The following is a 55,579-nucleotide window of genomic DNA, read 5'->3' on the forward strand; positions in this document are numbered from 1 at the left end:
CCTTGCGAGGCCAGGCATACGCCCCCATCGAGCTGCTTCGCGCACGTCAGCCCCTTGCCACAATGCCCATCCGGACAGGGCGCCCCAGGGCTGGGCTGCCGCGCCCTGTCCGCGGCGAGCAGGGAGGCCACCGTCCCCAGTAGGATGAACGTCGCCACCGCCATGACAGCCCAGTTCAAGGGGAACGCCCTCGCGGCGGGCGGCGAGGAGGCCACCTCGACGGTGACGGAGGGACCCTGCGCGAACCGCGCGTCGGGGCTGTCGCAGTCCTCCACTCGCAGGTGGAAGGTGAAGTGACCCGGTGGCGTCCCCGCTGGCACGCGGAGCCGGATGAGGATTCGCTGCGCGCCCGTCGGAGGAAAGTCGCGCTGGGTATCGCCGTCGATGAAGAGCCACTCGCGCCGGGCGCCTGCGTCAGGCACCACCGAGAGGCGCGCGCGCACGGGTGCACGCGAGGCGTTGATGACGTGGAAGACGGCCTCCCCCGTCCCGCTGGGGGACAGACGAAGGGTGTCCGTGACTGCGGAGATATCGAAGACGCGAGACATCGACCTGCTCTCTTGGAGGACCGTGCGGCATTGAGCGAGTCAGGCCAGCGCTCCCGCCTCAAGCCCGGCGGTTCCCCCATCGCCCGGCCTGTCGCGGAAGGCTGTCCGTTCCATCATTCGCCTCGACGTCGCGTCCCCGCGGTGGCCACGGGTGGAGGCTCGCTCCGGTCCCAGTCCTCCGTCGTGGCTGCCCGAAGGCCCCGAGCCGCCAGGCTCAGCGCATGAACCGCGAGCAGCTCTGGCCCCACGCCCCACGCATCAGGCGCTGTCATCTCCGGCCCCGGGCTCCGCGCAGCAAGCGCAGCAGGGACAATCGACACCCGCCCTGCGTCCCACGCGTCGAGCGCGGCGGAGACGGTCTCCTCCACCCCTGCGCCCCACGCATCGGAGACACCGGGAATGGAAGCCACAGGGCCCACGCTCCACGCATCGGGCGCACCGGCGACGGACGCCTTCAGCCGCGCGCTCCACGCATCGGGGAAGGACGCCTCGGGCGCCATGCCCCATTCATCAATCCAGGACGTCTCCAGCGTCCCGTGAGCAGGGTTCGGCGCGGTGGCACTCGGTGACGCGGGAGCGCGCTCGGCGCCGCGTGGCGTCTCCTCGGAGGTGACAGACGACGGGTGGCTTTGCGGCATGTCACTCCTCCTTCAACGGCAGGCGGATGAGCAGCGGCTGGGGCTCGGCGGCAAGCACCTCCGGGTCCAGCTCGAGCAGCTCCCCCTTGGCGCGCACTTCCAGCCGTCCCAGCGTGGCCACGGGGGGCACGCTGGGAAAACGGAAACAGCCCTTGGCATCCGTGCGCGTGGTGAGCTTCAGCGTGGGCAGCTCGACGAGCGCGCCCGGAATCGGCACGTCCCCCGGGCCGACGACACAGCCCAGCAGCGCCTCCGCGGGCGTCGGCGTGGCCTGGGGCGTGGCGGGAAAGAGCACCCGGTGGATGACGGGCATCGCGCGCTCCCGCCGCACCGGGACGCGCAGGCGGAAGCAGGGACGCGGCGCGGTCCTCAACCCGGCCCACACCGTGGTGGGCACCGGCGTGAGCTCCACCTCGAAGTCCGCCTCCTCCATGGCCGCGAAGACGAGCTCACCCAGCAGCCGGTGCGCCCGCTCCGGGGACTCCGCCCCCGCGGTGATGAGGTAGCAGACCGAAATCTGCAGCGGCACGCGCCCCCCGCCCCCGCTCCGGACCGAAGGCGCGGGCCCCAGCTCCAGCAGGTACAGACAGACGCCTCGCTCGAGCGATTCGCGGTCCGGCACGCCCAGGAACACCGGGACATCACCGGCAATGCGGCCCACCCACGCCTTCAAACGTTGATCGACTTCGTCGATCATCCGGACCCCCCGTCCTGGGCCGGTCGACCTGGGCCACTCGCAGCCCGGTGCTTTCCGGACTTGCAACGTGTCACCGGCTTCCAGGTGCAGGTATTGACCGGCGGGGCGGAGCGACGTCCGGCCTTCAACAACCCCCGGCAATCGCAGGGAAAAAGAAGGTACACAACTCCCGGACGTCTGGGACGGATAATTCCAGGACGCGCCACCCCCACGCGCACCGGGATTCCTCCACCATGGCCACGAAAGTCAGCGACAGCCCGCGTCCTCTCCCCTCACTTTCGCCGCGCGCCGCCGTGGCGAAGGACGCCCGGGCCCCCGAGTCCCCGGCGAAGCCCGCCAGCGCGCCTCCCAGTTGGAACGCGGACCGCTTCGAGTCGTCAGCCCGCGCGCCCCGGCCGCTCGTGTGCACCGTGCCCACGCCGCCGCCCACCGCGCCGGTGGAGCCAGCACCCGCGCCGGAGCCGGAGGTGGACAGCGTCGCGGTGGACTCGGACCCGATGACGCACATCGCGTACCTGTCCTCGGACGAGCTCCAGGGCCGCGACAGCCCGTCGGCCGGTCTGGATGCCGCGTCGCTGTACGTGCAGCAGCACGTGCAGAAGTACGGCCTCGTCGGCCCCAACACGAACAACCCGGACAACGCCTTCGAGCAGCGCTTCGACGTGTATTCGTTCGCGGGCCGGCCCGGGGTGCGCGGCGAGTCGGGCGAGCGTGTCCACACGCCGAACACCTACGGACACGCGCTCTTCGAGGGCGGCTTCTACCTCGACGACAACATGCCCAGGAGACGCTCGCGCTGCTCAACCAGAAGTACGAGAAGTCGATGAACGCGCGCGGCCTGCCCCTGGCGCCGCCGCGCGAGGGGGCGCAGCGAAGTGTGGAGGAGCTGCGCCAGGTGGCCTCCGCGTCCGGACAGGCGGTGAACACCATGGCGCTGCTGCCGGGCTCGGGGCCGAACAAGGACGAGGTCATCGTGGTGATGGCCCACCTGGACCACGACGGCGTGGACCGGCGCGGCAACGTCCTCAACGGCGCGGACGACAACGCCTCCGGCAGCGCGGTGCTGATGGCGGCGGTGCCGGAGCTGGCGGAAGCAGCAAAACGCGGCGAGCTGGACCGCTCCGTGCTCTTCCTGTGGACGGGCGCCGAGGAGAAGGGCCTGGTGGGCTCGCAGTACTTCGTGGACCACCCGATTCCGGGGCTCGGCATGGAGGAGATTGCCGGCGTCATCAACGTGGACATGGTGGGCCGCTGGGATGACCAGCGCCTGTCGGTGGTGGACACCAACTCGCGCGGACAGCCCAACTACTTCCGGGAAGTGCTGGACCAGGCGAACGCGAAGCTTGAGGACCCGTTCGACCGCATCAACCGGGACATCAACGTGTTCCGCGACCGGCAGGACGGTGCGTCCTTCGGGCGCAAGGGCGAGGACGTCCTCTTCATGTTCGAGGGCCTGTCCAACCCCAACGGCGGCGGCGACCTCATCCCCGAGTACCACCGGGCCGACGACGACATCGACCTCATCGTCCGCGACAACGGCGGCGAGAAGCCGCGCCGCATCAAGGATTTGATGGTCAACGTCATCGGGCTCGCCGCCAATCGGACGACAGAGCCCTGAATTACCGGCGGCCCATGGCCGCCAATGTCGGATACCAGCGTGGAAGCGGCCTCTTCCCGTCGTCATTTTCCCTGACGCCGCTTCTTTTTCCGCCCGGTCGCGCGAATGATGGCCACCGGGCCGGAACACGCTGGAACACGACATGACGATGGCGACATCCTCGACGAGACGACGAAGGACATTCCTGCTGGGGCGGCACGGCGCGGCGCTCACGTGCGCCCTGGGCCTGGGGGCCGCGACGCCGGCCCTGGCCGACGGGTCGGATACCCCTCACCGCTTTGGCCTCATGCTGGACGCGGGCGCGCCGCACGGCGTGGGCCTGTCCGCGGTGCTGCGGCCGCTGCCGTGGCTTCGCTTGCAAGCGGGCCCCACCACCAACACGCTCAGCTTCGGCTTGCGCGGCGGATTGAGCATCCTGCCGATGCAGACCTTCCTGGCGCCGTCCTTCAACGTGGAGGCGGGGCACTACTTCGGCTCGAACTACAACGAGGTGGTGGACTGGCTGGGAGCGACACCGAGCCGGGCCAGCGCGGCCGTTCGCGACGTGACGTACAACTACGTCACCGGCAGCGTGGGCCTGGAGGTGGGCGCGGCCAGCCGCTTCAACTTCTTCCTGCACCTGGGCCTCAGCTACGTGGACCTGGGCGTGGACGACGCGAGCGCCCTGCTCCAGGACGCCACGGATGACCCGGACATCACCGCGAGGAACCTGTCCGTGCGCGCCACCATGCCCTCCGTGAAGCTGGGCTTCATCCTCTACTTCTTCTGAGCCAGGAGCCTCAAAACCATGCGAACGACTTCCTTCCGCATCCTGCTCCTCTCCAGCATCGCGATGCTCACCACCGGCTGTGAATCCCTCTTCTTCATCGAGGCCGAGGCCGAGGAGATCTGCAAGACGGAGCGCGACCTGTCCTTCCCCGCGGCGCTGCCGCTCACCGTCAACGTGGAGCGGAGCATCACCTTCCCGCTGGGCGACTTCGCCGACCCGCTGCCCGAGGACACGGACATCGAAACCGAGCTCCGGCTGCGCCTCTTCGAGGTGACGGCCGACACGGACCTGAGCGGCGTGGAGCGCGCCAACGTCTCCGTGCGCCAGCCGGGCTCCAACAACACCCACGTCATCGGCGAGTACACGCGCACCAGCACCGCGCCCACGCGCACCATCCAGCTCACCAGCACCGGCCCGGTGGACCTGCTGGACCTGGCCCGGCAGCCCGAGCTCGAGTTCATCTTCGACGCCCGGGGCACGCTGCCTTCCGAGGACTGGACCGCCTCGCTGCGCGCCTGCGCGGGCGTGAAGGCGCACGCCAACTACTTCGACCTGGTGTTCTAGGCCGTCCCGCGGTCAGCGGAGCCCGGAAGCCGCCGCCGCGCGCTTCCGGGCCTCCACGGGCACCGGCACGGGCTGTTCGACGGGCGCGGGCTGCTTGGACGCGGGAGGCTGCACGTTGAGGAACTCGCGCCGCGTGCCCAGGACCAGGTCGAAGAACGGGTGCGTCACGCACCAGTTCGCGTTCTGGTCCTTGCCCATGTGGTGGTCGTAGTGCCACGGCAGGTGCTCACGCGCCCACTTCGGGTCCAGGTGCGCGCGCCGGTGGACGAAGTAGTAGTTCGCCGCGCAGGCCCACACCGTCCCCACGAAGAAGGGCGCCACCGGCAACAGCGGCGCGTGGGCCAGCGCCAGCACCGCCAGCCCCATCAGCTCCTTGGTCTGCGCCGACCAGCTCCACAGCGAGCGCATGTACTGGTCATCCACCATGTCGTGGCGCCGCGACTTCTGGTGGTGCTCGTGCCAGTGGAAGCTCCAGAAGCTCTTCCGGTTCTTCCCCAGGCCGTGCAGGACGGACCTGTGAAGGACCCATTCACCGAAATTGGAGTAAACCCAGCCCAGGGGGATGCCGATCATGGTCGCCTCCGGCGAAGCGCCCGGCCGGCGCTTCGCTGCCCATAAATGACTATTTGGTCACTCTTTTTCTACCGCGCAATGGACTGGAGCGCACGGCAATGGCGAGCCGGGATGGCACGCGGGCGGATGACGCCCAGGAGACGGGCAAGCCGCCCGCACGGCCCGGAGGCCGCCGCGAGGCCCACCGCCGAGAGCGCGAGCAGGCCCTGGAGGACGCCGCGCTGAAGCTGTTCCTGGCGCGGGGCCTGGATGGCGTCACCATCGACGACATCACCCAGGCGGCCGGAGTGGCCAAGGGGACGTTCTACCGGTACTTCGACGACAAGGCGGCGCTGGTGGACGGCCTGCTGGAGCCGGTGCGCCGCGAGCTGCTGGCCGGGCTGGAGACGTGCGGCCACTCCCTGGCGGAGGCGCGCAACGTGGAGGCCATGTTCGACGCGTACCGCGCGGTGGCGGCGGTGATTGCCAGTGCCCTCCTCCAGTACCCGGGCGTGGTGCGGCTGTACCTCCAGGAGTCCCGGGGGCCCGCCGTGGGGGCGCGGACGAAGGTGGCGGAGCTGGCGCGGCTGGTGGCGCGTCACGCGGTGGACATCACGCAGAAGGCGCACACCAGCGGGCTGCTGCGCCCCATCCGTCCGGCGGTGAGCGGACTGGCGGTGGTGGGCGCCGTGGAGCGGCTGCTGCTGGCGGTGCTGAGCGAGGAGGACATCGGCAACCCGCTGGAGCTGCCGGACGCGCTCACGACGCTGGTGCTGGACGGGCTGCGCCTGCCCCCAGAGGTCCGTCCCCGTCGCCGGAAGTTGGACGGAGGCCCCAAGCGCCCCTAAGGGTGGAGGGGTGGGACGCAAGCGGGCGGCACGGCGTGAGGGGATGACGGTGCCCGGCTGGGCGTGGTGGTTGCCGTGCGTGCTCGCGCCGGTGGTGCTGCTCAACGTCGCGGTGGCCTGGTTCGGTAACAGCTTCGTGTCGCCGCTGTCCTTCTCGTTCCTGGAGGCCAAGGCGGGTGCGCTGCGCGCGTATCTGGCGCACCGGCCGTCGTGCCTGGTGGAGGGACACGCGCCCCTGGAGCCCGTCATCGACGCGGCCGAGCGCCGGCACCGCCTTCCCGCGGGGCTGCTGCGCGCGCTGGTGCAGGTGGAGTCGGAGACGCGCGTGCACCGCATCTCCCCGGCGGGGGCCATGGGGCCCGGACAGCTGATGCCCGGCACCGCGGCCATGCTGGGGGTGAAGGACCCGTTCGACCCGGAGCCGGCGATTGACGGCAGCGCGCGCTATCTGGCCCAGCAACTGCGGCGCTTCGGTGACGTGCGGCTCGCGGTGGCCGCGTACAACGCGGGCCCAGGCTCCGTGAATGGCCGCGTGCCACGCAATGGCGAGACGGAGTTCTACGTGCCGAAGGTGCTCGCGGCGTGGGAGCTGACGCGCCCGCCTCCGCCCCGGAAGGCGCCGCCCGCGGTGAAGCCCGTGGCGAAGCCGAAGCCGGTGGCTCCGGCACGCTCGAGGGCACCGGCGTCCGCGGCGAAGGAGCCGAAGAAGCCCGCCGCGCCCGAGGCGAATGGCCGGAGCTGAGGCGGGTGCAGCGCCTTACAGCGCGCGGGCCGCCGCCGGGTCCAGCCACACCTCGACATCCGGGTGGAGCTGGAGGAAGGAGGCGGGACACCGGGGGGACACCGGGCCCTCCACCATGCCACGCACCGCCTCCGCCTTGGCTTCGCCGAAAGCCAGCAGCAGCGCCTGCCGTGCCTGGAGGATGCTGGCCATTCCCAACGTGAGGGCCTCCATCGGCACGCGCGACGGGTCATCCCCGAAGAGCATGAGGTTGGCCTCGCGCGTCTGGCGGCTCAGCCGCGTCCGGTGACACCGCGCGCGCAGTCCGTCCGCCGGCTCGTTGAAGGCCAGGTGCCCATTCGAACCGAGCCCCAGTAGCACCAGGTCCAGTCCGCCCGCTTCGGCCAGCCGGGCCTCGTAGCGCGCGCACTCCGCCTCCGCGTCTTCCACCGCGCCATTCAGGAACTGGATGTGCGCGGGCGACAGGTTGACGTGCTGGAAGAGGTGCCGCTCCATGTGGGCGCGGAAGCTGCCCGCGTCGTCCGCCGACACACCCAGAAACTCATCCAGGTTGAAGGTGCGGACCTGGGCCCAATCCAAACCGCCGCGTGTGAACAGTTCCACCAGCTCCCGGTACACGTTGAGCGGCGTGCGCCCCGTGGGGAGCCCCAGCACCAGGGAGGGGCGTGCCGTCACCGCTCGGGCGATTCGCTGGGCGCACGCGGCGGCGGCCTCCCGCTCGGAATCGAAGACGCGGATGCGCATGGGCCCGGAACATAGGCATGCACCGGGTGCGATTCCAGGTCGCGTGAACCAGGAGGGCCACCCGCTCACCCACGGCGCGCGCTTCGGGAAGGACGACGTTCCAGACCAGGACAGCGAGCTGGTGAAGCGCCACCGGCGCAGCGGCCTGGTGGTGCTGGGCAAGTCAAACACGCCAGAGATGGGGCTGCTCCCCACCACGGAGAGCGAGCTGCACGGGCCCTGCCGCAACCCCCTGGGACACCTCGCGCTCTCCGGGCGGGGCCATGGCCCCGCAGCTCCGTGCGGCCGCCTTCGCATCCTACTGCCCGATGGCCAACACCGCGGGGCTGCCCACCATGAGCATGCCGCTCCACTGGAGCCCGGACGGCCTGCCCGTGGGCGTTCAAGTTCATGGGGCGCTTTGGAGATGAAGCCACCCTGTCCCAGCTCGCCGCCCGGTTGGAGGCTGCCCGCCCCCGGGCCCAGCGTCGTCCGGCGGTGTTCGGGTAGATGGCTGGAAGGTCCCCGGGTGAGCGCTCGGGCAAACTTGAACATCGCGTCTGGCGCCGGGCGCGATAGAACGTTTCTCCATGAAAGTCGCCGTGCTCACCGGCGGGGGCGACTGCCCCGGCCTGAACGCCGTCATCCGCGCCGTCGTCCGCCGCGCCAACGCCCACGGCTTCGAGATGATGGGCCTCCGAGATGGTTGGAAGGGGTTGTTGGAGGACAACCACTTCCGCCTCACGCGTGAAACCACGTCCGGCATCCTCCACCGGGGCGGCACCATCCTCGGCACCTCGCGCGTCAACCCGTTCAAGGTCGAAAACGGGCTGGAGCGCGTCAAGCGCGCCATCGAACGCAACGGCATCCACGCCATCATCGCCATTGGTGGTGAAGGCACGCTGTCGGCCGCCACGCGCATGTCGCAGGAAGGGCTGCGCATCGTCGGTGTGCCCAAGACCATCGACAACGACATCAACGCCACGGACTTCACCTTCGGCTTCGACACGGCCGTCGCCATCGCCACCGAGGCCATTGACCGGCTGCACTCCACCGCGGAGTCGCACAAGCGCGTCATCGTCTGCGAGGTGATGGGCCGCCACGTGGGCTGGATTGCCACCTACGCCGGCATCGCTGGCGGCGCGGACGTCATCCTGGTGCCGGAGATTCCCGCCGACCTGGCGAAGGTGGCCGAGCACATCCAGCGCCGCCACGCGGGCGGGCGCACCTTCTCCATCGTCGTGGTGGCGGAGGGTACGCGCATCAAGCTGTCCGCGGACCAGCAGGAGCAGCTCGTCACCAGTGGCGCGCTGGACGAGGCAGGCAGGCCGCGGCTCGGTGGCGTGGGCACCATCCTGGCGCACGAAATCGAGCGGCGCACCGGCTTCGAGACGCGCGTATCCGTGCTGGGCCACATCCAGCGCGGCGGCGCCCCCACCGCGCATGACCGCGTGCTCGCCACCCGCTACGGCGTCCACGCCTGCGACATGGTGGCCCGCAGCGAGTTCGGGAAGATGGCCGCGCTGCGAGGCAACGACATCATCAGCGTGGACCTGGCGGACGCCACCCGCGAGCTCAAGCGCGTCCCGCAGGAGTTCTTCGAAGTCGCCCAGGTCTTCTTCGGCTGACGCGACGCAGCATCATGGAGCGCGGATGAAGCACGGGGCCGCGCTCCGTTAGCATCGGCACCTCCTCACGCCGTCACAAGGAAGGGTGCCGATGCTGCCAGGCCGCATGATGGATTTCCCGCTCACGCTGAGCCACTTGATGGAGCGTGCACGGACGTTCTACCCGTGCTCGGAAATCGTCAGCCGCAACCCGGACAAGTCGCTGCACCGCTACACGTACGCGGACTTCTACGCGCGCACGTGCCGGCTGGCCAACGCGCTGACGCGGCTGGGCGTGAAGGCGGGGGACCGGGTGGCCACGCTGAGCTGGAATCACTACCGGCACCTGGAGGTGTATTACGGCGTGCCGTGCATGGGCGCGGTGGTGCACACGCTCAACCTGCGCCTGCACCCCAATGACCTGGGCTACATCGCGCGGCACGCGGAAGACTCCGTGGTGGTGGTGGACCGCTCGCTGCTGCCGCTGTTCGAGAAGTTCAAGGACGCAGTGCCCAGCATCCGCCACGTCATCGTGGTGCCGGACGCGGGCCCCGCGCCGGAGGGGACGCTCGACTACGAAGCGCTACTGGCGGCCGAGTCCCCGGACTTCGACTTTCCCCAGCTCGATGAGAACTCCGCGTCGATGCTCTGCTACACGTCGGGCACCACGGGCAATCCGAAGGGCGTGCTCTACAGCCACCGCTCCACCGTGCTGCACGCCCTGGCGTGTTGCATGACGGACGTGACGGGCATGCGCGAGGCGGACGCGGTGATGCCGGTGGTGCCCATGTTCCACGCCGCCGCGTGGGGTCTGGCCTTCGACGCCGTCCTCACCGGCGCGAAGCTGGTGCTTCCCGGGCCGCACCTGGACCCGCCCTCCCTGCTGGACTTGATGGCGGCGGAGAAGGTCACGATGGCGGGCGGCGTGCCCACCATCTGGATTGGCATCCTGGCGCTGCTGGACCAGTCACCGGCCAGGTGGGACCTGAGCAGCATGCGGTCCATGCTGATTGGTGGCTCGGCGGCGCCTCCGTCGCTGATTGAGGGCTTCCAGCAACGGCATGGACTGGAAGTGGTCCACGCGTGGGGCATGACGGAGATGAGCCCCGTCGGAACGATGGCGAAGGTCAAGGGGCCGCTGCGGCAGGCGGCGCATGAGGCGAAGTCCTCGGCGCGGGCGTCACAGGGGTTCGCGCTGCCGTTCGTGGAGACGCGCGTCGCCAGCGATGACGGCACGCTGCTGCCCTGGGATGGGGAGACGATGGGCGAACTGGAGGTCCGGGGGCCCTGGGTCGCGTCGTCCTACTTCAGCGACGAGGGCGAGGACCGCTTCACGGAGGACGGCTGGTTCAAGACGGGCGACGTGGTGACCATCGACTCGCACGGTTACGTGCGCATCTGCGACCGCAGCAAGGACGTCATCAAGTCAGGGGGTGAGTGGATCTCCTCCGTGGCGCTGGAGAACGCGCTGATGGCGCACCCGGCGGTGCTGGAAGCGGCCGTCTTCGCTGGGAAACACCCGAAGTGGGATGAGCGCCCGCTGGCCGCGGTGGCACTGAAGGAGGGGAAGCAGGTCACGAAGGAGGAGCTGACCGCGCACCTGGCGGGCCAGTTCGCGAAGATGTGGCTGCCGGATGACTATGTCTTCGTCCCGCAGGTGCCGCGTACGTCCACCGGCAAGTTCCTCAAGACGAAGCTGCGTGAGGACTACGGCGACCACCTGCTGAAGAATCCGAAGGCGGACGCAGCGACGTAGACCGCGACGAAGGCATGATGCGCGAGGCGACACGCTCGCCGAAGCAGCCTCACGCATTCGCTGTGTGAGTCGCGACCTGGTGCGCGGCGCGCTGCCGTACAGGTCGTAGGCAGGTCGGAGCGGCGGCCTCCGATGCCGCTTCATGCATCCACCGCGTGCGCGACAACGCCCTGTTGCGCAGCGCGCTTCCGCGCAGGCCGGGGTCAAGGCGCAGCGGCATCCTCCGCCGCCGCCTCGTCTATCCTCCCGGTGTACACGGCACAGGGGACAGCGCACCTCCGCACAAGTCGTTCGCGGGGCGGAGCCGCATCTGCCCCTTGAGCATGGCATCAGGAGCCGGCGTTACCTCCACGCGTCCGCCGCTGACGCGCGGAGGTAACTTCTGGCCCTGCGCTAGTTGCCACCCAGGCAGATGCCGTCGCAGGTGACCTCCACCTGCCCGCCCGGACGCAGGAAGCGGTCCACCTGCTCCCGTCCGTCGTCGTCCCGGCGCACGCCTTCGTGAACGGCATTGTCGGCGGCCGGCAGGTCCGCCACGGTGCCGGGCAGCGGCGGCGGTAGCCCGAAGTCGAACTGCACCAGCGCCGAGCCCTCCACCGTTCCCTCTTCCGCGGGCAGCATGGGCACGCGCCAGGTGGAGGGCAGTTGCTGCGTCAATCCCATGGCGCGGGCATGCAGCTCGGTGGCCACGTTGGGAACCTGTGCATCCCCCAGGCCGTACTGCACCAGCACCCGGCGCGACGCGGGCGCTCCGGGATACAGGTCGCCGAGCACGTGCGGCGCATAGGTGAGCGGGTCGATGCGGTCGAAGGACGTCTGCGTCAGCGCCGCGAACTTCTGCTGGTCGAGCGCGTCCGGCACCGTCTGGGCAATCGCATCCAGGAACATGCCGAAGGGCCGGGCACGGAACATCATCAGCGAGAAGTCCGCCCCGCCCACACTGAACACGGCCCGTGAGACGTGCGGCGACAGCGCGACGTACGTGCCGCCCAGGATGTGGCCCTGGCTGATGCCGTAGAAGTACGTCTGCTCCGGATCAAAGACGCGCACGCCGTCGTCCTGCAGCTCGGTCAGCGCCCCCAAGGTCGTCCGAGCCGCGTAGGTCACGGCGAGCTGGTTCACCATGCCTTGGTGGACGCGGTCGGTGAAGCGCATCGTCTGGCCGGGGTTGCCCGCCATCGCCTGGAGCACGCCCGGCGCGTCCGTCTGCGACATGCCCCACCAGTCCACCGTCAGCACCACCATCCGCGTGGCCTGGATGAAGGGCCGGACGAAGGAACCATCCGCCTCCGCCTGCCGACCGAAGAAGCCGTGGCCGTACTGGACGAAGCGCACCGGCGCCACGGACTGCCCCCAGACGCTGTGAGGAATCTGGAGCGTGAAAGGCACCTCCGCGTCGCCATTGCGCCGCACACGGCCTTCCTCGTCACGGGCGAGCAGCGCACCGGGCTGGTCGCTCTCCAGGAAGAGCGGGACCCGCAAGGTGCCGGTAATGCGCCGGGCGACGTTGGCGTCCACGTCATCTCGCACGTCCGTCACCGTGACGGCGGGGGGCGTGGCCTCCAGCGCCTCCATCGCCAGGCGGCGCACCTGGAGCATGTCCCGCGTGACGCCCTCTTGTGACTCGGTGGTGAAGTCCCACGCGAGCTGGAGCTCCGCGCGCGGCACACCCGCGGCCTCCAGCGCCGGGAAGATGTCCGCTTCGTACCTGGCGGCCAGGGGCGCCAGCAGCGGGTCTCCCGCCGTCTGGCCATCCCGGATGCGCCGGAAGCCCTCGGGCACCGGCACGGGCGTGCCGTCCTCCGCCGTCAGCCCGCGCAGCGCGATGATGTAGCGGGCCGTGTTGCGCAGCCGCACCACGGGCCGCAGCAGCAATGCGCGGCGCGCGTCGTCCGGAGCCCTGGGGTCCAGCTCCGCGAAGTGGAGCACGCCCTCGCCGCGCTCCGCGTCGAGGAACACCGTGTTCCCGTTCGTCGCGGCGGTAGGGCTCGTCACCGACGGCAGGCGCGCGTCATCCACGCCGTCCGGGAAGAGCGCGAGCACCTGCGTGCCATGGGAGTAACCGTCCGCCGGGTGGAGGTCCGTGAAGTCGAACGCGGCGCCGTCCGGTGCCTTCAGCTTCGCCGCATCGGAGAGCCGCACCCGGTGACCGGACGGCAGCGCCGCATCCTCCTCGAGGAAGTAGTCGGAGGGGTATGGCAGGAGGCAGTCATGCTCGGAGGCCAGCGGGTTGCAGCCCGCGGGTACCATCAGCGGAGGCAGCTCCTCACCCGCATCGGGCGTGCCGCTGTCTCCCGCATCCGGAATCCCACTGTCGCCTGCGTCGGGCCGCCCCGCGTCGGGCAATCCCGCGTCCGGTGGCGCGCCTTCATCCGAGTCGCCGCAGGCGGGAGCCACCGCCAGCAGCCCTGCCGTCAACAGTCCAGCGCCATACCGCTTCATCCGCATCATCATGTCGTCGCTCCTGGAGGGCTTCGCGGAAGGGGTTCAGCTGCCCCAACGCGATGAAAGCGGACGCATTCCCCCCCGGAAAGGTCGCGCGCGTCATGGAGCGGAAGGACGGCGCGGCTCCCGACAGACGGTGGACACTCCGCGAGGGAGGGCGGCAGTCCTGCGCCAACTTCCCGCAACGCGGTTTAAGGTGCGGGCACCATGCCGTCCGTCAAGCAACTGCGCCCGTTCGCCCTGGCAACCCTGGAGGCCTTCCTCGAAGCATCCGGCCGCGTCGTGCTGGTCCAACAACCTCCCGAGCCCGTCTTCCAACAGGTGGCCATGCGGCTCGGTGAGGCACGCACCGTGGGCATGGCCCACCGGACACGGCTCGTGGACCGGCTGTTCGTCATGCTGCGCGGGTTCGATGCCCTGGAGGTCCACTTCCTCCGGCCAGAAACGGAGGGGGAGGAGCTCTCCGTGGGACGCATCGAAGGATGCTCCCTGGTGGTACCCGACCCGTCCGTGTCCAAGAACCACGCGACCCTGCGGTGGCACGCACAGGCCGGTGACTGCTCGGTGCGCGACCTGGGTTCCATGAATGGCACCTGGGTCAACGCCTCGGCGCTGGGACCGGACCAGGAGCGGATGCTCAACGACGGCGATGCCCTGGCCTTTGGCGATGCCCAGTTCCTCTACCTGCGCACGGAGACGCTCCACGCCCACCTGCGGATGGCCAGTCCAAGCCGGGACTGAGGGGCCCGGGGACGGAACGTTCCTTCCACGCACCAGGCTCGTCCCCGGGCAGGGGCCGCGTGGACGGAACGTTCCTTCCACCAGGTCAGCGGGCCGCATCCTCAGGTGGGAGACCCTGTGAGATGAAACGTCTCTTCCAACTTGGAGGAGGCCTGCCTCGACAGGCGGACGTGCTGAGGAATGGGACACCCACTCCAAGCGTAGATGGGCCATCCAGGGGAGCGGCCCGGCAGCGGGCCTCTCCACCGCATGCTTCCCCACACGCCCGCCAGATGACTGCCCTGCCCCTGTCCTCCAGCCACTTCATGCGGCGCATGTCGCCCGCCCCAGCTATGACTGCTCCCCTTCACGCCAAGGGAGCACCGTAAATGGGCAGGCTGCTGTTCCTCCTCGTCTTCAACGTCGGCGCCTGGGCCGTGCTCCGGTCGCTGTGGCCCGGCCTGCTCCGGAAGTGGCGCCTGGGCGTCTTCGCGCTGGGGACGTTCCTGTCCCTGGTCGCGTGGCTCTACTCCGCGGTGGCCGGACGGCACGCGCAGCTTCCCGTGGGGGATGCGGCCCTGCGCGTCTTCTCCGTGGGCTGGTCCGTCGCCATCATCATGATTGTCCTCACTGGCGCGCCCTTCCTCCTGCTGCGCAGGTGGCTGGACCGGCCCGCCCGTAAGGAACCGCCCCTCACCGCGCCCGAGGCCAACCCCGCCCCGCCGGTGAACATGGCGCGCCGCAACCTGCTGACGAACGCCGGCCGCGCGGTGCCGCTGCTGGCGGCCGGGACGAGTTCGGTGGGGATCGCCAACGGCTACACGCAGTTCTCCGTCCGCGAGGTCGACATCCACCTCCCCGGCCTGCCTCCGGCGATGGACGGGTTTCGCATCGGCCAGATTACGGACGTCCACGTCGGCACGTTCATCGACACCCAGTACCTGCAAGACGCCGTGCGGGCGATGAACGACGCCAAGGTGGACCTCCAGGTGATGACGGGAGACCTCATCGACGACCTGGACCAGCTCGACGGCACCATGGCGGCGCTGTCGGAGTGCAAGGCCCGCCACGGCATGCTCGCCATCCTGGGCAACCACGAGCATTGGCGCGGCCTGGGGGCCATCCGCCAGGCCTACGCCGACGTGGAGGCGCGAGGCGGCCCCGTGCGCCTGCTGGTGGACACGTCCCATGCCTTCGAGCACGCCGGCCAGCGCGTGCGCGTGGTGGGCGTGGACTACCCCATGTCCGGCCGCAGTCACCGTGTGAAGGCGGAGCGCATGCAGCAGTCCGCGGAAGCCGGCTTCCGCGACGTGGCGCCCGAAGAGGTGGTGCTCTGCCTGACGCACCATCCTGACTTCTTCCCGCTCGCGGCTGAGCGCGGCGCCCGGCTGACGCTGGCCGGTCACACCCACGGCGGACAGGTGGCCTTCCTGGGCGTCCCGGCCTTCTGGTTCGCCTTCAAGTACATGCTGGGCCGCTACCGCCAGGGCGACCACCAGCTCTACGTGTCCGGCGGAACGGGGCACTGGCTGCCCTTCCGCATCGGCGTGCCGACAGAGGTGACGGTCCTCACCCTTCGCGCGACGGGGGCGTCGGCTGCTGGCCGTACGTCTTGAACTTCTCCAGGACGCGCGCCATCTCCGCGCCGTCCAGCAGCACCGGTTCACCCACCTGGAGCGCCCGCCAGTACATGGCGGCCAACGTCTCCACTTCGACGGCCAGCTTGAAGGCCGCCGGCAAGTCCCTGCCCACCGCCACCATGCCGTGGTTCGCCATCAGGCAGGCCTTGCGGCCCTCCAGCGCGGCCAGCACATGGGCCGCGAGCTCCGCCGTGCCGAACGTGGCGTAGGGCGCGCAGCGCACGTCCGTGCCGCCCGCCGCGGACACCATGTAGTGGAAGGCGGGAATGTCCCGGTGCAGGCACGCCAGCGTGGTGCAGAACATGGAGTGCGCATGCAGCACCGCGCCCACCTCCGGCCTGGCGGCCAGGATGTCCCGGTGGAGCTGCCACTCCGACGACGGACTCCGGCGGCCCTCGTGGCTGCCGTCGAAGCGCATGAGGACCAGGTCCTCCGGCACCAGCGAGTCGTAGTCCATGCCGGTGGGCGTCAGCAGGAAGCCGGCCTCCACCCGCACGCTCAGGTTGCCGGAAGTGCCCTGGTTGAGCGCGGACGCATTCATCCGCCGCGCGGTGGCAATCATCGACTCGCGCAGGGCGAGGTGCTCGCACGCACCGCTCATTCCGCCCTCCCGCGCCGCTCCGGGAAGAGCGACAGCAGCCCGTCGTGCGAAGCCGGGCACACACCGCGCTCGGTGATGAGCGCCGTCACCAGCCTCGCGGGCGTCACGTCGAAGGCGTAGTTCGCCGCGGGGCTCCCCTCCGGCGTAATCCGCACCGTGGCCACCTCGCCCGATGCCAACCGTCCGGTGACGTCGCTCAGCTCCGCGCCGTCGCGCTGTTCAATCGGAATCTCACGCACCCCATCCCGCAGCGTCCAGTCGATGGTGGGCGAGGGCAGCGCCACGTAGAAGGGCACGCCGTTGTCCTTCGCCGCCAGTGCCTTGAGGTAGGTGCCAATCTTGTTCGCCACGTCACCCTGGGCCGTGGTGCGGTCCGTGCCGACGATGCACAGGTCCACCTGCCCGTGCTGCATCAGGTGGCCCCCCACGTTGTCCGCGATGACGGTGTGCGGGACGCCGTGCTGCCCCAGCTCCCAGGCCGTGAGCTGCGCGCCCTGGTTGCGCGGGCGTGTCTCGTCCACCCAGACGTGCACGGGGATGCCCGCGTCGTGCGCCTGGTAGATGGGCGAGAGCGCAGTGCCGAAGTCCACCGTGGCCAACCAGCCGGCGTTGCAGTGCGTGAGCACCTCCAGGCGGCCCTGGCGCCCCTTGCGCGCCCAGGCGTCCTCCAGGAGCTTCAGGCCGTGCGCACCGATGGCGCGGTTGATGGCCACGTCCTCATCGCTGATGGCCTCCGCGCGGCGCAGCGCGGCAGCCACCCGTTCAGCGGGAGGCAGCGGCGCCAGGAGCTGACGCATGTCATCCAGGGCCCAGTGCAGATTCACGGCGGTGGGGCGCGTGCCCCGCAGCACCGCGAGCGCGTGCTCCAACGCGCCGTCCGAGGCATCCGCGCGCAAAGCCAGCCAGACGCCATAGGCCGCGGTGGCACCGATGAGGGGCGCGCCGCGCACCTGCATGCTCCGGATGGCATGAGCGGCTTCATCCAGCGTCGTCAGCCGCACGGTGACGAGCGCATGCGGCAGCCGCGTCTGGTCAATGGCCTCCGCGGCCTGCGCGTCCGGCGCCAGCCAGATGGAGCGCATCGGCTTGCCATGGACCTTCATCGGCGCAGCACCCGGCCCGCCACCGCGGACAGCTTCTCCACCATCGCGGCGTCCCAGGCCGTGGGCGCGGTGATGATGGCGTGGTCCAGCGCCTTGTGGCAGCCCTGGGCACAGGGGCCGGTATGCGCCCCGAGCAGCGGCACCACGTTCTTCACCAGCCCCTTCGCCTTGCCCGCGTTGCCCAGCAGCACGGAGACAACCTGGTCCACCGTGACGGCGTCATGGTCCGGATGCCAGCAGTCGAAGTCGGTGACCATGGCCACCGTCGCGTAACAGAGCTCCGCCTCCCTCGCGAGCTTGGCCTCCGGCATGTTCGTCATGCCGATGACGTCACAGCCCCAGCTCCGGTACAGGTGGCTCTCCGCGATGGCGGAGAACTGCGGCCCCTCCATGGCCAGGTACGTGCCGCCCCGGCGCGCGACGACGCCCAGGCCCTCGCACGCGGAAATCACCGCGTCCCCCAGCCGCGAGCACACCGGCTTCGCCATGGAGACGTGCGCCACCAGCCCCGTGCCGAAGAAGCTCTTGTCCCGGGCGAAGGTCCGGTCGATGAACTGGTCCACGACGACGAAGGTGCCCGGTGGGTATTCCTCGCGCAGGCCACCCACGGCGGACAACGACAGCAGGTCCGTCACCCCGCTGCGTTTGAGCGCGTCGATGTTCGCGCGGAAGTTGATGTCTGTCGGCGCCAGCCGGTGGCCTCGCCCGTGACGCGGCAGGAAGACGACGCGGTGCCCTCCGAGCGTGCCGAAGCACAGCTCGTCCGAAGGCTCACCGAAAGGGGACGTCACCTTCTTCCATTCGACGTCCGTCAGGCCATCCATCTGGTACAGGCCACTGCCACCAATGATGCCGATGACGGGCGAGGTAGGGTTGGACATGTGGCGGGCTCCCGGTGGACGCCGGCACAAGGACTGCGCCGGCGGCAGGGAGCGTAGGAGTCGCGGCGGACTCGAGCAAGCCAGAGCGCGGTCCTGTCCAAGCGCTCATGGGGCCGTGCGCCCGGTCCCCTTCGACACCGCCCCGGTGCGGCGCCATGTCGCCATGTGTCGACATTGAAGCCAGACAGCCGCGAGCCGCTGCCTGACCGGAGACAATGACAGACATCGTCAAATCCACGCGACTCCGCCGCTCAGGGCTCTCCCAGCGCGAATGACGCCATCCGGTGTCTGTAGACCTTTCCGGGGTCCTCGAGGACGTCGTTGTGCCCCGCCCCGGCCACCGTCTCCACCTCGGCCTGGGGGAAGAGCGTGCCCAGCCGGCGCCCCATGTCCACGGGGATGAGGGTGTCCTCCTCGCCGTGGATGATGAGCACGGGGAGCTTCACGGCGGCGGCCTTGGACGCGGTGTCATACCGGTCCCGGGCCAACAGGCGGACGGGCAGGAAGGGAAAGGCCGTGGCCCCGATGTCCGGGATGGACGTGTACGGACTCACGAGCATGACCCGGGAACCGTGCCCACGCCGCGCCATCTCCACCGCGACGCCCGTCCCCAGACTGCGGCCACTGAGCACCGTCTGCTCGGCGCTCACACCCTTCGCGCGCAGCCAGACGAGCGCCGCCTCCGCCGCGGCGTAGATGCCTTCCTCCGTGGGACGCCCCGGTGACGCGCCATAGCCCGGGTACTCGACGGTGAGGAAGCCCAGCCCCCGCGCTTGCATCAAGTTGCCCAGGCCAATCTGCGTCAGCACCTCCTCTCCGTTGCCGTGGAAGTGCACCACCGTGGGCGCGCCCGGAGGCGCCGGCAGGTGGAACAGGTCCACGTACAGGCCTCCCTCCAACGGGAGGCGGCTGAAGCCGTCACCTTCCGCCAGCGGCGGCGTGCCCTTGGGGGCCGGGTAGAGCAAGGAGCGCTGCAGCGCGAACACCGCCACACACAACACGAGGTAGATGGATCCGAAGGTGGTCAGGATGAGGATGAGCATGCGGCGCAGCCGAAGCATTGGCCCAGTGTGCCGCAGTTCGCAACGCGGTGCGACGGCGAGTGGCGTCACGCCCGTGATGGACAGAACCCGTCATCCCCACCCCGCCCAGCCAGGACCACTGGCATCCGAACCGACGGCAATGCCACGATAGCGTTCGGAAGCCCTATCACAGACACGCCGCAGGACGACTCGGACACCCCAGGCCGCTGCCTGGATTGGAGAAGGCGTGACGTCTCGTTGGGTGCTGGGTCATGCCCTGGAAGAACGGCTGCCATCGCTCCGGATGCGCGGCACTCCGGAGGCGGTGGACGAGGCACGCGCGCGGCGCAGGCTGGAGCGCTGGCGCAAACAAGAGCCCCTCACGCGGGACTCGCTCTGGGCCCAGCGCCTGCGAGCCTCGGGGCTGACGGAAGCGGAGCTGCACACCCTCCTGGGGGAACCCGCGGAGGCGCTGCATGCACGCATGGGAGCGCCTCCGCCGTGGCAACGCGTCATCGAACAGGCCTACACGTCAGAGGTATCGCCGCCCTTCTCCTGGCCGGAGCCCACGCCACCGGGCGCGGCCCTGCTCGGACTGGTCGAGCCACTTGTCCACGAGGCACACGCACGGCTCGTCTCCGCCCTGGACACCTGCCTGCGTGACATGCCCGCAGCTCCGTTCGAGCCAGAGCACGCGGCTCGCGTGTTGCTCGCGCCGCTCCCGCGGATGTTGCTGCCCTTGCTGGGACGGACACTCGCGGTGGAGCTGCGCATCGCTCAGCTCGAAGGACGGCTCCAGGGAGACACGCCCGAAGCGCGCTTCCAGGACTTCGCCCAGCACCTCCGGCGACGCGACGTGGCGCTCGACATCCTTGCCCGCTACCCGGTGCTCGCGCGGCAAGCCGTGGAGTACATCACCGCGTGGGAAGCCACGGGCGTGGAGCTGATGCAGCGGCTGGCTCGGGACGCCGCCGCGCTGTGGCACCGCTTCCACGGCGGCGTTCCTCCCGGCCCGCTGGTGGAGGCCCAAGGCGGTCTGTCAGACCCGCACCAAGGTGGACGCACCGTCTTCCTGCTCCGCTTCGCCTCGGGCCTGCGGCTCGTGTACAAGCCGCGCCCGCTCACGGCGGAAGCCGCCTTCCAGCAACTCCTCTCCTGGTTGAACGCGCGCGGCCTCACGCCGCCGCTGCGCACGGTGGAGGTCCTCTCCTCGGACGGCTACGGATGGATGGAGTACGTGGAGGCCGCGCCCTGCCAGTCGGCCGAGGAAGTGCGGCGCTTCCATCTGCGGCAAGGCGCCCTCGTCGCACTGCTCTACGCGCTGGACGTCACCGACATCCATTACGAGAACCTCATCGCGGTGGGCGAGCACCCCGTCCTGGTGGACCTGGAGACGCTCTTCCATCCGCACACGCTCGCCGCCTCCATCCGGGACGTGGAGAAGCAACCCGGTGCGGTGCTGAACGGTACGGTGCTCAAGAGCGGGCTGCTGCCCCAACCCGCCTGGCGCGCGAAAGACGGCACGGAGGTGGACTTCAGCGCCCTGGGCGCCAGCGAGGGACAGCTCACGCCACTGGGCTACCTGGTAGCGACGGCGCACGGCACGGACCAGCTCCGCTTCGAGCGGCGGCGGATGGAGATTCCAGGCGCGGCGAACCGTCCTCGCATGGAAGGACAGGACGTCTCCGTGGCGGTGCAGGCGGACGCGCTCGCACAGGGGTTCTCCACTCTGTACCGGCTGCTCGCCGAGCACCGGGACGCGCTGCTCGCCCCTGAAGGGCCGCTCGCGGCTTTCGAGCACGCGCCCGTGCGAGTGCTCTTTCGCGGCACGGCCAGCTACGACGCCCTTCTGCACGAGAGCATGCACCCCCATGCGATGGGGGATGCGCTGGACCGGCAGCGCTTCTTCGACCACCTCTGGCTCGCCGTGAAGGAGCGCCCGTACCTGGCGGCCCTCATCCCTTTCGAGCAGGAGGAATTGCAGCGCGGCGACATCCCCCGCTTCACCGCCCTGCCCGGCTCGAAGGACCTGTGGTCAGGCGCGGGCCGCCACCTCCCTGGCTTCTTCGACGACTCCGGCTTGGAACGAGCGCGACGGCGCCTGGCGGAGCTGTCGCCGGATGACCACGAGCGGCAGCTCGGCTTGCTGCGAAACGCGCTCGACCGGGTCCGGTTGGCGGCAAGCCCCGGCGCCCGCCCCCGCTATCCGTTCCACGAGCCACCCGAGCCCGCGCATCCAGACACGCTGCTGGCGGCCGCACGGCGCGCGGGAGAGCGATTGGTGGCCCTGTCGTTCTCCGGCGCGGGACATTCCCACTGGCTGTCGCTCGAAAGGTCCGACACGGAGGAGTGGCGGCTCGTCCAGGTGGGGACAGACTTCTACCAGGGGCTCTCAGGCATCGCGCTGGTGCTGGCGCAGCTCGGTGCCCTGACGGGCGAAGCACGCTTCACGCAGGCGGCCCGAGGCGCATTGCGCCACCTGACCTGGCGCCTGGAGGCCGCGCCAACGCAGGTCCGTGGCGTGGGCATCCTCAATGGCTGGGGCGGCATTCTCTACGCCCTGACCCACCTGGGGGCACTGTGGGGGGAACGCGCGCTGTTCGCGACCGCCGAGTCCTTCGTGGACGCCATGGCTTCCCGTGTGGAGCAGGACGAGCACCTGGACCTGGGCAGTGGCTGCGCGGGCGCCCTGCTCGGCCTGCTGACGCTCGTGGGGCAGCATCCTTCCGAGCGAGCGTCACGACTGGCGCACGTCTGTGGGGAGAAGCTGCTCCAGACGGCCACGCCCCAGTCCCAGGGTCTGGGCTGGCTTTCACCCGCGACCGGCGGACAGGCACTGTGCGGACTGGCACATGGAGGAGCGGGCATCGCGCTGGCGCTGCTGAGGCTGGCCTCCGTCACGGGAGAGTCCCGCTTCCACACTACGGCAATGGAGGTGCTGGCGTACGAGCGTGGCCAGTTCTGGCCCGAGGCCGGCGACTGGCCCGACCTCCGCGCCGACGCAGGGATGCACGGCGGTGATGGGCCGGCCTTCATGTGTGGCTGGTGCAATGGCGCACCCGGCATCGGGTTGGCGCGCATCTCCGGACTGCCGCTGCTCGATGACCACCGGGTGCGCGAGGAAATCGCGGCGGCGGTCCGCGCCACGCTCGCGGGAGGCCTCGGCTACAACCACGGCCTGTGTCATGGCGACCTGGGCAACGTGCTCTTCCTGCTGGAGGCCGCGCGCGCACTGCACGATGACACGCTGCTGCGGCGCACCTATCAGCTCGCGGGCGGCATCCTCCAGGGCATCGAGTCGCACGGCTATCAGCATGGCCTGCCCGACAGCATCGAGACACCAGGGCTGATGGTGGGGCTCGCGGGCATCGCCCACGGCCTGTTGCGGCTCGCGGCGCCGGAGCGGGTGGCGGACGTGCTCTCCGTGGCCCCTCCCATCTCGTGAAGCGGCTTCGTACCCGACGAACTCCGGCACCGCGAGGGTTGGCGGTCCGTTGGCAGTACCCCCCAACAACCCAAGAGGAGCAGCACCATGAGCCACAGCGACAAGAACCACATCCTCCGCGCCTGGCGTGACGCCGACTACTACGACAGCCTCTCCGACGCGGAGCGCGCCGCGCTTCCGGCCAGCCCCGCGTCCGTCATGGAGCTGGAGGATGCGACGCTGGCGTTCATCACCGGCGGCGATGCCGAGGCCTCCTGCCCCGCCCCCCCCACGCCCAACGAGCTCACCTGTCTCTATACGAACTGCGGGCGCATTGCCTGCTGCCGCTGAGCGACGAGACGTGAGCTGACGCGGAAGGGCCGTGGCGGCTCGACGTGAGTACGGACGTGGTCTGCGCAGGGGAGCGGCGGAGGAATGCCGCTCCCCTGTTTGCCCCGGACGGAGGTGCGGCGATCTGTCATTGACTCAAGGTATTGCTTGTTTGTGCCTGCCATTCGGTGGGCCCTCGCCAGGACCACCTCATGACGCCTCGCTGGGCAGTGCCGTTACTCCTTTTGATGATTGTCACTGGCTGCACTACGGGTCGGGCCGTGCGGCTGGATACTGGGCCTGACACCTTCGTCGTCACCCCACGCGAGGAACCAGGCTCCGAAGTGGGGGCGGCCGAGCTGGACGACGATGAATATGAGGAGGCAATCGCGGAGCTTGCCCGGGACGTGCGTCCCTGGCGCAACCCCATGCAGGAGGCCCGAGCCCTCTTCGGCGTGCCATCACGTGGTGGGGTGTACCGGTACGAGCAGCACCCCCTGCGGCTCATCCCTCAGCGGTCAGAGGATGCGGACGACCCCCACCTGCTGGAGTCCTACGCGGACGACGAGCTGACGCGCGCCTATGGCCAGTGGTGCAAGAGGAAGGACCAGCCTGGGGACTGCTTGCGGCTACTAGACGAGGGGCCGCTGCTGGCCAGTGACGGCAAATACACGTTGGCCTTGGCCATCGCCATGGACTCCGTGTGGGACGAGACTGCCGAGGCGTTGGAGGGCATGACGGACCCCAGTGCCGTGATGGCCACCATCACGTCGGCCGCGACGATGTACCTCCTGCTCTGGGCGCTACCTGAGCCCATCTCCAAGGGCGTGGCCGCGACCCTGACCGCCGTGGCCATGGCCTACTTGGGTGTGGACACGGTGTGGCGGTTGTTGGACGGGTGGCTGACCCTGGTGCGGACGGTGGAGCAGGCGACGACCTTCGAGCAGCTCAGTACCGCGGGCGAGACCTACGGAGAAGTCCTCGGGGAGAATGCGGCGCGCGTCTTCGTGATGCTGGCCACGGCCGCCATTGGAAACACCGCAGGGCTAGCCGCGAAGTCAGCGGGGTTGCCGGGCTCCGCGCAAGCGGCGATGGCTGTGGAGACTCAAGCGGGCATCCAGTACGCAGCGGTGGGCAGTGTGCGGTCCGTCGCCTTGACGGCGGAGGGCTTCACCGCTGCGCTCGCCCCCAACGCCGTCGCCATGGCAAGCCGGGGAAGGGGACAGCGTCACCACCTCGCCACGGACAAGAACGAAGTTTCCGCCCTGCGCGGCGGCCCCTGGACACCGCGTTTCCGAGACATCTTCAGGAAGGCCGGCATGGAGCTGAAGGACCCCGAGAACATCGTCGAGATCCCGGGTCACAAGGGGCCACACACCGAGCAGTATCACTCATTCATCCATAGACGGCTGCTTGATGCATTGGAGGACTGCCGGAAAGTGGCTGAGTGCCGAAAGGCGCTCACGGGTGAGCTGCGCCTGCTCGCCAAAGAAGCCCAGAATCGAGGAACGGAAGTCTACAGGCTTTTGATGAAACGGCCTGTGGGGTAGCTAGGAGGCGCACCATGCCGAAACGATCTCGATACTTCTGGCTCGACGACGAAATGAAGGGCGGAAACTGGTACCTCGGAGACCCGGTGGATAAAGCGGGCCACGAGGTCGAAGACATTTGGGAGTTCATCAAGGGGCGGCCGATCCGTCCTGCCGGTTGCATGACGTTCCCAATCCGGGAGGCAGGAAAGCGCAAGGACTACAGCACAGCAGGCGTCGGCAGAGCACCCATTGTCCACTTCAGGGTGGCCACCATCTTCGCGGAAATGGCCTCCAATGATGTGCAACTGATACCCGTGGATATCGAGGGCTGCCCAGACGAGTACCAAGTCCTGGTGGCGACAAAGCTTATCAAGTGCATCGACGAGAAGGCATCAAGAGAGATTCTGATTTGGAAGCCAGAGGATGGCCGACCGGAAAAAGTCGGCAAGTATCGAAGTGTGGCTGGTATGCGGATTGACCCCACGAAGGTGGGAGACGCCAAGGTCTTTCGCACGTGGGGGTGGACCGGGGCTCTCATTGTTTCGGAGGACATCAAGGCCGCCCTGGAGCGCGCGAAGGTCACGGGTGCTAAGTTCGAGGAAGTCTAGCCGGCACGGCAAGCCCGACGCCCTCTATCTGGACAACGGCGCCACCTACCGTGGCGACACGCTGACTACCGCCTGCGCGCGCCTGGGCCAGTGGCCAGCCTCTACGAAGTCAACGTCCGGCTGTGGGCCTTCCTCGACGCACACTACCACCAGACCGTGGCTTCAGTGTCGGGGGGCTCCCTGGAAACCGAGAAAGGCGAAACTCCATATAAATTTCGATAGCTGGCAGAGTTTGCATAACGCGCTGACAGCGAATTCACACGGCATGAACAAGCCACGGGAGCTGTCATCTTGGCGCCGAGACGCCGAGCGCAGCGCCTATCCAAACAGGCCCAGTGACGGAGGCGGAGTGAAGCCAGGGAATACCCTCGCCAACTCCACACCGGGCCGACAGGCACGTAGGGCTTCCGCCAACGGCGCGCGCACGTCCGTCCATGCAGGCACATCGCGCCCGTCCTGCAAGCGCTCCGGCACCAGCGAATCGAAGCGTCCGTACACCCTGCCGCCCTTCACGCCGCCGCCCAGCACCAGCATCGCGCTGCCCACACCGTGGTCCGTTCCGCGGCTGCCGTTCTCCCGCACGGTGCGGCCGAACTCCGTCAACACCACCACCATCACCTGCTCCAGCCGAGGCCCCAGGTCCGCGGCGAAGGCCGCGAGCGCACCTCCGAGTTCCTGACAACGGTTGGCGAATGCCCCTGTCGCGGCACCCTGGGCGGCATGCGTGTCCCAGCCGCCCGACTCCGTCGCCGCCACCTCCAGCCCCACTTCTCCGTGGATGAGCCGCGCGATGTCCCGCAGCCGCTGCCCGAGCGGCCCCTTCGGATACACCACCGTCGCGCGCGAAGGCAGCTTCGCCAGCCGGTCCTCGTCCAGCAGGGCCATCGCCTCGAATGCGCCCTGCCCTGTCGTCCGCAGCGCCTCGTCCACGGCGCCCGCGTAGAGCGCACTGAAGCCTCGGGTGGCTTCCTCCCCTCGGCGTCCGCCTCGCAACCGGAACTCCTCCAGCCGCCCCATGGCCAGCGCCCCCGCGTCTCCGAACAACGCTCGGGGCAGCGTGGGTTGCAGCGCCACGGCGCGCAGCGCGGCGCCCTCCTCTTCCTCCAGCGCGCGGTTGAGCCAGCCATCCGGCGTCGACTTGCGCCCTGGCGTTCCGGACTCCACGAAGTCCTGCGCGTCGAAGTGGGAGCGGACCGGCTCCGGCAGTCCCACGCCATGCAGCACCGCCAGCCGGCCGTCGTGCCACAGCGGCATCAGCGCATCGAGCCTCGGATGCAAACCGAACGGCCCTGACAGCTTCAGCGCGGCATCCGGCCCGCTTTCCCGCAGTGCCAGCGAAGGGCGCGCCCGGTGGTACGCCGCATCCTCGATGGGCGGCACCAGCGAGAGCCCGTCCACGCCTCCGCGCAGGAAGACTGTCACCAGCGTGCGGCGAGCGACTGACGCTGGACTGGCGGCGAGCGCCCGCCCCAGGAACCCCGGAGCACAAACGAGCCCCGCGCCCGTCACTCCCAGGGCGCGCAGCAGATGGCGGCGAGTCAGCGGTGCGGTCATGACGTCTGGAGCTCCGTAGTCGCGGCCCGTCTCCAGGCAGGAACACGCATCTCCACGAGAGGTTAACTCGCTCAACACCTCCAGCGGCCTTCCCTCGCGGCGCGTCCGCGCGCCTTGACAGTCCAAGAAGGCCGACAGTACATACGGCCCCATGTTGGTGCCTGGGCCTTGGCCTGGGCTTAAAAGGGAACCCGGTGTGAATCCGGGGCTGCCCCGCAGCGGTAAGTGAGAACGAACCTCGTCACACGCACTGGCTCCCCCTGGGAGCTGGGAAGCGACGAGCAGTAGGAACCCGGCTCCGGCCGGAGTGCTCACGAGCCCGAAGACCTGCCCGCATCCGTTCGTGGGAGAAATCCACGGACGGTTTCGACCTGGAGCCGCGTGGGACGGCCGGAAGGTCCGAGCAGCGCTGGAGCCTCCAGCCAGTCTTCGCGCGCGCCTCGGCTTTTCCGACCCAACCCCGCTCGTGTGTCCAGTCGCCCGTGGGGGCGAAGGTCGGTCCGTGGGCTCCTCCGGGGCCTGGTGTGCGCCGACACGCGTGCATCGTGACAACCCTTCTTCCACGCGGGAGCCCTGTCGGGCGACCTCGGTCGTCCGCGCTGCGTGGAGGACGGACGATGCGGGACGAAGGCAGGCAGGGCGTGCGCTACCCGCAAGGGAATGTGCTGCTGCGCAACCTCGCGCGCGATTTCCCCGTGGTGACACACGGCCAGGGCGTCCACCTCTTCGACGCCACCGGCAAGCGCTACCTGGACGCCTCCGCGGGCGCGCTCGTGGCCAGCGTGGGCCATGGCAACCGCGAGGTAGTGGACCGCATCCACGAGCAACTGCTGCGCGTCGCCTACGTCAACGGCACCCACTTCACCACCGAGGTGACGGAGCAGCTCGCCTCCCGTCTGTGCGCGCTCGCGCCACCGGGCCTGGAGCGCGCCGCGTTCCTGGGCTCGGGCTCCGAAGCGGTGGAAGCCTCGGTGAAGTTCGCCCGGCAGCTCTGCGTGGAGCGCGGGCAGCCCCAGCGCACGAAGGTCATCACGCGCGTGCCTGGCTACCACGGCAACACGCTCTATGCCCTCTCGCTGTCGGGACGGCCCCACTACAAGCAGTTCTTCGGCCCCATGCTGGCGGAGGTCGTCGCCACGCCCGCGCCCTACCCGTATCGCTCCGGCCTGGAGGACTATACACGCGACGGCGCGGAGCACTACGCGCGGATGTTGGAGGAGACGCTCCTCCGCGAGGGCCCGGACACCATCGCGGCCTTCATCGCGGAGCCGGTGATTGGCTCCTCCGCCGGAGCCTCCCCGCCACCGCCGGGATACTTCGAGCGCGTGAGCGCGCTGTGCCGGAAGTACGGCATCCTCACCATCGCCGACGAGGTCATGTGCGGCTGCGGACGCACCGGCCGCTTCTTCGCCAGTGACGTGTTCGACTTCACCCCGGACCTGCTGGTGCTCGGCAAGGGCATCAGCGGTGGCTACGCGCCGCTGAGCGCACTGCTCGTGCGGCAGGCGCACCTGGAGGAGATGCGGCAGGGCTCTGGCGGCTTCATGCACGCGCAGACCTACCTCCAGGCTCCGTCGATGACGGCAGCCGGGCTGGCGGTGCTCGACTACTACGAACGGCACGACCTGGTGGCGCACGCCGCGCGCGTGGGCGCCCACTTCCAGCGGCGCCTGCGCGAGACGCTGCTGCCCCTGCCCTACGTGGGCTCGGTGCAGGGCGTGGGACTGATGGCCGGCGTCGAGTTCGTGGAGGACATCGAAAGCCGCCGCCCCTTCCCCCGTTCGCGCAAGGTGGTGGAGGGACTGATGGCCGAGCTGTTCGAGCGTGGCCTCGTCCTCTGGTCCAACACCGGCCACGCGGACGGAACGAACGGGGACCTGCTGATGCTGGGTCCCCCGCTGGTCATCACCGAGGCCGAGGTCGACGCGCTGGTCGACACGCTCGCGCAGGGCATCAACCACTACTTCCGGAGGGAGCCATGAGTTTCCGCATCACCTACTCGGTGCTGGACGCAGACATGTCCACGCTGCACGCGCGCTTCGATGAGGCGCTCACCACCGTGCGCGGGCGCCTGGGCGAAGCGCTGCCGTCGTGGATCGCCGGCGAGGCATACCGGAGCGACGACCTCCTGGAGAGCCGCAACCCTGCGAGGCCGGATGAGCTGCTCGCCACCTTCCACCGCACGCCCGTCAGCGAGTTGGACCGTGTGGTGCGCGTGGCGCGAGACGCCCAGCGCGGCTGGGGCGCCACGGCCTGGGAGGAGCGGGTGCGCATCCTCCGCCGGGCCGCGGACCTCATCTCCGAGCGCAGCCTGGAGTTGTCGGCACGGATGACGTTGGAAGTGGGCAAGAGCCGGCTGGAGTCGCTGGGTGACGTGGAGGAGTCCGCGGACCTGCTGCGCTACTACGCCGGCCAGTTGGAGCAGGCGGAGGGCTTCGTCCGTCCCATGGCGCGCCTGTCGCCCAACGAGGACACACGCAGCGTCCTACGGCCCTACGGTGTCTTCGCCGTCATCTCGCCCTTCAACTTCCCACTGGCGCTCGCGGCGGGCATGAGCGGAGGCGCGCTCCTGGGTGGCAACACCGTCATCCTCAAGCCCAGCGAGGAGGCCCCCTGGTGCGCGGAGGGCCTGTACCAGGCGCTCGCGGACGCGGGCCTGCCCCCGGGTGTCTTCCAGGTGGTGCACGGCGAAGGTGAGGCGCTGGGCGCGGCGCTGGTGCGGCACCCCGGCGTGGACGGAGTGTCATTCACCGGCAGCAAGGCCGTGGGCATGAACCTCCACCAGGTGATGTCCACCGGCCGCGTGCGTCCGTGCTTCCTGGAGCTGGGTGGGAAGAACCCGGCCATCGTCTGCCGCGACGCGGACCTGGAGGCCGCCATTGATGGCTGCTTCCGCTCCGCCTTCGGCCTGTCGGGCCAGAAGTGCAGCGCGCTGTCCCGCATCTACGTGCACGAATCGCTGCTGAACGACTTCACCGATGGGCTGGCGAAGAAGGCCCGGGACGCGGTGGTGGGAGACCCGTCGCTGGCGTCCGTGTTCACCGGCCCCGTCATCAACGCGGCGGCGGTGCAGCGCTTCGAGCGCGCGGTGGACGAGGTGCGCCGCGACGGCGCCATCATCGCGGGTGGAGAGCGGCTGCGGCTGGAGGGCGCGCTCGCCAAGGGCCACTTCGTCGCCCCCACCGTGGCGGCGCTGTCGCACGGGCACCGGCTGATGCGGGACGAGCTGTTCCTGCCCTTCGTCGGGGTGACGGGCTTCAGCACGCTGGACGAAGCCCTGGGGATGGCGAACGACTGTGAGTACGGCCTCACCGCGGGCATCTTCAGCCGCGACGCCGCGGACGTGGAGCGCTTCATGGCCAAAGCCGAGGCCGGCGTCCTCTACGCCAACCGCCGCACCGGCGCGACGACAGGCGCGTGGCCCGGTGTGCAGTCGTTCTGTGGATGGAAGGGCAGCGGCGCGTCCGGCAAGGGCGGCTGCGGCCCCTACTACGTCGCCCAGTTCATGCGCGAGCAGGCGCAGACCCGGATGGGCTGAAGCCCCCGCCAGGAAGACCTCATGACCATGCTCTATCCCGAAGTGAAGGTGGCTCCTCCGGGGCCAAACGCGCAGGCCATCATCGCGGTGGACCAGCGCTACAGCTCACCCTCGTACATCAAGGAGTACCCGCTCGTCGTCGAACGCGGCGAGGGGCCATGGGTGTACGACGTCGACGGCAACCGCTTCCTCGACTTCATGGCTGGCATCGCCGTAGCGTCCACCGGCCACTCCCACCCCGCCGTGGTGAAGGCCATCCACGAGGCCGCCGACCGCTTCCTGCACATCTGCGGCACCGACTTCTACTACGACACCTTCTCCCGGCTGTGCGAGCGGCTCGCCAGCTACCTGCCGGAGATGGGGCCCAAGCGCGTCTTCCTGACGAACTCCGGCACCGAGGCGGTGGAGGGCGCGCTCAAGCTGGCGCGGCACCACACGCGCCGTCAGTACGTGGTGGCCTTCAAGGGCGGCTTCCACGGACGCACCATCGGCGCCATCTCCCTCAACTCCTCCAAGGTCGCGCAGCGCGCCTTCTTCGGGCCGCTGCTGCCCGGTGTCATCCACATCCCCTACGCGAACCCGTACCGTTGTCCCAACGGCTGCGCGCCCAACACGTGCGGCGACACGTGCAACCCGGCGCTGATGCTGGAGCGGGAGTGGTTCGTCAACCACGTGGACCCGCGAGAGGTGGCCGCCATCTTCGTGGAGCCCATCCTGGGTGAAGGCGGCTACGTCATCCCGCCGGCTTCGTTCCTCCAGCACCTGCGCCGCATCTGCGACGCCCACGGCATCCTGCTCGTCTTCGACGAGGTGCAGTCGGGCATCGGCCGCACGGGGAAGATGTTCGCGGCGGAGCACTTCGGCGTGATGCCGGACATCCTCCTGTCCGCCAAGGGCATCGCCTCCGGCATGCCGCTGGGCGCCATCATCGCCCGTGAGTCGGTGATGACATGGCCGCGCGGCTCGCACGGCAGCACCTACGGCGGCAACCCCGTGTGCTGCGCGGCGGGGTTGGCCACGCTGGACGTGGTGGAGGGGCTGCTCGACTCCGTGCGCGACACTGGCGAGCACCTGCTGCGCGGCCTGCGCGAGCTCCAGGCCCGCTTCCCCGTCATTGGCGACGTCCGGGGCGTGGGCCTCATGGTGGGCGCGGAGTTCGTGGACCCGGCGACGCGCGAGCCCGCCAGCGCCTACGTGGCCGAGCTGGAGCAGCTCGCCTTCCGCAAGGGACTGCTGCTGCTGTCATGCGGCAAGTCCACCATCCGCTTCGCGCCGCCGCTCGTCGTGGGCCGGCACGAGGTGGACGTGATGCTGCGCATCCTCGAGGAGTGCCTGGTCGAGCTGGCCCTCCCGCGTGCGTCCCCTCTCCCGCAACCCGCCGCAGCGAGTGTGAAGCTCTGAGGCCGCGAGATGAACAAGCTCTGTTCCATGAAGGAAGCCATCGCCGAGTCCGTGAAGGACGGCAGCTCGCTGGTGATTGATGGCTTCACGCACCTCATCTGCTTCGCGGCGGGCCATGAAATCATCCGCCAGGGACGCCGGGGCCTCACGGCCATCCGCCTCACGCCGGACCTCGTCTATGACCAGCTCATCGAGGCGGGCGCGGTGCGCAAGCTCGTCTTCAGTTGGGCGGGCAACCCGGGCGTGGGCAGCCTCCACGCGCTGCGCCGGCGCAGCGAGGCGTCGTCTCCCGAGCGCCTGGAGTTGGAGGAGTATTCCCACTTCGGGCTGCTGTCCCGCCTGCTCGCGGGCAGCGCGGGTCTGCCCTTCTGGCCGCTGAACAACTACGCCGGTGGCGACATCGCCCGCGTGAATCCGTCCATCAAGGCGGTGACCTGCCCCTTCACCGGGCAGGAGCTGGCCGCCGTCCCCGCGCTCCGGCCCGACGTGGCCATCATCCACTGCCAGCGCGCCGACACGGAAGGCAACGCGCAGGTGTGGGGCCTGCTGGGCTCCCAGAAGGAAGTGGCCTTCGCCGCGAAGAAGGTGATTGTCGTCGCGGAGGAGATTGTCTCCACCGAGCTCATCCGCAAGGACCCCAACCGCACGCTGGTGCCCGGCATCATCGTCAGCCACGTGGTGCACGAGCCGTGGGGCTGCCACCCCAGCTTCGTGCAGGGGTTCCATGACCGCGACAACGACTTCTACGTGAAGTGGGAGGACATCTCCCGCCAGCCGGAGACGTACCGCGCCTGGCTGGAGGAGTTCGTCTACGGCGTGAAGGACCGGCAGGGCTATCTCGCGCGGCTCGAAACAGGGCTGCTCGACAAGCTGCGCGCGAAGGCGCGCGTCTGCGAGGGAGTGGACTATGGCTACTGAGCTTCCGGCGACGCCCACCGCCTCCGAGCGGATGGCCTATCGCGCCGCGCAGGAGTTGCGGGACGCGGACGTTGTCTTCGTGGGCATCGGCCTGCCCAACCTCGCGTGCAACCTGGCGCGGGAGACGCACGCCCCGGGCCTGTTCATGATCTACGAATCCGGCGCGGTCGGTGCCATTCCAGAGCGGCTGCCGGTGTCCATTGGCGACCCGTCACTGGTGACGGACTCGCTGGCCGTCGTCGGGCAGGCAGACATCTTCCAATGCATGCTCCAGCGGGGGCTCATCGAGGTGGGCTTCCTCGGCGGCGCGCAGGTGGACCGATGGGGGAACATCAACACCACCGTCATCGGTGACTACGCGAACCCCAAGGTGCGGCTGCCCGGCAGCGGAGGAGCGTGTGAAATCGCCGTCCACGCGCGGCGGCTGCTCATCGTCATGCGGATGAGCAAGCGCACCTTCGTGGAGACGTGCGACTTCGTCACCAGCCCGGGCCACCGGGTCCATGGGAAGAGCCGCGCGGAGTTGGGCATGCCCGGCGGTGGCCCCACCCGCATCATCACCGACCTGGGCGTACTCGACTTCGACGCCACCGGCGAGGCGGTGCTCGCCGAGGTGTACGCCGGCGTGACGGTGGACCAGGTGCGCGCCGCGTGTGGCTGGCCCCTGCGCGTCGCCGATTCCCTGCGGATGGCGACCGAGCCCGACACGGCCGTGCTGCGCCTGCTGCGCGAGAAGCTCGACCCGAAGCGTCTCTACCTCTAGCGAACGACCCACGGAGCCTTCATGAACGACGCCTTCATCGTCGACGCGGTCCGTACTCCCATTGGCCGGTTCCGAGGCGCCCTCAAGGGTGTCCGGCCGGACGACCTGGCCGCCCACGTCCTCCGCGCGCTGCTCCAGCGCAACGCCCTGGACGGCGCGCGGGTGGACGAGGTGTTCCTCGGCTGCGCCAACCAGGCGGGCGAGGACAACCGCAACGTGGCGCGGATGGCGCTGCTGCTGGCCGGGCTGCCCGACACGGTGCCCGGCGTCACCGTCAACCGGCTGTGCGCCAGTGGCCTGGAGGCCGTCATCCAGGGCTGCCGCATGATTCAGGTGGGCGAGGCCGACATCGTCCTCGCGGGCGGCGTGGAGTCCATGACGCGCGCGCCGTGGTCCATGCCCAAGCCCGAGGAGGGCTTCCCGTCCGGCAAGTGGGAGACGTGGGATACAGCACTGGGCTGGCGCTATCCCAACCCGCGCCTTGCCGCCCGCTTCCCGCTGGAGCAGATGGGCGAGACGGCGGAGAACGTGGCGGAGCAGTACGGCATCTCCCGCGAGGCGCAGGACGGCTTCGCGCTCGCCTCGCACCGCAAGGCCGTGGCGGCCCAGGCGGCGGGCTGCTTCGCGAACGAGCTCGTCCCCGTGGAGGCGCCTCAAGGCAAGGGCGCGGCCCTGCGCGTGGACACGGATGAAGGGCCCCGCGCGGACACCTCCCTGGAGCGGCTGTCCACGCTGAAGCCGGCGTTCCGACAGGGCGGCAGCGTGACGGCGGGCAACGCTTCCACCCTCAATGACGGCGCGTCCGCGGTGCTGCTGATGAGCGGGAAGGCCCTGCGCGCCACCGGAGCCACACCGCTGGCGCGCTACGTGAGCAGCGCGAGCGCGGGCGTGGACCCTCGCTACATGGGCATGGGCCCCGTACCCGCGTCGCGCAAGGCGCTGGAGCGCGCGGGATGGGCCGTGGATGCCGTGGACCTGGTGGAGCTGAACGAGGCGTTCGCCGCGCAGGCGCTTGCCTGCATCCAGGAGCTGACGTTGCCGCCGGAGCGCGTCAACGTCCACGGAGGCGGCATCGCCCTGGGGCACCCGCTGGGCTCCAGTGGCGCTCGCATCGTCACCACGCTGGTGCATGCGATGAAGCGACAGGACGTCCGGCGCGGGATGGCGACGCTCTGCGTGGGAGTCGGCCAGGGGCTCGCGCTGACGCTGGAGCGCGGCTCGTGAGCGCGCACGGCTCGAACGGAGCGCTCCGCATCTTCCTCGACACGGAGGCCGCGCCCCGCACCTGGGGCTACCGCATCACGGGCACCGGCCCAGAATCGGGCGTCATCGACTCGCTGGATGCGCTCGCCGATGTCCTGTCACGCCATGGCGACCTGCTGACGGACCTGCCCTGGACCGAGCTGCCGACCTTCGGCGGGCCGCCGCCTCCCCACACCACCGACGTGTGGAGCTGGGATGCACAGCGGCTGCTGGTCGGCACGCGCCCTGACCTGCTGCGGCTCATTCCTCGCGACAGCCCGGATGTCCCACGCCGCGAACTTCCTTCCCTCTGAACCCCAGGACCCTGCATGACACCCGAGCCCTCCCCCAAGCAGCGCATCGAAGCGGGACACATCACCGAGGTCAGCCTCATCGAGATGGTCTTCCCGGAGCAGACGAACCACTACGGCACCCTCTTCGGCGGACAGGCCCTGGCCCTCATGGACAAGGCCGCCTTCATCGGGGCCTCGCGCTACGCACGGCGCACCGTCGTCACCGCCAGCAGCGAGCGGGTCGACTTCCATGTCCCGGTGCGGCAGGGCCAGCTCGTGGAGCTGGAGACCCGCATCGTCGCCACGGGCCGCACGTCCATGACGGTGGAGGTGGACCTCTACGCGGAGGACCTGCTCACCGGGGACCGTCAGCTCGGAACGAGGGGCCGCTTCGTGCTCGTCGCGCTCGACGCCCACGGCAAGCCCACAGGCGTTCCGCCATTACAGCCTCCGGCGACGACGGAGTAGGAGCACACCGCGCCCGCCCCGTGACGCTGGCCGCCCCCGGCCGCCTCAGCGCAGCCCGTCCAGGAGCGTCGCGAGCTTCTCCGGCTGCGACGCGAAGGGCGAGTGCGAAGCCTCCAGCGATTCAACGGTGAAGGCGTTGCCTGGCGTGAAGGCGTTGGCCTCGCGAATCATCAGGTCCTGGAGCGCGGGGGCCAGAGCACGGTCCTGAGCGCAGCGGATGTAACTGCGAGGAATGCGCCCCCAGCGCGCCTTCGTCACGCCCACCTTGGACGTCCAGAGTGACAAGGGGAGGTCCGGCGTCAGGGAGAGCGCGAAGGGCAGGAAGTCCGCCATGGGCACATCCTGGTAGTACGCCGCGCGCAGGGCCTCCAGATACTCCGGCCCGCCGCGCGGGTTGATGCGCACCGCGCCCAGCTTTCCCGGGTCGCCGACGAAGAGCGTCTCCCCATAACCGGTACGCGCCTCCGGCAGTGGGTCATAGCCGCTGGCGCTCCCCAGGCGCACTGGACAATACGCGCTCAGGTAGACGAGCCGGCCGATGAGCTGCGGCGCCAGCTCGCCTGCCCGGGTGATGACGGTGCCACCCGCGCTATGGCCCACGAGTACGGGCTTTGCCCCTCCTGCCCCCGGCTGCAGCTTCTGCAGCGCGGCCACCACGGAGGCGGCGCAGTCCTCCAAGGTGACGTCCGCCTGCGGGGAACGCTCCTGGGCGAAACCCGCCGCATCGCCTGACACATAGGCCGAGGGGAAGCGCGCGTTGAGGCCATGCCCGGGCAGGTCGATGGCCACCACCTGGTGACCTCTTCCGGAGAGCGCCTCGGTGACACGCGTCCAGTGCAGGGCGTTGTGCCACGCGCCATGCACCAGGAGGAAGGTGCGCCGGGACGACTTGCCTCGCGCGGGCGATGCCGCGAGAGCGCCCTGCATCGACAGCAGGCCCGACCCTACGAGGGCCGTCTTCATCACGTCGCGCCGGTTCATGCGGACCTCACACGGTCAAGGGGATGGGCATTCGCGTCGAGCGCCCGAGCGAGCCGCTCCCGGCGCCCCGAGAGTTCCAGGAGCTGCTGATCGAACTCCGCCAGCCGCTTGCGGTGGAGCGCGAGCGCCTGCGGGCAGATGGCGCGCGTGACCTCACGGAGCATGCAGCGCGGAAAGGTGTTGATGTCCTCCAGGGAGAAGCCCAGGCGGATGAAGTGGGCCACCTGCATCACCCGAGGCACCGACTCCGCGTCGAAATCCCGGTAGCCATTCGCGCGCCGGCTCGAGAAGAGGAGCCCCGCCTTCTCGTAGTGGCGGATGGAGCGCGCACTGCAGCCCGTACGCCGGGCGAGTTCTCCGATGTTCATCCGACCTCCTGGAGACGAACGCTAGTCCCTGCCACCAGTGTCAAGGTCAAGGCCCGCTGCGCTTGGGCGGGTAGTCGAAGGACTCCTTGGCGACGACCTGCGCGGAGGCGGCCCAAGGTGCCGTCAGCATCGCCACACAGCAGAGGAGCATGCGCTTCATCGCGTTCATGTCGAAACCTCGGGGAGATGGGGCATGCCCCACCGCATCAACCCTGGCCGTCGCATGGGGTGGCGTCAAGCCACGTCAGGTGGCGAAGCTCCTCACTTCGCGCACGGTTCCGATGACAGCCGTCAGTGGCCGAGGTCGAACACCAGCTCTGCCTCGATGCGCTCCCCCTGACAGGGGCCTTCGCTTGGGACGTCGGCCCGGAGCGAGAGACGGCCCCGGAGTTTCGGAGGATCATCGAGCACCAGTTCCCCACGCATCTGCTGGGGCGTCTGTTCGATGAACTGCGACGCCTCGTCACAAACCGTCCATGTCCACGCCGAAACGATTGCCGGTGCGTTTCCCTCCTGCGCGGTGAACTCGGCGGTTCCGATGGAACCGTACGCCAGGGGGATTGCGGTGCCCGCGATGGTCAGTGTCACGGGGCCGGTGCCCAGGGCCGTGGGGTCGAGTCGCACTTCCATGCAGGACTGGGAGGTGCCGTCGGCGTCGGAACCCGTCTGCCCATGGAATCCGCACACGGTCATCTGCTTGAGCCCCGCGCTGCCCGCACCGTCTTCGGTGATGACATGCGAGCCAGGGTCTGCAGTGAACTCCTTCCAGGCTTCGCCATGGCGGGCGCGCATGGTGAGGTTCCAGATCGGGTCCTCCCCACCACAAGCGGAGAGCATGAACAGCAGCGCAAGCGAACAAGCCGGCGTGAAGAAACGGGACGACTGGGCGACTGGGGTCATGTCGGAAGGCATCGCTAGCACGACGTCTTGCGTTTGAGCCGCGAAGCAGAGACTCAGCGCGCCACCCACGCAGTCACTGCGCCAATCCTGACTTCCGAGAAACCAACCACGTCAGCCCAGGCTCCCAACCTATCCGGCGATGTCAGAGGGCTCCGCTACGTTGGCTTTTCAACACCAGGAGAAGCGGATGCAACTCGACAGCACGGAATTGAAGAACGGCCTCAAGGCCATGATCGTTGACCGCCTGCGGCTGGACATCGACCCCGCGAGCATTCCGGACGGGGCACCGCTGTTCGGGAGCGACGCTCAGGATGGTGAGGCCGGTGGCCTGGGTCTCGACAGCGTCGAGGCCTTGGAAATCGTGGTCGGCATCGAGGAGAAGTGGGGCGTCGTCATCGCGGATGACAGCGTCGCCAAGGAGTTCCACTCCATCGACACGCTCGCGGCGCTGGTCAGCCGGCTCATCGCTGAAGGTGGGAAGAAGGCCGCCTGTGCCTAGCCAGCAGGCAGCAACGCCCGCCAAGCTCGGCATCCAGGAGCTTCTCCAGCTCCTGCCGCATCGCTATCCGATGCTCATGGTCGACCGGATTGACGGCTTGGAACCCGGCGTGTTCGCCGAGGGAATCAAGTGCGTCACGGCGAACGAGCCCTTCTTCCAGGGGCACTTTCCCGAACACCCCATCATGCCCGGCGTGCTGATCGTCGAATCCATGGCCCAGGTGGCGGGCGTCATGCTGCGCACGAGGAGCCGTCCGGACCTTGTGCCCGTGGAGCCGGCGGAACAGAAGCCAGCGCGGCCGGGCGTGATGGCCAACATCCACCGGATGCGCTTCCGTCGCCCTGTCGTTCCGGGCGATCAGCTCCGTGTCCGGGCCACGCACCTCAAGAGCCTCGGCACCATCCATCACGTGAAGGTCGAAGCGCGGGTGGGCGAAGAGCTGGTCGCCGACGGCGAATTGATGCTGGGCGCCTAGCCCCAAGGAAACCCATCGCCATGTTCTTGAATGTGCTGCTCCAGGGGAGCGGCTTTCCACGGCTGCGCTCCACTGTCACCCTCGTGCAATCCCAACAGCGAAACATCCTGGTGGACAGCGGTCTGTGCGACGACGCGGAACGCCTGGTGCTGGCACTCAAGGAACGCGGCCTGACACCGGATGACGTGGACGTGGTCGTCGCCACCCACCTTCACTACGACCACTGCGGCAATCACCTGCTGTTCCGCAACGCGCGGTACGTCGTGGGTGCCAAGGACTTCGTCGAGAACGCGCACTTCATCGAGGCGTATCACCAGGACCACACCCCTGGGAAAGCCGCGACCTCGGAGCTGCTGCGCGAGCATTACCAGACGGTGAAGGAGTTCTATGTCCGGTCCATCGTACGTGAGGTGACTCGAAACATCGGGTTCTACAACCGCGTGCTCGAACGTGACTCGCGCTTCGTCCCTGTCGACGGCAGCCATTGGCTGACGGAGGAGGTCGAGGTGCTGCCCACGCCGGGCCATACCCATGGACATATCTCCGTCGTCGCGCACCGCGCCCGCACGGACGATGAGGGCACGCCGCGAAAAATTCTCATCGCGGGGGATGCGCTCTTCACACGGAAGACCTTGGTGGAGAACGCCGAGCGGGAGCTCCAGCTCGCGCAGGACACCGAGCTCTACAGCCACACCCGCCGCAAGCTCCTCCGCGAATACCGCCACATCATCCCGGGCCACGACTGTCTGGTGGACACGGCGCCGTCCGAGCCACTGGAGAAGCTCTCGTGAGCCCCCATCGCGTCGTCATCACGGGCCTTGGCGTGACGGCCGCCAATGCGCTGTCCGCCGACGAGCTCGCCCAGGCCCTGGCGAACCGCCGCAGCGGCATCCGGCGGGCCGCCCCGTTCGACATCGAAGGCCGGACGTACTCCGCGGGCGTGGTGGACCTGCCAGACAAGGCGCCCGACGACGGGGTGGACCGGGTGTCGAAGCTGGCCCTCCACGCCGCGGAGCAGGCCCTTCACGACAGTGGGCTCGAAGCCCAGGGGAACTGGCGGGAGGAGACGGGGGTCATGCTGGGCACGAGCCGTGGGCCCGCCTTGTCCCTCGAACAGGTCATTCGCTTCGGAGGTGATGAGCACGCTCGCCGAAGACACTTCGGGGAGGTTCCCTTCTCCTCCATCGCGCGGAACGTCGCGGACCGGTTCGGACTGGGCGGCATCCTGTCCACCGTCACCATGGCCTGCGTGTCCAGCAGCCTCGCCATGGGCCGGGCACTGGACGAAATCCGTCAGGGCCGGGCCTCCGTGATGCTGGCGGGAGGGGCGGATGCACTGACCCTGCTCAGCTTCAGTGGCTTCTCCGTCCTGCGTGCCATGACGCCCACGGTGTGCCGCCCCTTCGACCATCGGCGCAATGGGATGGTGCTCGGCGAGGGCGCGGGCATCCTCGTGCTCGAGGAGCTGGACCACGCGCGCCAGCGGGGCGCTCGAATCCATGCGGAGCTGTGCGGCTGGGGAACGGCGGGTGATGCCCATCACCCCACCAGCCCGCATCCCGAGGGCCGGGGGCTCCAACAGGCGATGACGCTCGCCTTGCGACAGGCGGGACTGACGACGGAGCAGATCGACTTCGTCAACCTCCACGGAACCGGGACGCCGGCCAATGACCCCGCGGAGTGCCACGCCCTGCGAGGTGTCTTCGGTGCGCGAGCCACGTCGGTGCCGGTCAACTCCCTCAAGCCCTACTTCGGCCACACGCTGGGGGCCTCCGGCGCGCTGGAGCTCATTGGCTCCGTGCTGGGCATGGCTCGTGACTTCCTCCCGCCTACCCTCAACTGCGAGGAACTGGACCCGAAGTGCGACGTCGATGTGGTGCGTGGCGAGGGCCGCGCCCAACGCATCGACACGCTGATGAGCACCAAGTCCGCGTTCGGCGGGGCGAACGTCGCCCTCATTGCCCGGCGCTTTCCAGAGACAGGGAGGGCGGCACGATGAGCCGGCGCATCGTCATCAGCGGGCTCGGCGCGGTGTGTCCCCGGGCCACGGGACCTACAGCACTCTGGGAGCTCTTCTCCCGAGGCGATGCGGGCCCACCGTCCTCCTTGGCGGAGCGCATTCCCGACGCGGCGTTCGTGAAGCAGTCTTCCCAGCTGCGACACATGGACCGGCTCGGGCGCATCGCGCTCACCGCGACCACGCTTGCCATCGAGGATGCCGGGCCCGGCAATCCCCTCCAGACAGGCATCGCGTTCGGCTCCGGCTACGGCTGCCTGCCCACGAACGAGGAGTACCTGGAAGGCATCCTGGAGCGAGGCGGCCGCTATGGAAACCCGGTGGTGTTCCAGAACACCGTCACCAACGCGGCGACTGGCTACATCTCCATGGTGCACGACCTTCGCGGTCCCACCGCGACCCTGTGCTCGGGCCACGCCGCGGGGCTGGAGGCGCTTCGCTTCGGCTGCCAGCAAATCGAGGAGGGCCAGGCGGAGCGGATGGTGGTGGTGGGCGCGGACACCCTGAGCCCCATGCTCCTGGCGGGCCTCGCCCTGCCTGAGGCCACACGGGTGAGTGAAGCGGCGTGCGCCCTGGTCCTGGAGGAGCACACGCGGGCCCTGACGCGCGGCGCACACCGCCACGCGGAAGTCCTGGGCACCGGGCACCGGGGAGGCTCGCTCACGAACCAGGTGCACACGCTGGCTCGCGCGGTGCGGGACGCGATGCACATGGCCCGAATCGAGCCCGAGCAACTGGGCGCCGTCTTCTCCTATGCTAGCGGCCGAGGAGACTTCGACGGATGGGAGCAGCGTGGGCTGCACGAAGCCCTCGGGGCGCACGCGGCGAAGGTGCCCGTGAGCTGTCCCAAGGACGTGCTTGGAGAGACGTTCAGCACGGCGGGCATGCTGGCGGTCGTGCTGGCCACGCGGGCCCTCGATAAGGGATGCGCGCTGGTCACCGCCCTGGGGGGTGAGGGCTGCGCCCTGGCCGTGGTGCTGCGCGGGGGTGCTCATGACTGAGCACCCCATGGCCCGCATCTACGGCGGGACACCGCACCGGTTCCCCATGCTGCTGGTCGACGCGGTGGAGGCGCTCTCACCGGGCTTTGGCAGGACGTTCAAGCAGGTCTCCGGCAACGAGATGATGTTCGAGCGTTTCGGAGACGCGCCCCCCGCCCTGCCCTCCTGCCTGCTGGTGGATGCCCTGGGACAGGTCGCCATCATGCTCCTGCGCGAGCCCGACGAAGTCACACCGTCGGTCTGGTACCTCGGCGGCATCGAGGCAATGACATTTCACACACCCATCCCGGCCGGCAGCGTCCTGCGGATGGAAGCCAACATTCTCAAGCGGTGGCGGACCACGGTGCGCGTCGAGGTCAAGGCCTGGGCGACGCTGTCCCGGCCGCCAGCGGCGTCATGGTGCTTTCCCAGAGAGGTTCGAAGTCACATGAGTCACCCTGAAACAAACACACCCTTCCTGAACGGCTTGCTCCACCAGCAGGTGGTGCTGGTCACCGGAGCGGGACAGCCCATCGCCAATGCCATTGCACGGCGCCACGGGAAGGCCGGGGCACGTCTGGCCCTGGTGTTCCTACCGGAGCACGAGGCAGAGGCAACGGCGCTCGCCAGGGAGCTGAGCGCGGAGCTGGCCCTGGCCTGCGAGTCTTCTGACGCACAGGCGGTGGGCACGGTGGTCCGCCGCGTCGCCACGGAATTGGGCCGCATCGACCTGCTCATCAACGCGTCATTGAGCCGCGCGGCCGGTCGACTCAGCGACTTGTCCGCCGAGCAGTGGAAGGCCGTGCTCGACCGCCAGTTGAGTGGGACAGCGTGGTTCTGCAAGGAGGTCATCCGCCCGATGATGCGCAAGCGCTCGGGGCGCATCGTCAACCTGCTGGATGCCGCTTCCGGAGGCGCGAGCCGAGTGGCCGCCGAAGGCATCACCGCGATGACGCGCGCGCTGGCGAACGAGGTGGCCCGGCAGGGCATCTCCGTGAACACGCTGGCGGTCCAACTCCTGGAAGAAGAGACAGCACACCTCTCCCCGGCGCAGCGCGAGCGGCTCGATGGCGAGCTGGGTCCTCTGGGGAGGCTCGGGAGCGCGGAGGAGATTGCGGAGGCCGTGCTCTTCCTCGGCTCGAGCGCGGCGAACCTCACGACGGGTCAGCGCCTGTCTGCCACCGGAGGTCTGTGGTGAGTGAATCCCAGGCAACACGTCAGCGGTTCCAGCAGCAGACGGTCATCATCACGGGCGGCTCGCGTGGCATTGGCAAGGCCATTGCCCTCGCCTTCGCCGCGGAGGGCGCGGACATCGTCCTCAACTACGGGAGCAACGCAGAGGCCGCGCGTCAGGCTGCCGCGGAGGTCGAGGCGAAGGGCCGCCGCTGCGTGCTGGTCCCCGGCTCGGTCGCCAGCCCCGACGTGCCGGGGCAGCTCCGGGAGGCGGCGCTCGCGAACTTCGGCCGCATCGATGTGCTCGTGAACAACGCCGGCATCAGCCGGGATGGGCACCTGATGATGCTCCAGGCCGCGGCCTGGCGGGAGACGGTGGACGTCAACCTCTACGGCGCGCTCGCATGCTGTCAGGCGGTCATCCCCACCATGGTGCAGCAAGGCCGTGGCACCATCATCAACATGTCCTCCTCCGCCGGAATCCGGGGACGCGCGGGACAGGTGCCCTACGCCGCGACCAAAGGAGCCTTGATTGGGCTGACGCAGGCGCTGGCGGGGGAGCTGGGGCCGCATGGCATCCGGGTGAACTGCGTGGCGCCTGGCTTCGTGGAGACGGAGATGGTCGCGGGACTGATGAACCGTCCCGGCGTCCGTGAGGGCTTCATCCAGGCCACCCCCATCCGCCGGCTTGGCACCGTGGAGGATGTCGCCAACGCCACGCTCTTCCTGGCGTCGCCAGAGAGCGCCTACGTGGTGGGCGACGTGCTGCGCGTGAATGGCGGGCTGGTGCTGTAGCGCGCCGTCCGCGTTCGTCTGTCTTTTCAAGGAATCGCGCAACACGGGCTGAGAGGAACAGGATGAGCAACAAAGTCGTCGTTACCGGCATTGGCGTTCTCACGCCCATTGGCAACAACCTGGCGGAGTTCTCCGAGGGGCTGCGCTCGGGGAGAGACGGCATCGCGCCCGTCACCCATTTCGATGCCAGCAAGCATCGCTGTCAGTCCGCTGGCGAGCTGAAGAACATCGATTTCTCGGCGCACTTCAGCCCCGAGGAACTGCCCTACCTCAGTCGCGGCGCCCAGATGATTCGCGTGGCGGCGGCGCAAGGGCTGGCGGCATCCGGGCTGGACCTGGAGGTCGAGGATCGCTCGCGCGTTGGCGTGGTGCTTGGAACCAACCTGGGAGGGATGCCGGCGAGGAAGGAGGGCTACGCCGCGCTGCACTACCCCTACCGGCGCGGACGGGCGGGTCCAAAGGAGTCGTGGCGCGCCCTGGTGCTCGACAGCTTCATCTGCGCCATGAGCGACCACGTCGCCAGCCAGTACCAACTGGGGGGACTCAGCCTGGTCATGTCCACCGCGTGCAGCGCGGGCCTGCATGCCCTGGGTGTGGCGATGGATGCGATTCGCTCCGGGCGGTCCGAGGTGATGCTTGCGGGCGGAGTCGATCCGCTCAGTGAGATGCCCCAGGCCGGCTTCGGCGTCCTGCGCTCCCTGGCGAGCGACAAGCTGCGGCCCTTCAGCAAGGACCGGGATGGGACGCTGCTGGGCGAGTCCGCCTCCCTGTGGGTGCTGGAGAGCGAGGCCCACGCGAAGCGCCGCGGAGCGAACATCCTGGCGGAGCTCGCGGGCTACGGAGGCTCCACGGACGCCTACCACATGACCCGGCCCGACGAGACGGGGCGCGGCCCCGCGCGGGCCATGCAGGCGGCGCTCGCGAGCGCGGGCATGAAGCCCGAGCAGATTGGCTATATCAAGGCGCACGGCACGGGCACGCCGGCCAATGACGTCATCGAGACACGCGCCATCAAGCATGTCTTTGGCGAGCAGACCCGGGTCCCCGTCAGCTCCATCAAGGCGATGGTCGGCCACAGCCTCGGTTCCAGCGGCGCCATGGAGGCGGCCGCCGCGGTGGTGGCGCTGAACGGTGGCTTCCTGCCGCCCACGCTGCACCTGGATACGCCAGACCCCGAGTGCGACCTGGACTACGTGCCCCATCACAGCCGGCCCGCGAAGCTGGAAGCGGTGCTCTCCAACGCGTTTGGCTTTGGCGGCAACAACGCCGCGATGGTCTTCCGCCGCTGGGAGGGCTGATGGAACACAAGGGGAAACGCATGGCAGGCGGTACGCAAATGACAGACGAGATGCGAGTGGTCATCACCGGCATGGGCGCGGTGTCCCCCTACGGGGCCGGCGTCCCTACCTTGCTGGACGCACTCGCCCAGGGACGCAGCGCCATCCGCCCCATCGACGACTTCGATGTGTCCGGGTGCGGCTGCAAACACGGGGCGCGCGTCCCGCAAGGGAGCCTCGCCGCGCTGACAGGCTCCAACAACCTGCGGCGGGCGCCTCGAGGGACGCAGTACACGATGCTCGCCACGGAGGAGGCGCTCCAGATGGCGGGGCATGGGCCCTCCACCTGGAACCCGGAGCGGGTGGGCGTGTTCCTGGGCACCTACCGGGCCATGGCGGAGGTCAGTCAGGACATCTGGCACCGCATCATCACCAGCGAGCCCCGCTTCGTCCAACCGCTGCTGTTCCAGGAGACTGTGACGAACGCGGTGGCCAGCGCGCTCAGCATCCGCTGGGGCTGGCGCGGCACCAACTACGCCATCAGCGCGGGTAACGCCTGCGGCTTTCAGGTGCTCGCCCTGGCGGCGCAGGCGCTGCGCAGCGGACGGGCGGACGCCCTCATCGCGGGCACGTTCGACCTGTTCACCACTGCCACCCACTTCGACATGGATGACATTGGCGTGCTAAGCGACACCAACGTGAGCCGCCCCTTCGACAGCAGGCGAGATGGCTACATCATGGGCGAGGGAGCGGCGGTGGTGGTGCTGGAGACGCTCGCCTCCGCGCGGGCGAGAGGCGCCACCCCGCTGGCGGAGATCGCGGGCCTGGGCGTGGCGCACGACGGGCACGCCTTCGGCATCCATCATCCGGAGGGCCGAGGACTGGCCTCCGCGATGAGCCAGGCGCTTCGCGACGCGGAGGCCTCGCCCGAGGCCGTGGACTACATCGCAGCCGCGAGCAACTCCACGCAGTCGTTGGATAGGGCGGAGGTGGCCGCGCTGAAGACGGTGATGGGCGCCGCGGCGCGCGCCATTCCCCTCAGCAGCGTGAAGGGGCTCATGGGCGAGGCGGAGTCCGCCAGCGACATGTTCAACCTGCTCGCCTGTATCAGCGCGGTTCGGGGTGGCGGGTTGCCAGTCCAGGGCGGCACCGAGCAGCCGGAGTTCGAGCTCAATCTGGTGCGCCAACCGCGGCCACACCGGCCCGTCCGGGCGGCCCTGGCGCACTCCTACTCGTTCGGGGGCAACGCCGGCGCGGCGTTGGTCCGGGCGCTCTAGCATCGAGGACGACAGACATGGCCAACTTGGAAGGGACAGCGGCAAGCACGGCGAACGAGGACGTGCTCCTGTCTCTGAACGACATCCGGCGCGACTACGTCCTGGGAGAAGCACGGGTCGAAGCCTTGAAAGGCGTCTCCCTGAGCATCCACCGGGGAGAGTTCGTCGCCATCTGGGGTCCGTCGGGCAGCGGCAAATCCAGCCTGATGAACATCCTGGGGTTGGTGGACGCGCCCACCTCGGGCGAGGTGTCGCTGGAAGGAACGCCCATCGCGAAGCTGACGGACAACGCGCTCTCCGACTTGCGCAGCCGCAAGGTCGGCTTCGTCTTCCAGAGCTTCAACCTCATCCCCGTGCTCAGCGCCCTGGAGAACGTCATGGTGCCGCTGCAGATTCAGGGCGTGGGCGCCGCCGAGGTACGCGAGCGCGCCAGTCAGGCGCTCAAGGACGTGGGCCTGGAGAATCAAGCCAGCGCGCGCCCGGACAAGATGAGTGGCGGTCAGCGCCAGCGCGTGGCGATTGCCCGCGCGCTCGTCACGTCGCCGTCCATCGTCGTGGCGGATGAGCCCACGGCCAACCTGGACTCGGAGAACAGCTACATGGTGGTCAAGCTCATGCGTGAGCTCAACCGCTCCAAGCGCGTCACCTTCATCTTCACCACCCATGACCCGCGGCTCCTGGACCTGGTCGACCGGAAGCTCCTGCTCAAGGACGGTCTGCTCCAGGCGGACGAGGCTGTGCGATGAACTACTTCTCCATTGGCTTCCGCAACATCCTGAAGAATCACCGGCGCAGCCTCGTCACCCTTCTCTCGGTGGGCTTCGGATTCGCCTCCATCAGCCTCTTCGCGGGATACATCAAGTATGTGTACGGCGGGCTGGCCAAGCAGGCCATTCATGGAGAACTGCTGGGGCACCTGACGGTGATGAAGCAAGGCCTGCGCACCGAAGGCCGCCTCCATCCGGCGCAATACATGTTCTCCAAGGAGGAACTGGACCGGGTGATGCCCATCCTCCGGCAATACCCTCACACGCGGCTGGTGACGCCGCGCATGTCGCTCAGCGGAATGGTGTCCAACGGCACCGCGTCCACCGTCTTCGTGGGCGAGGGCATGGTCCCCGAGGATGTCAAGAAGCTCCAGGGTGACTTCCAGCGCAAGCTGTCAGGTGACTTGAAGGCGGACAACCCCATCGGGGTAGCGACGGCGGAGGACCTGGGCAAGATTCTCAACCTGAAGCCCGGCGACTCGGCCGCGCTGCTGGTGAGCACGGTGACAGGTCAGGCCAATGCGCTAGACGTGGACATCGTGGACCACTTCAACACGGGCAACGTCGGCACCAACGACAAGTTCCTGTACCTGCCCTTCGACCTGGCGAAGTCCCTGTATGACTTCGACGGCGCCGAGCGGCTCATCGTGCTGCTGGATGACAAGGCCATCACCGACCAGGCGCGGACGGAGCTCACGGCGCAGCTCAAGCAAGCGGGCTTCGACGTGGAGCTCAAGACGTGGCTGGAACTGTCGAGCTTCTACTCACAGGTGAAGCGCCTGTTCGACATGATTTTCGCCTTCATCTTCAGCAACGTCTTCATCGTGGTGGTCATGAGCATCGTGAACTCCATGAGCATGACGGTGGTGGAGCGGACGCGGGAGATTGGAACGCTGCGCGCCATGGGGCTGCGCCGCTCGGGCATCTTGCGACTCTTCACCACCGAGGCCTTCATGCTCGTGGTGCTGGGATGCGCCGGAGGGTTGCTCTTCACGTTGCTGGTGCGACTGGCCGTCAACAGCGCGGGCATCACCTATACCCCGCCCAACTCCTCCAACGTGGTCAGCCTCATGGTCGACCTCGACGTGCCCCGGATGGCGAGGACGTTCGTCATGCTCTCGCTGCTGGGCATCGCCGCGGCCTTCTTCCCGGCGCGTACCGCCGCGCGCAAGTGCATCACCGATTCGCTGGGCCATGTCTGACGGAAAGAGAGACATCACCATGAAACACATCCTGGCGCTCATCATCGGACTGCTGCTCTTGCACACTGGAACGGCGCGGGCGGCGGAGCCAGACGCGGCGGAGATTCTCAGGGCTTCGGACCGCTCGCGGGGCGGCGGACTTCCTGGCATCCGCTGGACGGTCCGCATCCGTCCCGAAAGCGGCGTGGACAAGGAGCCCGAGCGGCTGCTCACCCTGAAGGCCAATGCCACCGCCAGCCTCGCGGAGACGCGAGAGCCCGTGCGCTTCAAGGGCTCCAAGCTGCTCCAGGTGGACCGGAACATGTGGATGAGCCGTCCCGGCCTCCGCAAGCCCATCCCCATCTCACCGAGGCAGAAGCTCTCCGGTCAGGCGTCTCAAGGCGACATCGCGTCGACGAACTACGCCGTCGACTACCAGGGCAAGTTGCTGCGCGAAGAGGACATCAACGGCGAGACCAGCTACGTGCTGGAGTTGAAGGCCATCAACACGTTCTGCACCTATGACCGCATCACCTACTGGGTCTCCAAGGAGCGGCAGGTCGGCGTCAAGGCGGAGTTCTTCTCCCTCTCCGGCAAGCTGCTGAAGTCCGCCACCTTCGAGTACGGCAACCAGCTCACCCACGAAGGCAAGACGTTCCCCTTCGTGAGCAAGATGACCATCCAGGACGCGCTCACGCCCGCCAGGACGACGCTGGAGTACGCCGACGTGCAGGTGACGGAGCTGGCGCGCGGGACGTTCGACGTCAACCGGCTTGGGAACTGAGCCGCATGCGTTCCAAGCGAATCGCTGTCTTCCCGCCAGCCGGCCTGTCATTGCTCATGGGCCTGCTGGCGGGAGGGCTGGGCACGAACGCGAAGGCCCAGGCGTTCCAGGAGCTGCTGGAGCAGGGCTCCGCCGGCCTCCAGGTGCTGGCTCTGGACAGTGAGCGAGGACTCCGTGAGAACAGCCTGCTCAATCCTGGCAACCGCATCGCCCATCTTCCAGCAGGGCAGACGGAGGTGGAGGGCCGGCTTGATTTGAAGCTCGTCACGGACACCTTCGAGGTGAGCCTGAAGCCCCGGGCCCGCTTCGAGTGGCGGCGCTTCGGGGAGACGGGACCGGAGACACGGCTCGACGCCTGGGTGAACCAGGGTCTGGTGACGCTCTACCCGGTGCAGTCGCTCGCCGTGTCCCTGGGCAGGGACGTGCTCATGTGGGGGCCCTCCAATTTCCGTTCGCCCAGCAATCCCATCTACTTCGAGAACGGCCGGAACAACCCCATGCGCGAGCTGCGCGGCGTGGACGTGGCCCAGGCCACCTGGTCCCCTACGCAGGCGCTGGCCCTGTCGCTGCTGCACCAGTTCGGCGACGGACGCGGGGACTGGCAATGGGAGAAGGAGGACGGGTTCAAGGCCCTGTCGTTGCTGAAGGTGGACTACACAGCCGAGGCCTCCGTCGTGGGACTGAACGCCTCCAAGCGGTGGGCCCACGAACGCCCGCGCTTCGGTGCCTTCGGGCAGACCACCGTCGGCGAGGCGCTGCTCCTCTACGCGGAAGGTGGCCTGCGGCAGGGGACCTCCGCGCTCTACCCCGAGCGGCTCCCCAACGCCATGGGAGGCGCCTTCCTGCCTCGCCATGCGCGGGACCACCGGCTCCTCTATTCCGCGCTCGCCGGCGGCGGGTACACGCTGGACTCCGGCCACACCGTCTACCTGGAGTACCTGAGCAACAATGAAGGCTACCGGTGGGCGGATGGCGCGAGGTACTTCGACATCGCCAGTCGTGCATCCTCGGTCCTGGCCATCCCCTCCCCGGATGCCGCGCTCGCGGGCCAGACGCTAGGGGCGGCGCTCAACAATGGGCTGGCGCTCCTCGGGCGCCACTATCTGTTCTTGCAGGTGCAGAACAACCCCACCGACACCGGGCCCACCTGGCAGCTCCGCTACTCGCTCAACCTGGTGGACGGCAGCGGACAGGCCTCCGCCTATGCGGAATGGAATGTCTGGAGCCGCCTGGCGCTCTTCGCGGTAGGCGTCATTCACCACGGAGGTAACCGCACCGAGTTCCACTCCTTGTTGAGCCAGTCGATACTCGTGGGAGCCAAGGGCTACGTCCTGTAGCCGCACAGACATGGGCATGCACCCACGTTCAACGTGAGATGGACCTCACCGGGAGCCCAGCTTCTCCAGCATCTTCACCGCGTTGTCGTTCTGGGGGTTGAGCTCCAGCGACTTCTTGTAGCGCATGACAGCGTCATTCTTGCGGCCTGCCTGGGCGTAGGCCTCCCCGAGGCTGTCGTGCGCATTGGCATCGTCGGGATAGAACTCGACATTGGCCTCGAACACCTTCACGGCGTCCGCGAGCTTCTGCTGGCGTAGGAGCCCATAGCCGATGTCGTTGAGGATTCCCGGAGACAATCCAGCGTCCGCAGCCCGCCCCTGTTTGCGGTCCTTGAACCAGGCAATGGCGGCGTCCACGCCCTGGAGCCGGACCAGCAAGTCCACCGTCATGAAGGGGCTGTCCGGCTGGGTCTCCTCCATGCCCTTCCAGCCATACTCCGCCGCCGCGCTGGCGAGGAGCCGCTCGAAGAGGCGCGAGCCGTCATCCGAGTTCGTCATGACGGCGATACCACTCCCGGACTCCGCCAGGGCCATGAGGAAGGCGCGGTAGCCCTCGTTGGCGCCGCTGTGTCCGAACCATTCCTTGCCCTCGCGGCGCATGAAGCCAATGCCGAAGTCCGAGGACTGACGCGTGAGCATCTGCTTCGCCATCGACGGGGAGACGATGCGCCGGGACTTGCCGTTCCAGGTCTTGGAGACCTCCAGGGCGATGTGCGCCAGGTCGGAAGGCGTGGTCCACAGTCCCGCGGGGGCCATCTCCGGGTAGGTATGCCAACGCCCCTCGACGCTCGTGCCACCTGAACGGGTCCCGATGGCGGCGCGTGCTTCCAGGGCCTTGGGGAGCGGCTGCTCGAAGGTGCTGTTCTTCAGGCCCAACGGAGCGAAGACCGCCTCCTTCATGATGCGCGGGAACGGCTGCTGGAGCTGGTCGACGAGCATCTGCTGGACGACGACCGTGCCCCCACCGCTGTAGCGCGTCCGCGTTCCCGGTACGGTGTCGACCCGCACGGCCCCGCTGTTCGCGGGCGCCGCACCGTCGAGAATCTGCTGCGTCGTCGGCACGGCCGCTCCCGGCGCGTAACCCGCGAAGCCATGCACCGTCGTGCCCGCGTTGTGCGCGAGCAACCGGCGCAGGGTGACCTTCTGCTCCTTCGTGAAGTCGTTCTCCGGCACCTTCCAGGAGACGAGCGCGTCATTGATGTCCGCGTCGAGCGACCACTTGCGCTTCTCCGCGTGGCGCATGGCCGCGAGCGCCGTGACGGGCTTGCTGATGGAGGCCGCCTGGAAGAGCGTGTCGACGGTGACGGGCTCGATGCCGCCCGCCTGCTTCACGCCATAGGACTTCGCCCAGACCAGAGCTCCCTTGTCGAAGACGGCGATGCTCAGCCCAGGCACCGCATACAGCTCCATCCATTGATGGAGCGACAGGCGCCTGGGCGCCTCACCGGGAAGCGCGATGGGTGCGAGTCCCGCCTCCACCCGTGTGATGCGTGCGGCCTCCGAAGGCCGTGCGAGCCACTCAGTGACGGGGCGCCGCGGGGCAGCGGCGGTGAGCAGCACGAGGGCGGCGAGGCCGGCCAGTGCCGTGGCGACGAAGCGGGAAGGACGCATTCGGGGCATGTCGTGAGCGCTACGAAGGAGTTCGCAGTCGATTGCACCCGCGCAGGAGATTTCGAGCGGGCGCCTGCATTCCGCCGGGCACTGACAAACCGTGGGCCCCATCCCGACCTCCAGCGTCTGGGTCGTTCCGGATTGACGTCAGTCACGCCACGTTGTCCCGTAAAGGGCTGGCATGCCATTGCATCGCTATCCCTATGTGGGTCCGGAGGAGATACGCCTCGCGGTCGCAACGTCGCCAGCCGGAGTCCCCATCCTGGCGGCACGAGACGTCGAAGCGTGGCTCCAAGCGACACCGGATGCCCTCATCGAGGGAGCCACATATATCGTCGACCTCCAAGGGCGGCTTCGCCTGGCCCCACGAAGGTCCGAGCACGTCGCGTGTGCGGAAGGCGAGGACGTGCTCGCCGCAGGCGAGATTCGCTTCCAGCGAGACACCCACGGCGTCACGGTGGCCGAAGTCTCGAATCAGTCCACGGGGTACTGTCCGGACACGACGTGTTGGACCGCCGTCGAGCGGGCCCTCGCACATGCGGGCCTGAATGCTCCCGCCGGCTTCACGCACGAAGCCATTTTCCGGCGCTGCCTCCGGTGCGGCGAAGTCAACCTCGTGAAGGAGGGCTGGTTCGTCTGCGTGTTCTGTGAGGCCGACCTGCCCCAGGAGTGGAACATCTCCCCTACTGCTTCTGGAACTCCGGCGAGCCCAGCAACAACCCGGCGATGAGCGGGACATCCACGGGGCGAACTTCTCCCACGGCGCTGGCGGCCTCGGCGCGCTTTGACAGCGCGTCGAGGATGGTCGCTCGCGTCTCCTCCGACGGAGGCGCGCCTAGCAGCGCCTGGCCCAGCGCGTCCACCCAGGCGCGCTCGGTGGGCTCGGCCGGCGCGGCCAAGGACTTCAGCGTCACCTTCGTCCCCGGCATCCGCCCGGACACCAGTTCCAGGCTGAAGTTGAGCCGGGCCACCAGGGAGCCGCTGTTCACCCACGGAGCCGTCCCTTCCGGAAAGCCCGTGGGCGCCGGGGCCCGGAAGAGCGGCTCGCCCATCTTCGCCAGGGACTGCACCAGCCGGGGGCGCACCGTCACCTCCGCTTCGGTGGCCCGCAGCGCGGACACCACGAACTCGAAGGGCGTCTTCACCTTCACCGCCCGCGCCTCGGGGGCCCAGAACTCCGGTGACTGGAAGAGCGCGCGGTACACGGTGGGCAAGTCCCCGCCCGAGTCGAGGAACACCTTCGCCACCCGCTCCACCAGCGCCGGCGGCGGCGTGTCCGAGACGAAGCGCCGCGCCAGCTTGCTCGCGACATGGCGCGCGGTGGAGGGGTGTCGCGCCAGCAGGTCCAACACCTGCTCCGCATCCGCCACACTCCGCTGTCCGGGGATGCGCTGTCCCAGCACCCACTTGTCGTCCGGGTCATGCGCCCGGCGACGGAAGTAGAACGCGGGCTCCTGGCGCGGCTTGCGGATGCTCCAGCCCGTGAAGCAGCGGGCCACCTCACGCACGTCCTGCTGCGTGTAGCCGCCCTCCACGCCCAACGTGTGCAACTCCAGCAGCTCGCGCGCGTAGTTCTCGTTGAGGCCGCGCTTCAGCTCGGCGGGCTCCGGTGCGTCGTCATCCTCTGACAGCGCTTCGCGTGACACGCGCTCCGGCATGCCGTCACGGACGCTGCGCCAGTTGTCCAAGTAGAAGAGCATCGCTGGATGGCGGGCCGTGGCGCCCAGCAGCTCCCGGAAGCTGCCGAAGACATGCGGGCGGATGGCATCGCGCTCGTAGGCCGTCACCATCCACCGCACCGCGCCTTTGTCCGAGGACACGTTGAAGTGGTTGAACCAGAAGTCCACCAGCACCTCTTCGAGCTGGTTGGGACTCTCCACCGCCCGCAGCAGCTTCGCCGCGGATTGCTCCAAGCCGATGAGGGCGGGACGCTGTGGCTCACGCCCGTCCATCAAGGCTTCGTCCCGCTGGCGCTTCGGCGGGTACTCCCGCACCAGCTCCGCCATGGACATCGTCAACGTGGGCAGCGCTTGGAGCTTCGCCTCCAGACCGGCTGGCAGCAGCGCACCGGGACGGGAGAGCTGTGACGCCATCCATTCCTCCACCCCCTGGCGCCGCAGGTCCGCCAGCGCCTGTCGCGAAGGTCCGAAGGCCATTCGCCGCAGGACGTGGACCGCGCGTGCCTCGTCGAAGGTGGGCTCGGCCGATACAGGCTCGGACGCCACCACGGTCGTGGGGTGCGGCCCGCTCGCACATGAGAGCACGAAGGCCACCAGGAATCCGACAGACAGAAGTCGCATGACGATGGAGGAACCCCACACGGTACCTGAAGTTACGCGGTGAGCTGTGGGCTCGAAGTCAAATGACGCTTTCCTGGCGCAAAGGACTCCCGGGCCACTGCATCGTGACTTGCTGCGGGGCGCACGATGTCGTTCCACCGGGACTGGGGCTTCCCGCCGGTGCCCCCGGAGAGCGCCATGCCGCCGTCCCCGCCCGCCCGAGCACGACTCCTGCCGCTGTTGCTCGCCTGCCTGTTGGCCAGCGCCTGCGGGCCCCTGGCCGATGACGAAGGGGGACGCCCCGGAAGCGAGGATCCACTCGAAGGGCCCTTCAATCCGGTGGTCGACCTGCGCGCGGATGTGAATCGCAATGGCATCGTCGAACTCGACAACCCCACGGAGGACGAGGGCGAGGACACCTGGACGGCGGAGCGCGGCGCCATCTTCCTGGCCAACCTGGACGACGACGAGGACGCCTGCCCCTTCTCCATGGACCCCCACCGCATCAGCGATGACGCGCTGACGCAGTGCCATGACGCCATGGACGCGGTGGTGAATGGCGAGTCGGACCTGGAGGACCTGGCCCGGCTGCGCACGGCGCCCTGGCCCGAGGCGCCCGCGGGCACGGTGGGCTCTGTCATCGTGTCCGGGGCCGCGGGCAAGAAGGTGCGCCTGTTCAAGCGCGTGCGGGGCAACTTCGTCTCGAGCGGCTTTCCCGACACCGTGTTCCTGACGACCGCCGAGGTGCGGCGCGGCGTGGTGCTCGCCATCGAGGGGCGCGACATCGTTCGCGACCCCGAGGAATGGGATGGCTTCGCGGACGTGGTGCTGACCATCGGCCGGAACAACCCGCACGACCCGGTGTTCACCGACACCGTCCGCATGCGCGTGGCCCCCGTGGTGCTCTTCCACCACATGACGCCCGCGTGGAACGTCTTCGTCTCCAAGCCCGCCGCCAGCATCGAAGCCAACCAGTTCCGGCAGGCGCTGGGCGGCGTGCTCGCGGACTCAGGAGAACGGATGGTCTACTCCGAGTTCGCGGTGGATGACTTGTGGCCGCAGGACTACTTCGAGCCCGCGTACATGTCGATGCCCGCCCCAGGCGGCCGCCAGCACGTCATGCGCGTCAACTACCGCGCGCCGCACGTCTACAACACCGACGCGAACGCGCCCCTTCGCGCGGCCGGCCGCATCGCGTTCTGGCTTCGCGGCCCCGACAATGCCGCCATCCAGCAGTACCAGCAGGGCATGTCCATGGCCTCCCAGACGCTGAACTCCTTCGGCAACACGGAGGTCATCCCGCCCTACGAGAAGGACGGTGTCACGTATCCCC

General features: G+C 68.9%; 52 protein-coding genes, 2 pseudogenes and 1 riboswitch (2 of these 55 cut by a window edge). Of the genes and pseudogenes, 37 read left to right on the forward strand and 17 right to left on the reverse strand.

The features are described from left to right. The 3 genes from OZ403_RS33650 to OZ403_RS33660 all read right to left on the reverse strand — a co-directional run. A protein-coding gene (locus tag OZ403_RS33650; RefSeq protein WP_140795309.1) for a hypothetical protein crosses the window boundary here: on the reverse strand, positions 1-548 show its 5' portion. It extends 544 nt beyond the left edge of the window; only the first 548 of its 1,092 coding nucleotides appear in the window; it begins with the start codon at positions 546-548; its stop codon lies beyond the left edge, outside the window. A 113-nt stretch (positions 549-661) separates the two neighbouring features. Then, a complete protein-coding gene (locus tag OZ403_RS33655) occupies positions 662-1,186 on the reverse strand; it encodes a hypothetical protein (RefSeq protein ID WP_268782677.1) in 525 nt (174 codons plus the stop codon). Position 1,187: 1 nt separating this feature from the next. Further along, a complete protein-coding gene (locus tag OZ403_RS33660; RefSeq protein ID WP_237077685.1) occupies positions 1,188-1,883 on the reverse strand; it encodes a carboxypeptidase-like regulatory domain-containing protein in 696 nt (231 codons plus the stop codon). Between the two features lie 233 nt (positions 1,884-2,116). Here OZ403_RS33660 and OZ403_RS33665 point away from each other — a divergent pair. The 3 genes and pseudogenes from OZ403_RS33665 (at position 2,117) to OZ403_RS33675 (ending at position 4,834) form a co-directional block, all read left to right on the forward strand. Beyond that, a pseudogene (locus OZ403_RS33665) lies at positions 2,117-3,501 on the forward strand (M28 family metallopeptidase). Between the two features lie 142 nt (positions 3,502-3,643). Continuing rightward, a complete protein-coding gene (locus OZ403_RS33670; RefSeq protein WP_140795312.1) occupies positions 3,644-4,270 on the forward strand; it encodes a hypothetical protein in 627 nt (208 codons plus the stop codon). 18 nt (positions 4,271-4,288) lie between these two features. Continuing rightward, positions 4,289-4,834 carry a hypothetical protein gene (locus tag OZ403_RS33675; RefSeq protein WP_140795313.1) on the forward strand — a complete coding sequence of 182 codons (546 nt, stop codon included), beginning with the start codon at positions 4,289-4,291 and terminating at the stop codon, positions 4,832-4,834. A gap of 12 nt (positions 4,835-4,846) precedes the next feature. Here the strand turns inward: OZ403_RS33675 and OZ403_RS33680 are convergent, their stop codons facing one another. Then, positions 4,847-5,407 carry a hypothetical protein gene (locus OZ403_RS33680; protein ID WP_140857198.1) on the reverse strand — a complete coding sequence of 187 codons (561 nt, stop codon included), beginning with the start codon at positions 5,405-5,407 and terminating at the stop codon, positions 4,847-4,849. A gap of 98 nt (positions 5,408-5,505) precedes the next feature. Here OZ403_RS33680 and OZ403_RS33685 point away from each other — a divergent pair, with 98 nt between their 5' ends. Then, on the forward strand, positions 5,506-6,234 hold the full coding sequence (locus OZ403_RS33685) for a TetR/AcrR family transcriptional regulator (protein ID WP_140799986.1): 729 nt from the start codon (positions 5,506-5,508) through the stop codon (positions 6,232-6,234). A 10-nt stretch (positions 6,235-6,244) separates the two neighbouring features. After that, positions 6,245-6,976: a lytic transglycosylase domain-containing protein gene (locus tag OZ403_RS33690; protein ID WP_140799987.1), complete on the forward strand. Its 732-nt coding sequence runs from the start codon at positions 6,245-6,247 to the stop codon at positions 6,974-6,976. Between the two features lie 15 nt (positions 6,977-6,991). On the opposite strand, the gene OZ403_RS33695 is transcribed toward OZ403_RS33690, so the two are convergent. After that, positions 6,992-7,720 carry a glucosamine-6-phosphate deaminase gene (locus tag OZ403_RS33695; RefSeq protein ID WP_268782678.1) on the reverse strand — a complete coding sequence of 243 codons (729 nt, stop codon included), beginning with the start codon at positions 7,718-7,720 and terminating at the stop codon, positions 6,992-6,994. Here OZ403_RS33695 and OZ403_RS33700 point away from each other — a divergent pair. From OZ403_RS33700 to OZ403_RS33715, 4 genes and pseudogenes are all read left to right on the forward strand, one after another. Continuing rightward, positions 7,719-7,898 (forward strand): annotated as a pseudogene (locus OZ403_RS33700) (amidase family protein); the annotation flags it as partial. The gene OZ403_RS33695 and the pseudogene OZ403_RS33700 sit on opposite strands and share 2 nt — an antisense overlap. A gap of 163 nt (positions 7,899-8,061) precedes the next feature. Then, the gene (locus tag OZ403_RS33705; protein WP_268784923.1) at positions 8,062-8,130 is read left to right on the forward strand and encodes a hypothetical protein; all 69 of its coding nucleotides are present in this window, start codon (positions 8,062-8,064) and stop codon (positions 8,128-8,130) included. Between the two features lie 159 nt (positions 8,131-8,289). Further along, positions 8,290-9,327, forward strand: a complete 1,038-nt coding sequence (locus OZ403_RS33710) for a 6-phosphofructokinase (protein WP_268782679.1) — start codon at positions 8,290-8,292, stop codon at positions 9,325-9,327. Positions 9,328-9,418: 91 nt separating this feature from the next. After that, positions 9,419-11,062 (forward strand): long-chain fatty acid--CoA ligase, encoded by a 1,644-nt coding sequence (locus OZ403_RS33715; protein ID WP_268782680.1) that lies wholly within the window; start codon positions 9,419-9,421, stop codon positions 11,060-11,062. A 393-nt stretch (positions 11,063-11,455) separates the two neighbouring features. Here OZ403_RS33715 and OZ403_RS33720 read toward each other — a convergent pair whose 3' ends face one another. Next, positions 11,456-13,516 carry a hypothetical protein gene (locus OZ403_RS33720; protein WP_268782681.1) on the reverse strand — a complete coding sequence of 687 codons (2,061 nt, stop codon included), beginning with the start codon at positions 13,514-13,516 and terminating at the stop codon, positions 11,456-11,458. A gap of 198 nt (positions 13,517-13,714) precedes the next feature. Between OZ403_RS33720 and OZ403_RS33725 the strand changes: the two genes are divergently transcribed. Continuing rightward, a complete protein-coding gene (locus tag OZ403_RS33725; RefSeq protein WP_140877366.1) occupies positions 13,715-14,248 on the forward strand; it encodes an FHA domain-containing protein in 534 nt (177 codons plus the stop codon). Between the two features lie 368 nt (positions 14,249-14,616). Then, positions 14,617-15,843, forward strand: a complete 1,227-nt coding sequence (locus tag OZ403_RS33730; RefSeq protein WP_140877368.1) for a metallophosphoesterase — start codon at positions 14,617-14,619, stop codon at positions 15,841-15,843. Here the strand turns inward: OZ403_RS33730 and OZ403_RS33735 are convergent. The 4 genes from OZ403_RS33735 to OZ403_RS33750 all read right to left on the reverse strand — a co-directional run bounded on the left by OZ403_RS33735 (position 15,797) and on the right by OZ403_RS33750 (position 19,513). Then, positions 15,797-16,468 carry a class II aldolase/adducin family protein gene (locus OZ403_RS33735; protein WP_140795323.1) on the reverse strand — a complete coding sequence of 224 codons (672 nt, stop codon included), beginning with the start codon at positions 16,466-16,468 and terminating at the stop codon, positions 15,797-15,799. The genes OZ403_RS33730 and OZ403_RS33735 overlap by 47 nt on opposite strands. Then, positions 16,465-17,571 (reverse strand): S-methyl-5-thioribose-1-phosphate isomerase, encoded by a 1,107-nt coding sequence (gene mtnA / locus OZ403_RS33740; RefSeq protein WP_140799992.1) that lies wholly within the window; start codon positions 17,569-17,571, stop codon positions 16,465-16,467. The genes OZ403_RS33735 and mtnA overlap by 4 nt, the downstream gene beginning before the upstream one ends. Further along, positions 17,568-18,452: an S-methyl-5'-thioadenosine phosphorylase gene (locus tag OZ403_RS33745; protein WP_140799993.1), complete on the reverse strand. Its 885-nt coding sequence runs from the start codon at positions 18,450-18,452 to the stop codon at positions 17,568-17,570. The genes mtnA and OZ403_RS33745 overlap by 4 nt, the downstream gene beginning before the upstream one ends. 251 nt (positions 18,453-18,703) lie before the next feature. Then, on the reverse strand, positions 18,704-19,513 hold the full coding sequence (locus tag OZ403_RS33750; RefSeq protein ID WP_140795326.1) for an alpha/beta hydrolase: 810 nt from the start codon (positions 19,511-19,513) through the stop codon (positions 18,704-18,706). Between the two features lie 208 nt (positions 19,514-19,721). Between OZ403_RS33750 and OZ403_RS33755 the strand changes: the two genes are divergently transcribed. From OZ403_RS33755 to OZ403_RS33770, 4 genes are all read left to right on the forward strand, one after another. After that, positions 19,722-22,919, forward strand: coding sequence for a type 2 lanthipeptide synthetase LanM family protein (locus tag OZ403_RS33755; protein ID WP_268782682.1), 3,198 nt, complete (start codon positions 19,722-19,724; stop codon positions 22,917-22,919). A gap of 87 nt (positions 22,920-23,006) precedes the next feature. After that, entirely contained in the window at positions 23,007-23,249 is a 243-nt protein-coding gene (locus OZ403_RS33760; RefSeq protein ID WP_268782683.1) for a mersacidin/lichenicidin family type 2 lantibiotic, read from the forward strand. 191 nt (positions 23,250-23,440) lie between these two features. Beyond that, entirely contained in the window at positions 23,441-24,778 is a 1,338-nt protein-coding gene (locus tag OZ403_RS33765; RefSeq protein ID WP_140877376.1) for an AHH domain-containing protein, read from the forward strand. Positions 24,779-24,792: 14 nt separating this feature from the next. Continuing rightward, a complete protein-coding gene (locus OZ403_RS33770) occupies positions 24,793-25,368 on the forward strand; it encodes an imm11 family protein (protein ID WP_140795330.1) in 576 nt (191 codons plus the stop codon). A 318-nt stretch (positions 25,369-25,686) separates the two neighbouring features. On the opposite strand, the gene OZ403_RS33775 is transcribed toward OZ403_RS33770, so the two are convergent. Beyond that, a complete protein-coding gene (locus tag OZ403_RS33775; RefSeq protein ID WP_140799995.1) occupies positions 25,687-26,922 on the reverse strand; it encodes a DUF1501 domain-containing protein in 1,236 nt (411 codons plus the stop codon). Between the two features lie 138 nt (positions 26,923-27,060). Next, positions 27,061-27,271, forward strand: a riboswitch (cobalamin riboswitch). 268 nt (positions 27,272-27,539) lie between these two features. On the opposite strand from OZ403_RS33775, the gene OZ403_RS33780 reads away from it, so the two are divergent. Genes OZ403_RS33780 through OZ403_RS33815 form a run of 8 tightly spaced genes read left to right on the forward strand, consistent with a single transcriptional unit; the run spans position 27,540 to position 35,545 of the window. Further along, positions 27,540-28,904 carry an aminotransferase family protein gene (locus tag OZ403_RS33780; RefSeq protein WP_140795332.1) on the forward strand — a complete coding sequence of 455 codons (1,365 nt, stop codon included), beginning with the start codon at positions 27,540-27,542 and terminating at the stop codon, positions 28,902-28,904. After that, positions 28,901-30,460: an aldehyde dehydrogenase family protein gene (locus OZ403_RS33785; RefSeq protein ID WP_268782684.1), complete on the forward strand. Its 1,560-nt coding sequence runs from the start codon at positions 28,901-28,903 to the stop codon at positions 30,458-30,460. Before OZ403_RS33780 ends, OZ403_RS33785 begins: the two co-directional genes overlap by 4 nt. 21 nt (positions 30,461-30,481) lie before the next feature. Next, a complete protein-coding gene (locus tag OZ403_RS33790) occupies positions 30,482-31,861 on the forward strand; it encodes an acetyl ornithine aminotransferase family protein (protein WP_268782685.1) in 1,380 nt (459 codons plus the stop codon). A 9-nt stretch (positions 31,862-31,870) separates the two neighbouring features. Beyond that, positions 31,871-32,779, forward strand: a complete 909-nt coding sequence (locus tag OZ403_RS33795) for a CoA transferase subunit A (protein ID WP_140799998.1) — start codon at positions 31,871-31,873, stop codon at positions 32,777-32,779. Next, positions 32,769-33,542, forward strand: coding sequence for a CoA-transferase subunit beta (locus OZ403_RS33800; RefSeq protein ID WP_237079967.1), 774 nt, complete (start codon positions 32,769-32,771; stop codon positions 33,540-33,542). The genes OZ403_RS33795 and OZ403_RS33800 overlap by 11 nt, the downstream gene beginning before the upstream one ends. 21 nt (positions 33,543-33,563) lie before the next feature. Continuing rightward, on the forward strand, positions 33,564-34,766 hold the full coding sequence (locus OZ403_RS33805) for a thiolase family protein (protein WP_140799999.1): 1,203 nt from the start codon (positions 33,564-33,566) through the stop codon (positions 34,764-34,766). Continuing rightward, positions 34,763-35,098, forward strand: coding sequence for a hypothetical protein (locus OZ403_RS33810; protein WP_140800000.1), 336 nt, complete (start codon positions 34,763-34,765; stop codon positions 35,096-35,098). Before OZ403_RS33805 ends, OZ403_RS33810 begins: the two co-directional genes overlap by 4 nt. Positions 35,099-35,113: 15 nt before the next feature. Beyond that, positions 35,114-35,545 carry an acyl-CoA thioesterase gene (locus tag OZ403_RS33815; RefSeq protein WP_140800001.1) on the forward strand — a complete coding sequence of 144 codons (432 nt, stop codon included), beginning with the start codon at positions 35,114-35,116 and terminating at the stop codon, positions 35,543-35,545. 45 nt (positions 35,546-35,590) lie between these two features. Here OZ403_RS33815 and OZ403_RS33820 read toward each other — a convergent pair whose 3' ends face one another. The 4 genes from OZ403_RS33820 to OZ403_RS33835 all read right to left on the reverse strand — a co-directional run bounded on the left by OZ403_RS33820 (position 35,591) and on the right by OZ403_RS33835 (position 37,806). Continuing rightward, positions 35,591-36,526: an alpha/beta fold hydrolase gene (locus OZ403_RS33820; protein ID WP_140877386.1), complete on the reverse strand. Its 936-nt coding sequence runs from the start codon at positions 36,524-36,526 to the stop codon at positions 35,591-35,593. Continuing rightward, positions 36,523-36,894 (reverse strand): MerR family transcriptional regulator, encoded by a 372-nt coding sequence (locus OZ403_RS33825; protein WP_140800003.1) that lies wholly within the window; start codon positions 36,892-36,894, stop codon positions 36,523-36,525. The genes OZ403_RS33820 and OZ403_RS33825 overlap by 4 nt, the downstream gene beginning before the upstream one ends. A 46-nt stretch (positions 36,895-36,940) precedes the next feature. Further along, a complete protein-coding gene (locus tag OZ403_RS33830) occupies positions 36,941-37,063 on the reverse strand; it encodes a hypothetical protein (protein WP_268782686.1) in 123 nt (40 codons plus the stop codon). Between the two features lie 122 nt (positions 37,064-37,185). After that, positions 37,186-37,806: a hypothetical protein gene (locus tag OZ403_RS33835; RefSeq protein WP_268782687.1), complete on the reverse strand. Its 621-nt coding sequence runs from the start codon at positions 37,804-37,806 to the stop codon at positions 37,186-37,188. A gap of 175 nt (positions 37,807-37,981) precedes the next feature. Here OZ403_RS33835 and OZ403_RS33840 point away from each other — a divergent pair, with 175 nt between their 5' ends. The 13 genes from OZ403_RS33840 to OZ403_RS33900 all read left to right on the forward strand — a co-directional run bounded on the left by OZ403_RS33840 (position 37,982) and on the right by OZ403_RS33900 (position 50,356). Then, positions 37,982-38,293, forward strand: coding sequence for an acyl carrier protein (locus OZ403_RS33840; RefSeq protein WP_140800005.1), 312 nt, complete (start codon positions 37,982-37,984; stop codon positions 38,291-38,293). Next, positions 38,286-38,768 (forward strand): 3-hydroxyacyl-ACP dehydratase FabZ, encoded by a 483-nt coding sequence (fabZ, locus tag OZ403_RS33845; protein WP_140795342.1) that lies wholly within the window; start codon positions 38,286-38,288, stop codon positions 38,766-38,768. The genes OZ403_RS33840 and fabZ overlap by 8 nt, the downstream gene beginning before the upstream one ends. A gap of 20 nt (positions 38,769-38,788) precedes the next feature. Next, the gene (locus OZ403_RS33850) at positions 38,789-39,559 is read left to right on the forward strand and encodes an MBL fold metallo-hydrolase (RefSeq protein WP_140795343.1); all 771 of its coding nucleotides are present in this window, start codon (positions 38,789-38,791) and stop codon (positions 39,557-39,559) included. Continuing rightward, positions 39,556-40,767, forward strand: a complete 1,212-nt coding sequence (locus tag OZ403_RS33855) for a beta-ketoacyl-[acyl-carrier-protein] synthase family protein (RefSeq protein WP_268782688.1) — start codon at positions 39,556-39,558, stop codon at positions 40,765-40,767. Before OZ403_RS33850 ends, OZ403_RS33855 begins: the two co-directional genes overlap by 4 nt. Beyond that, a complete protein-coding gene (locus OZ403_RS33860; RefSeq protein ID WP_268782689.1) occupies positions 40,764-41,786 on the forward strand; it encodes a beta-ketoacyl synthase N-terminal-like domain-containing protein in 1,023 nt (340 codons plus the stop codon). The genes OZ403_RS33855 and OZ403_RS33860 overlap by 4 nt, the downstream gene beginning before the upstream one ends. Beyond that, positions 41,779-42,963: an SDR family oxidoreductase gene (locus tag OZ403_RS33865; RefSeq protein ID WP_268782690.1), complete on the forward strand. Its 1,185-nt coding sequence runs from the start codon at positions 41,779-41,781 to the stop codon at positions 42,961-42,963. The genes OZ403_RS33860 and OZ403_RS33865 overlap by 8 nt, the downstream gene beginning before the upstream one ends. Further along, positions 42,960-43,733 (forward strand): SDR family NAD(P)-dependent oxidoreductase, encoded by a 774-nt coding sequence (locus tag OZ403_RS33870; RefSeq protein ID WP_268782691.1) that lies wholly within the window; start codon positions 42,960-42,962, stop codon positions 43,731-43,733. Before OZ403_RS33865 ends, OZ403_RS33870 begins: the two co-directional genes overlap by 4 nt. A gap of 62 nt (positions 43,734-43,795) precedes the next feature. Beyond that, complete coding sequence (locus OZ403_RS33875; RefSeq protein ID WP_140795349.1) at positions 43,796-45,031, forward strand: beta-ketoacyl-[acyl-carrier-protein] synthase family protein; 1,236 nt, start codon at positions 43,796-43,798, stop codon at positions 45,029-45,031. A 38-nt stretch (positions 45,032-45,069) separates the two neighbouring features. Beyond that, positions 45,070-46,287 (forward strand): beta-ketoacyl-[acyl-carrier-protein] synthase family protein, encoded by a 1,218-nt coding sequence (locus OZ403_RS33880; protein ID WP_268782692.1) that lies wholly within the window; start codon positions 45,070-45,072, stop codon positions 46,285-46,287. A gap of 17 nt (positions 46,288-46,304) precedes the next feature. Further along, the gene (locus tag OZ403_RS33885; RefSeq protein ID WP_140795351.1) at positions 46,305-47,033 is read left to right on the forward strand and encodes an ABC transporter ATP-binding protein; all 729 of its coding nucleotides are present in this window, start codon (positions 46,305-46,307) and stop codon (positions 47,031-47,033) included. Then, positions 47,030-48,256 (forward strand): ABC transporter permease, encoded by a 1,227-nt coding sequence (locus tag OZ403_RS33890; RefSeq protein WP_268782693.1) that lies wholly within the window; start codon positions 47,030-47,032, stop codon positions 48,254-48,256. Before OZ403_RS33885 ends, OZ403_RS33890 begins: the two co-directional genes overlap by 4 nt. Before the next feature lie 19 nt (positions 48,257-48,275). Then, positions 48,276-49,019, forward strand: a complete 744-nt coding sequence (locus tag OZ403_RS33895; protein ID WP_140800011.1) for an outer membrane lipoprotein-sorting protein — start codon at positions 48,276-48,278, stop codon at positions 49,017-49,019. Positions 49,020-49,024: 5 nt separating this feature from the next. Beyond that, on the forward strand, positions 49,025-50,356 hold the full coding sequence (locus tag OZ403_RS33900; RefSeq protein ID WP_268782694.1) for a hypothetical protein: 1,332 nt from the start codon (positions 49,025-49,027) through the stop codon (positions 50,354-50,356). A 45-nt stretch (positions 50,357-50,401) separates the two neighbouring features. Here OZ403_RS33900 and OZ403_RS33905 read toward each other — a convergent pair whose 3' ends face one another. Further along, on the reverse strand, positions 50,402-51,976 hold the full coding sequence (locus OZ403_RS33905) for a serine hydrolase (protein WP_268782695.1): 1,575 nt from the start codon (positions 51,974-51,976) through the stop codon (positions 50,402-50,404). A gap of 674 nt (positions 51,977-52,650) precedes the next feature. Then, a complete protein-coding gene (locus OZ403_RS33910; RefSeq protein ID WP_268782696.1) occupies positions 52,651-54,267 on the reverse strand; it encodes a DUF1800 domain-containing protein in 1,617 nt (538 codons plus the stop codon). Positions 54,268-54,393: 126 nt separating this feature from the next. Here OZ403_RS33910 and OZ403_RS33915 point away from each other — a divergent pair, with 126 nt between their 5' ends. After that, positions 54,394-55,579, forward strand: the 5' portion of a protein-coding gene (locus OZ403_RS33915) for a protein-arginine deiminase family protein (RefSeq protein WP_268782697.1). Its footprint extends 728 nt past the window's final position; the window shows 1,186 of its 1,914 coding nt (coding positions 1-1,186); the start codon lies at positions 54,394-54,396; the stop codon falls past the right edge of the window.

The sequence above is a fragment of the Myxococcus sp. NMCA1 genome (assembly GCF_026810205.1).
GTDB classification, from domain to species: Bacteria; Myxococcota; Myxococcia; order Myxococcales; family Myxococcaceae; genus Myxococcus; species Myxococcus xanthus_A.

What these genes read in the sequence shown, in the direction of transcription:
- OZ403_RS33760 (WP_268782683.1), top strand. Translation starts at nt 23,007, where the DNA reads ATGAGCCACAGCGACAAGAACCACATCCTCCGCGCCTGGCGTGACGCC.
- OZ403_RS33675 (WP_140795313.1), top strand. Translation starts at nt 4,289, where the DNA reads ATGCGAACGACTTCCTTCCGCATCCTGCTCCTCTCCAGCATCGCGATG.
- OZ403_RS33710 (WP_268782679.1), top strand. Translation starts at nt 8,290, where the DNA reads ATGAAAGTCGCCGTGCTCACCGGCGGGGGCGACTGCCCCGGCCTGAAC.
- OZ403_RS33865 (WP_268782690.1), top strand. Translation starts at nt 41,779, where the DNA reads ATGACTGAGCACCCCATGGCCCGCATCTACGGCGGGACACCGCACCGG.
- OZ403_RS33780 (WP_140795332.1), top strand. Translation starts at nt 27,540, where the DNA reads ATGCGGGACGAAGGCAGGCAGGGCGTGCGCTACCCGCAAGGGAATGTG.
- OZ403_RS33850 (WP_140795343.1), top strand. Translation starts at nt 38,789, where the DNA reads ATGTTCTTGAATGTGCTGCTCCAGGGGAGCGGCTTTCCACGGCTGCGC.
- OZ403_RS33790 (WP_268782685.1), top strand. Translation starts at nt 30,482, where the DNA reads ATGACCATGCTCTATCCCGAAGTGAAGGTGGCTCCTCCGGGGCCAAAC.
- OZ403_RS33860 (WP_268782689.1), top strand. Translation starts at nt 40,764, where the DNA reads ATGAGCCGGCGCATCGTCATCAGCGGGCTCGGCGCGGTGTGTCCCCGG.
- OZ403_RS33880 (WP_268782692.1), top strand. Translation starts at nt 45,070, where the DNA reads ATGACAGACGAGATGCGAGTGGTCATCACCGGCATGGGCGCGGTGTCC.
- OZ403_RS33835 (WP_268782687.1), bottom strand. Translation starts at nt 37,806, where the DNA reads ATGCCTTCCGACATGACCCCAGTCGCCCAGTCGTCCCGTTTCTTCACG.
- OZ403_RS33885 (WP_140795351.1), top strand. Translation starts at nt 46,305, where the DNA reads ATGGCCAACTTGGAAGGGACAGCGGCAAGCACGGCGAACGAGGACGTG.
- OZ403_RS33770 (WP_140795330.1), top strand. Translation starts at nt 24,793, where the DNA reads ATGCCGAAACGATCTCGATACTTCTGGCTCGACGACGAAATGAAGGGC.
- OZ403_RS33900 (WP_268782694.1), top strand. Translation starts at nt 49,025, where the DNA reads ATGCGTTCCAAGCGAATCGCTGTCTTCCCGCCAGCCGGCCTGTCATTG.
- OZ403_RS33735 (WP_140795323.1), bottom strand. Translation starts at nt 16,468, where the DNA reads ATGAGCGGTGCGTGCGAGCACCTCGCCCTGCGCGAGTCGATGATTGCC.
- mtnA (WP_140799992.1), bottom strand. Translation starts at nt 17,571, where the DNA reads ATGAAGGTCCATGGCAAGCCGATGCGCTCCATCTGGCTGGCGCCGGAC.
- OZ403_RS33825 (WP_140800003.1), bottom strand. Translation starts at nt 36,894, where the DNA reads ATGAACATCGGAGAACTCGCCCGGCGTACGGGCTGCAGTGCGCGCTCC.
- OZ403_RS33815 (WP_140800001.1), top strand. Translation starts at nt 35,114, where the DNA reads ATGACACCCGAGCCCTCCCCCAAGCAGCGCATCGAAGCGGGACACATC.
- OZ403_RS33905 (WP_268782695.1), bottom strand. Translation starts at nt 51,976, where the DNA reads ATGCCCCGAATGCGTCCTTCCCGCTTCGTCGCCACGGCACTGGCCGGC.
- OZ403_RS33875 (WP_140795349.1), top strand. Translation starts at nt 43,796, where the DNA reads ATGAGCAACAAAGTCGTCGTTACCGGCATTGGCGTTCTCACGCCCATT.
- OZ403_RS33830 (WP_268782686.1), bottom strand. Translation starts at nt 37,063, where the DNA reads ATGAACGCGATGAAGCGCATGCTCCTCTGCTGTGTGGCGATGCTGACG.
- OZ403_RS33895 (WP_140800011.1), top strand. Translation starts at nt 48,276, where the DNA reads ATGAAACACATCCTGGCGCTCATCATCGGACTGCTGCTCTTGCACACT.
- OZ403_RS33745 (WP_140799993.1), bottom strand. Translation starts at nt 18,452, where the DNA reads ATGTCCAACCCTACCTCGCCCGTCATCGGCATCATTGGTGGCAGTGGC.
- OZ403_RS33800 (WP_237079967.1), top strand. Translation starts at nt 32,769, where the DNA reads ATGGCTACTGAGCTTCCGGCGACGCCCACCGCCTCCGAGCGGATGGCC.
- OZ403_RS33660 (WP_237077685.1), bottom strand. Translation starts at nt 1,883, where the DNA reads ATGATCGACGAAGTCGATCAACGTTTGAAGGCGTGGGTGGGCCGCATT.
- OZ403_RS33750 (WP_140795326.1), bottom strand. Translation starts at nt 19,513, where the DNA reads ATGCTTCGGCTGCGCCGCATGCTCATCCTCATCCTGACCACCTTCGGA.
- OZ403_RS33695 (WP_268782678.1), bottom strand. Translation starts at nt 7,720, where the DNA reads ATGCGCATCCGCGTCTTCGATTCCGAGCGGGAGGCCGCCGCCGCGTGC.
- OZ403_RS33680 (WP_140857198.1), bottom strand. Translation starts at nt 5,407, where the DNA reads ATGATCGGCATCCCCCTGGGCTGGGTTTACTCCAATTTCGGTGAATGG.
- OZ403_RS33725 (WP_140877366.1), top strand. Translation starts at nt 13,715, where the DNA reads ATGCCGTCCGTCAAGCAACTGCGCCCGTTCGCCCTGGCAACCCTGGAG.
- OZ403_RS33775 (WP_140799995.1), bottom strand. Translation starts at nt 26,922, where the DNA reads ATGACCGCACCGCTGACTCGCCGCCATCTGCTGCGCGCCCTGGGAGTG.
- OZ403_RS33785 (WP_268782684.1), top strand. Translation starts at nt 28,901, where the DNA reads ATGAGTTTCCGCATCACCTACTCGGTGCTGGACGCAGACATGTCCACG.
- OZ403_RS33795 (WP_140799998.1), top strand. Translation starts at nt 31,871, where the DNA reads ATGAACAAGCTCTGTTCCATGAAGGAAGCCATCGCCGAGTCCGTGAAG.
- OZ403_RS33685 (WP_140799986.1), top strand. Translation starts at nt 5,506, where the DNA reads ATGGCGAGCCGGGATGGCACGCGGGCGGATGACGCCCAGGAGACGGGC.
- OZ403_RS33910 (WP_268782696.1), bottom strand. Translation starts at nt 54,267, where the DNA reads ATGCGACTTCTGTCTGTCGGATTCCTGGTGGCCTTCGTGCTCTCATGT.
- OZ403_RS33670 (WP_140795312.1), top strand. Translation starts at nt 3,644, where the DNA reads ATGACGATGGCGACATCCTCGACGAGACGACGAAGGACATTCCTGCTG.
- OZ403_RS33765 (WP_140877376.1), top strand. Translation starts at nt 23,441, where the DNA reads ATGACGCCTCGCTGGGCAGTGCCGTTACTCCTTTTGATGATTGTCACT.
- OZ403_RS33715 (WP_268782680.1), top strand. Translation starts at nt 9,419, where the DNA reads ATGCTGCCAGGCCGCATGATGGATTTCCCGCTCACGCTGAGCCACTTG.
- OZ403_RS33720 (WP_268782681.1), bottom strand. Translation starts at nt 13,516, where the DNA reads ATGATGATGCGGATGAAGCGGTATGGCGCTGGACTGTTGACGGCAGGG.
- OZ403_RS33820 (WP_140877386.1), bottom strand. Translation starts at nt 36,526, where the DNA reads ATGAACCGGCGCGACGTGATGAAGACGGCCCTCGTAGGGTCGGGCCTG.
- OZ403_RS33805 (WP_140799999.1), top strand. Translation starts at nt 33,564, where the DNA reads ATGAACGACGCCTTCATCGTCGACGCGGTCCGTACTCCCATTGGCCGG.
- OZ403_RS33655 (WP_268782677.1), bottom strand. Translation starts at nt 1,186, where the DNA reads ATGCCGCAAAGCCACCCGTCGTCTGTCACCTCCGAGGAGACGCCACGC.
- OZ403_RS33840 (WP_140800005.1), top strand. Translation starts at nt 37,982, where the DNA reads ATGCAACTCGACAGCACGGAATTGAAGAACGGCCTCAAGGCCATGATC.
- OZ403_RS33890 (WP_268782693.1), top strand. Translation starts at nt 47,030, where the DNA reads ATGAACTACTTCTCCATTGGCTTCCGCAACATCCTGAAGAATCACCGG.
- OZ403_RS33730 (WP_140877368.1), top strand. Translation starts at nt 14,617, where the DNA reads ATGGGCAGGCTGCTGTTCCTCCTCGTCTTCAACGTCGGCGCCTGGGCC.